At 39.1% G+C, this 41,582-nt stretch carries 41 protein-coding genes and 1 tRNA gene; 16 read left to right on the top strand and 26 right to left on the bottom strand.

Annotated elements, in window-relative coordinates:
* On the top strand, positions 1-626 hold a 626-nt coding region (locus DSZ37_RS18020; protein ID WP_242978632.1), incomplete at its 5' end, for a site-specific integrase.
* A 146-nt stretch (positions 627-772) separates the two neighbouring features.
* Positions 773-1,219, top strand: coding sequence for a DUF6076 domain-containing protein (locus DSZ37_RS17520; RefSeq protein ID WP_146198188.1), 447 nt, complete (start codon positions 773-775; stop codon positions 1,217-1,219).
* A 242-nt stretch (positions 1,220-1,461) separates the two neighbouring features.
* Here the strand turns inward: DSZ37_RS17520 and DSZ37_RS17785 are convergent, their stop codons facing one another.
* The 14 genes from DSZ37_RS17785 to DSZ37_RS13030 all read right to left on the bottom strand — a co-directional run bounded on the left by DSZ37_RS17785 (position 1,462) and on the right by DSZ37_RS13030 (position 13,130).
* Entirely contained in the window at positions 1,462-2,442 is a 981-nt protein-coding gene (locus tag DSZ37_RS17785; RefSeq protein WP_173328851.1) for a hypothetical protein, read from the bottom strand.
* Between the two features lie 19 nt (positions 2,443-2,461).
* Positions 2,462-2,989, bottom strand: a complete 528-nt coding sequence (locus DSZ37_RS12965) for a DnaA ATPase domain-containing protein (RefSeq protein ID WP_109727319.1) — start codon at positions 2,987-2,989, stop codon at positions 2,462-2,464.
* Between the two features lie 15 nt (positions 2,990-3,004).
* Positions 3,005-3,280 carry a hypothetical protein gene (locus DSZ37_RS12970; RefSeq protein ID WP_109727320.1) on the bottom strand — a complete coding sequence of 92 codons (276 nt, stop codon included), beginning with the start codon at positions 3,278-3,280 and terminating at the stop codon, positions 3,005-3,007.
* A gap of 70 nt (positions 3,281-3,350) precedes the next feature.
* Positions 3,351-3,932, bottom strand: a complete 582-nt coding sequence (locus DSZ37_RS12975) for a hypothetical protein (RefSeq protein ID WP_109727321.1) — start codon at positions 3,930-3,932, stop codon at positions 3,351-3,353.
* A gap of 161 nt (positions 3,933-4,093) precedes the next feature.
* Positions 4,094-4,513 (bottom strand): hypothetical protein, encoded by a 420-nt coding sequence (locus DSZ37_RS12980; protein WP_109727322.1) that lies wholly within the window; start codon positions 4,511-4,513, stop codon positions 4,094-4,096.
* A 47-nt stretch (positions 4,514-4,560) separates the two neighbouring features.
* A complete protein-coding gene (locus DSZ37_RS12985) occupies positions 4,561-4,773 on the bottom strand; it encodes a hypothetical protein (protein WP_109727323.1) in 213 nt (70 codons plus the stop codon).
* Positions 4,774-4,877: 104 nt separating this feature from the next.
* Complete coding sequence (locus DSZ37_RS12990) at positions 4,878-5,516, bottom strand: DarT1-associated NADAR antitoxin family protein (RefSeq protein WP_109727324.1); 639 nt, start codon at positions 5,514-5,516, stop codon at positions 4,878-4,880.
* A gap of 95 nt (positions 5,517-5,611) precedes the next feature.
* A complete protein-coding gene (locus DSZ37_RS12995) occupies positions 5,612-6,559 on the bottom strand; it encodes a hypothetical protein (RefSeq protein ID WP_109727325.1) in 948 nt (315 codons plus the stop codon).
* A 144-nt stretch (positions 6,560-6,703) separates the two neighbouring features.
* The gene (locus DSZ37_RS13000; protein ID WP_109727326.1) at positions 6,704-7,657 is read right to left on the bottom strand and encodes a hypothetical protein; all 954 of its coding nucleotides are present in this window, start codon (positions 7,655-7,657) and stop codon (positions 6,704-6,706) included.
* Positions 7,658-7,969: 312 nt separating this feature from the next.
* Positions 7,970-8,485 (bottom strand): hypothetical protein, encoded by a 516-nt coding sequence (locus DSZ37_RS13005; RefSeq protein ID WP_109727327.1) that lies wholly within the window; start codon positions 8,483-8,485, stop codon positions 7,970-7,972.
* A 69-nt stretch (positions 8,486-8,554) separates the two neighbouring features.
* Positions 8,555-9,493, bottom strand: coding sequence for a helix-turn-helix transcriptional regulator (locus tag DSZ37_RS13010; RefSeq protein WP_181380316.1), 939 nt, complete (start codon positions 9,491-9,493; stop codon positions 8,555-8,557).
* 532 nt (positions 9,494-10,025) lie between these two features.
* Complete coding sequence (locus DSZ37_RS13020) at positions 10,026-11,654, bottom strand: recombinase family protein (protein WP_181380317.1); 1,629 nt, start codon at positions 11,652-11,654, stop codon at positions 10,026-10,028.
* Positions 11,655-11,774: 120 nt separating this feature from the next.
* Entirely contained in the window at positions 11,775-11,999 is a 225-nt protein-coding gene (locus DSZ37_RS13025) for a hypothetical protein (protein WP_109727331.1), read from the bottom strand.
* A gap of 765 nt (positions 12,000-12,764) precedes the next feature.
* On the bottom strand, positions 12,765-13,130 hold the full coding sequence (locus DSZ37_RS13030) for a hypothetical protein (protein ID WP_109727332.1): 366 nt from the start codon (positions 13,128-13,130) through the stop codon (positions 12,765-12,767).
* A 261-nt stretch (positions 13,131-13,391) separates the two neighbouring features.
* Here DSZ37_RS13030 and DSZ37_RS13035 point away from each other — a divergent pair, with 261 nt between their 5' ends.
* The 3 genes from DSZ37_RS13035 (at position 13,392) to DSZ37_RS13045 (ending at position 17,062) form a co-directional block, all read left to right on the top strand.
* Positions 13,392-14,570 (top strand): DUF6076 domain-containing protein, encoded by a 1,179-nt coding sequence (locus tag DSZ37_RS13035; RefSeq protein ID WP_109727333.1) that lies wholly within the window; start codon positions 13,392-13,394, stop codon positions 14,568-14,570.
* A gap of 513 nt (positions 14,571-15,083) precedes the next feature.
* A complete protein-coding gene (locus DSZ37_RS13040) occupies positions 15,084-16,217 on the top strand; it encodes an XRE family transcriptional regulator (protein ID WP_181380318.1) in 1,134 nt (377 codons plus the stop codon).
* Positions 16,218-16,324: 107 nt separating this feature from the next.
* Positions 16,325-17,062: an ATP-grasp domain-containing protein gene (locus tag DSZ37_RS13045; RefSeq protein ID WP_181380319.1), complete on the top strand. Its 738-nt coding sequence runs from the start codon at positions 16,325-16,327 to the stop codon at positions 17,060-17,062.
* Positions 17,063-17,096: 34 nt separating this feature from the next.
* Here DSZ37_RS13045 and DSZ37_RS13050 read toward each other — a convergent pair whose 3' ends face one another.
* The 9 genes from DSZ37_RS13050 to DSZ37_RS13085 all read right to left on the bottom strand — a co-directional run bounded on the left by DSZ37_RS13050 (position 17,097) and on the right by DSZ37_RS13085 (position 21,784).
* Positions 17,097-17,798, bottom strand: coding sequence for an SDR family oxidoreductase (locus DSZ37_RS13050; protein ID WP_109727335.1), 702 nt, complete (start codon positions 17,796-17,798; stop codon positions 17,097-17,099).
* 16 nt (positions 17,799-17,814) lie between these two features.
* Positions 17,815-18,489, bottom strand: a complete 675-nt coding sequence (locus DSZ37_RS13055; protein ID WP_109727336.1) for a hypothetical protein — start codon at positions 18,487-18,489, stop codon at positions 17,815-17,817.
* Between the two features lie 62 nt (positions 18,490-18,551).
* Entirely contained in the window at positions 18,552-18,995 is a 444-nt protein-coding gene (locus tag DSZ37_RS13060; RefSeq protein ID WP_109727337.1) for a rhodanese-like domain-containing protein, read from the bottom strand.
* A complete protein-coding gene (locus DSZ37_RS18025) occupies positions 18,992-19,441 on the bottom strand; it encodes an alpha/beta hydrolase-fold protein (RefSeq protein ID WP_278298879.1) in 450 nt (149 codons plus the stop codon). The genes DSZ37_RS13060 and DSZ37_RS18025 overlap by 4 nt, the downstream gene beginning before the upstream one ends.
* A gap of 18 nt (positions 19,442-19,459) precedes the next feature.
* Entirely contained in the window at positions 19,460-19,654 is a 195-nt protein-coding gene (locus tag DSZ37_RS18030) for a hypothetical protein (RefSeq protein WP_242978634.1), read from the bottom strand.
* Complete coding sequence (locus DSZ37_RS13070) at positions 19,641-20,096, bottom strand: GNAT family N-acetyltransferase (RefSeq protein ID WP_109727338.1); 456 nt, start codon at positions 20,094-20,096, stop codon at positions 19,641-19,643. Before DSZ37_RS13070 ends, DSZ37_RS18030 begins: the two co-directional genes overlap by 14 nt.
* 12 nt (positions 20,097-20,108) lie before the next feature.
* Positions 20,109-20,798 (bottom strand): M24 family metallopeptidase, encoded by a 690-nt coding sequence (locus tag DSZ37_RS13075; protein WP_109727339.1) that lies wholly within the window; start codon positions 20,796-20,798, stop codon positions 20,109-20,111.
* Between the two features lie 15 nt (positions 20,799-20,813).
* The gene (locus tag DSZ37_RS13080) at positions 20,814-21,353 is read right to left on the bottom strand and encodes a flavodoxin family protein (RefSeq protein WP_109727340.1); all 540 of its coding nucleotides are present in this window, start codon (positions 21,351-21,353) and stop codon (positions 20,814-20,816) included.
* A gap of 185 nt (positions 21,354-21,538) precedes the next feature.
* Positions 21,539-21,784 (bottom strand): helix-turn-helix domain-containing protein, encoded by a 246-nt coding sequence (locus DSZ37_RS13085; protein WP_037297264.1) that lies wholly within the window; start codon positions 21,782-21,784, stop codon positions 21,539-21,541.
* Between the two features lie 123 nt (positions 21,785-21,907).
* Between DSZ37_RS13085 and DSZ37_RS13090 the strand changes: the two genes are divergently transcribed.
* The 11 genes from DSZ37_RS13090 to DSZ37_RS13140 all read left to right on the top strand — a co-directional run bounded on the left by DSZ37_RS13090 (position 21,908) and on the right by DSZ37_RS13140 (position 39,498).
* Entirely contained in the window at positions 21,908-22,366 is a 459-nt protein-coding gene (locus DSZ37_RS13090; RefSeq protein WP_109727341.1) for an SLOG family protein, read from the top strand.
* A gap of 130 nt (positions 22,367-22,496) precedes the next feature.
* Entirely contained in the window at positions 22,497-24,224 is a 1,728-nt protein-coding gene (gene dptF, locus DSZ37_RS13095) for a DNA phosphorothioation-dependent restriction protein DptF (RefSeq protein ID WP_181380320.1), read from the top strand.
* Positions 24,224-25,633 carry a DNA phosphorothioation-dependent restriction protein DptG gene (gene dptG / locus DSZ37_RS13100; protein ID WP_109727343.1) on the top strand — a complete coding sequence of 470 codons (1,410 nt, stop codon included), beginning with the start codon at positions 24,224-24,226 and terminating at the stop codon, positions 25,631-25,633. Before dptF ends, dptG begins: the two co-directional genes overlap by 1 nt.
* A complete protein-coding gene (locus tag DSZ37_RS18035) occupies positions 25,614-30,923 on the top strand; it encodes a helicase HerA domain-containing protein (RefSeq protein ID WP_181380321.1) in 5,310 nt (1,769 codons plus the stop codon). Before dptG ends, DSZ37_RS18035 begins: the two co-directional genes overlap by 20 nt.
* 57 nt (positions 30,924-30,980) lie before the next feature.
* Positions 30,981-31,316, top strand: coding sequence for a hypothetical protein (locus tag DSZ37_RS13110; protein ID WP_109727345.1), 336 nt, complete (start codon positions 30,981-30,983; stop codon positions 31,314-31,316).
* Between the two features lie 92 nt (positions 31,317-31,408).
* Positions 31,409-32,482: a DNA sulfur modification protein DndB gene (gene dndB / locus DSZ37_RS13115; RefSeq protein WP_109727346.1), complete on the top strand. Its 1,074-nt coding sequence runs from the start codon at positions 31,409-31,411 to the stop codon at positions 32,480-32,482.
* A 14-nt stretch (positions 32,483-32,496) separates the two neighbouring features.
* Positions 32,497-34,029, top strand: coding sequence for a DNA phosphorothioation system sulfurtransferase DndC (gene dndC / locus DSZ37_RS13120; RefSeq protein ID WP_109727347.1), 1,533 nt, complete (start codon positions 32,497-32,499; stop codon positions 34,027-34,029).
* Positions 34,026-35,981 (top strand): DNA sulfur modification protein DndD, encoded by a 1,956-nt coding sequence (gene dndD, locus DSZ37_RS13125; RefSeq protein ID WP_109727348.1) that lies wholly within the window; start codon positions 34,026-34,028, stop codon positions 35,979-35,981. The genes dndC and dndD overlap by 4 nt, the downstream gene beginning before the upstream one ends.
* On the top strand, positions 35,978-36,361 hold the full coding sequence (gene dndE / locus DSZ37_RS13130) for a DNA sulfur modification protein DndE (protein ID WP_109727349.1): 384 nt from the start codon (positions 35,978-35,980) through the stop codon (positions 36,359-36,361). Before dndD ends, dndE begins: the two co-directional genes overlap by 4 nt.
* Positions 36,362-36,363: 2 nt before the next feature.
* Complete coding sequence (locus tag DSZ37_RS13135) at positions 36,364-37,503, top strand: cysteine desulfurase family protein (RefSeq protein ID WP_109727350.1); 1,140 nt, start codon at positions 36,364-36,366, stop codon at positions 37,501-37,503.
* Positions 37,504-37,536: 33 nt separating this feature from the next.
* Positions 37,537-39,498: a hypothetical protein gene (locus tag DSZ37_RS13140; protein ID WP_109727351.1), complete on the top strand. Its 1,962-nt coding sequence runs from the start codon at positions 37,537-37,539 to the stop codon at positions 39,496-39,498.
* A gap of 274 nt (positions 39,499-39,772) precedes the next feature.
* On the opposite strand, the gene DSZ37_RS13150 is transcribed toward DSZ37_RS13140, so the two are convergent.
* The 3 genes from DSZ37_RS13150 to DSZ37_RS13160 form a co-directional block, all read right to left on the bottom strand.
* Positions 39,773-39,988: a hypothetical protein gene (locus DSZ37_RS13150; protein ID WP_109727352.1), complete on the bottom strand. Its 216-nt coding sequence runs from the start codon at positions 39,986-39,988 to the stop codon at positions 39,773-39,775.
* A 37-nt stretch (positions 39,989-40,025) separates the two neighbouring features.
* Positions 40,026-40,847: a toll/interleukin-1 receptor domain-containing protein gene (locus DSZ37_RS13155; protein WP_109727353.1), complete on the bottom strand. Its 822-nt coding sequence runs from the start codon at positions 40,845-40,847 to the stop codon at positions 40,026-40,028.
* A 308-nt stretch (positions 40,848-41,155) separates the two neighbouring features.
* A tRNA-Thr gene (locus DSZ37_RS13160) sits at positions 41,156-41,231 on the bottom strand.
* Between the last annotated feature and the right edge of the window lie 351 nt (positions 41,232-41,582).

Raw genomic sequence — 41,582 nt, forward strand, 5'->3', positions numbered from 1 at the left:
TGCTGCTTGCGATATACAGTGGTTACCGCCGCAGCGAAATGCTTGGCTTGGAATGGAAAGACATTGACTTTGAAAACAACATTATCCATGTCCGCCGAACATCACAGTATACTGCTGAGAAGGGCATTTATACCGACACTACGAAAACGAGAAAGTCGAAGCGAGTGTCCAAGATGCCTGTCTCTATAATGAACTTGCTCAGGCAGTTCAAGGCGGAACAGGACACGGAAGCCAAGCAGCTTGGCACCAAGTGGGAAGACCATGACAGACTGTTCACCAAATGGAACGGAGCACCGATGAATCCGCAGACACCGTTCGAGTGGCTGAAAGGCTACTGTGAGCGTATCGGAGTGCCCTTCAAGAATATCCATTCACTGCGACATCTCCATGCAAGCCTCCTGATATTTGAAGGCGTAGACGTAGTAGCGGTATCATCGGACATGGGACACAGCGTCGTAGGAACTACCTTGAACCTGTACTCCCATATGTTTCAGGAAGCCAAGGCTCGCAACTGCGATGCGATAAGCAACGCCCTGAGCTTCACAAACGATATAGGCACAGAGGAAGAAAGTCCTGCCGAGGACGATACCGAAGCCGAGACTGAACAGCAGGCACTGGCATTATGAGCAAAAAAGTACCGCAGAGCGAAAGCTCTGCGGATACCCAAATTAATAGTTAAAAGATAATAAGTGCCAAACAAGTGCCAAAGCCTGATTTTTAGAAAATAAAAAACCCACAAACGGCTATTTTAAGCCGTCTGTGGGATTGATGAATGGTGACCCGTACGGGAATTGAAACGAAAAAAGGTCCCATACTTTGTGAGACCTATCATTTCACATCGCTGGGAGCCTTTCTGTATTTTGAATTGTTCAAGTGTATCGAAGAAAAGTTTATGCCTGTCAAGTGCCGTAACTGCGGTCGGTGGTTTATCATGAAGCATACAACGTTTTCACACTACTGCAAGCGCCTGGTCAGCAGCAATCCTCCGAAGACTTGTCGTGACAATGCAATGAGCCATAACTTCAAGGAGAAGATAAAGAGTGATCCTGTGTGGGAAATATACAACCGCGCATACAAGCAGCACTACGCTCGCTATATGAAAAAGAAAATGAGCAAGTCCCAGTTCGCAGAGTGGGGCGACTACGCTATTGAGCTTCGTACAAAAGCTTCGGACGGCGAGCTGGAGATTGAGGAGTATCAGAAGCTGATTAGGATATAACGCTTATTAATTACTCACGTATTCCCCTTTTATGTCAGTGGAGGCATATCTGAGTTATAATCAACATCTGATCTTATACGAATTCTCAATTTGGAAAACAACGGCATAGTATCTCTTCTAAAGACAGCAATTGTTTTGTCATATGGCTTATCTTTTTTTGTAATCAGGATACTGAATCGATATTATAAACAGAGCATCGTTTGATCACAATGCTCTGTGTTATCCAGAATCGTAAATACTCGTTACGCCATATTTGTTATGATCAACGGAACAGCATCGATCATTTTTCTCTCGCTGTCCCATGAGAGCTTTCCGAAAAATGATAAGGATTTGAAATGTCCTCTTGAACCTAATCTATATCCGCTATTTTCGTCAGTTCTTCGGCGGTATAATGACAGTCTGTATTCAGAGTTATTGAAGTAATACTTGTTGAAATATATGTAAACGGGTATCTCCTCGCAGCCGTATCTGAAGCGTGTACCGACTCCGTCGGGATTCCATCCGAAGTACAGGTAGAAAAGCTTAGACGCCTTAAACGAAGCATAAACAGGTTGTTTGTTTTTCTTCAAGGCGTCTATTATTTCTTCGGATGTACAGTAAAGCTGATTTCTCTCTGAAAGTTGCTTCTTGATCTCGCTTTTGAAATCAACGACTGAATGACTGTTCTCAGGCTTATAATCAGCTATAAGCGTTTCGGAGAGATGTAATTGTGCTATGTGTTTTTTTACGACATCTGTATCGGCAGCAAAATAGAATTTGTTATCGAAGTAGCGCTTCTGCCTTTCTATGGCGTCGTACACCTTATGATACACTACCTGATTCGGATAGTATTTATAATCTGTAAAAATAGAAATGCCATTGTGATAGAAGTATTCTAAAATAGCCGCAGCACAGCCTGCACTTCTGCTCTGACCGTATTCGCACTGACAGATGATATTCTTGCCGTACGCGTGCGCTTTTACGATAAACATTGCCATATCGTCAGCTTCGGGAAAATAAATATCGTATGTATATCCCTTGCGCTTGAGAACTTCAAGATCGAGATCCTCAAGCTCACTGTAAAACACGTCCTTGCACACTCCGCTGTAATCAACATGAGTGTAGTCCTTGTCTATGCGCTTTATCGCGGGATCGTAAAAGCTGATAACTACCGTATTATCAGGGAATGAGCCTTCTGCTATGATTCGTTCGATTGCTTCTCTTGAATATACAGATACGGTCATAAGTACCTCCGCACATTAATCAATATTTAACCTGAACATATGAATTGGAGATTTCTGCATGATCTCCCCAGAAAGCACGACTTATCAAACGCTCTTTTAGTCCGTGATGCCCCTCTTTCAAAGAAGAAGTCATCATGATACGCTTGCCCGATTCGTAGAACGCATTGAAAAGAAGTATGAGCTCGTCCTGCGTTTTTTCTTTTCCGGCAAGTTCCTGTATATCGTCAACAAGAAGAACATCCGCCTGCATATACTGTTCACGGAACTTTTCAGCTGTATCGCCGTTGCTGATAATGTTTGTCAGAGAGGAAACCATATCCGTTGTTGTTGTAAGAATCACATGAAGCCCAGGCGAATTCTGCTCAATTGCATTTTTTACAGCATAGAGCAGATGTGTCTTTCCTGTTGCGGTTCCACCGAATATTGCAAGTGGTTTGGAATCTGCGTTCTCGGCAAAATGCTTCGCTTTCTCAAAGGCTTTACTATTCTCTTTGGTTACCTCAAAGCTGTCGAATGTAAATCTGCCGCCTTTCTTATTATACTGCATATTTCGCCCTCCTTTTCAGCGTTCTTTTATCGTGTAGATTGGATGACCAGTACCATAATCCCTATATATACGATTTCCTTTAATCGTGAAGAGAGGATGTCCTGTTCCATAACCATGATAGACCTGATTTCCTTTGATAGTATAAACCGGATGACCGGTGCCATAGCCCTGATACACCTGATTACCCTTGATAGTGTAGACAGGATGCCCGGTACCGTAGCCCTGATAGACTTGATTTCCCTTAATTGTATAGACGGGGTGACCTGTGCCATAACCACTATAAACTACCATAACAGACCTCCGTTCTGTGCAAAAGCACATTAGATTTATTATTTCCGAGCAACTGATACGGTTTTTATGCTTATTTTTCGATATTGTTTATGAACTTATCTACCCAGAAGCCCTCTTGCTTATCTGAGGCTGTCTGTAAATCCACGCCTATGGAGTGACAGAAAAGATTATATGCGTCTATGTATTCCCTGTAATCGTGATTATCGGAATAAGAATAATGCTCTTTTAAGTAGATCGCGTTAACACTGTCGTATATCGGGAACATATTAGGATTACAGTGATGACAGTATTTCGATGCAAAAGAAAGCAGAAAACGTCCTCTTGTTTTTGCAGCCTTAGCTAAATCCGTAACAAGGGCTGCAGCAACATCCTTGTCTGTTGTTGTTATTCTTGACTGAAAACTATCGCTGACAATAAAATCAGCAAGCTCGCCACCCTCGTCAGGAGCTGACGACTTTCCTAAAGAGAGATGAGTGGAATACTTTGAATTGATAGTTATTATCTGCTGCAACGCAGTCTCACGATCGACGTTAACCTTGAAACTGTCAAGGAACTCCTGCTCATAGTCAAACCAAGGAAAGTCTTCTCTGTTAGCTTTTAAATTCTTTCTGAACTGCTCGTAACCTTTGTTGTTAACTTCGTAATTTAACATAATCTATACCTCCTGAAAAGTAATAGAATTTGAATTAAACTATCTGCATATAAGACGCTAGCCTGAAACCGAACTTCCGCTGACAGATAAAGTTTTATTAAAGTTCTCACATCTGTCAGACATCTGATAATTCGGTATAATATCCACTGACTATCACGAAATCATTCTTCTTTTGAGTACACCTCATTCCAGATATGATTTGTGAATTGAGGAATAACGTTCTCAATAACTTCTGCCGCCGAATGTAAATCAAAATTAATTAAGTCTATATAATCACCATCAACTGCGAAAATAAGACAGCTTTCTCCTCTATGAGGTCCACCAAAATATATCGAATGTGCGTCCGGGATATTTCTATCAAAAGCGTTAGAATAAAAGTATATATCAACAGTGCCTTCTGTTGTAAGAATTCTGATATTCGGAACTATCGCTGACGGATCTTGACTCAGATTATCGTCTTTGCTGATCAAAGATGACAATATTTCCTTATATTTATCTAAGGGGCTATCAGCCCAATTAACAAAATTTGATATTATATCGTAAAGATAGTCATAAGAATTCTCACTATAACATTTTAACATATAACTCCTCCTTATCAATATCACATTTTTGAGTGTATTAAAGCAGATCACCTCAGTGCTCCCCATTTTATAAATGATGAGCATCCGCCGTTTGCCTGTTTTGTCTGTTTCCAGCATCCCGAATTTTGATTAAGGCATTTCCCCGTAGCCATAGGACTGCTTACCTCCTGTCTTGAGCCAAAATGATCGCAGATCTTCCGCTCACCTGACCAGCAGGAACAGGTGGCACAATACTTTGAATCGCAAGTGTACTGATACATATACTTACCTCCTGACTTTAACCAAATCAACGAATATGTTTTCCTTTTGTGATTTTATTATATCATACGACATAGATCAAAAACCGCCTATGTCATATCCGCCGTCAACACAGCACCATTTCGCTGTGAAAACGTATAAAATCGGAAACGTCAAAGGATGGTATCTCGTTATAAAGCTCAAGCATAAGACGGATAATTGCTACTGATTTCGCCTGAGTGTTAATACTTCTCTGAGGATTGAATTCGATATCCGTAAAATGAGTATATTCTGTAATACGTCTGATCTCTTCGGGGGAGAGTGTTTGTTTTACTGCGTTAATGTAAATATAGTCATAGAAAACTGTTTTGGGTTCCAGTGGAAAATCTATTCCGGCGTAATTGAACCCGATAAGCGCTCCTGAATTATGAAGTCTATCGTCTCTTTTTGCTTCTTTGGGACTAACTTCCAGTAAATCGCGATACGGACCGCCGTTTGAAAAAACTTTGGAACTCTGAAAAATATTCTCTAATGTGTATCCGTTAAGTTTGAGATTGAAAGCGCTTAGCTTAACGCCAAGTTCAACCGTTCCCTTTGTACTGATCTCCAGAGGAGCCGCTTCCTTGTTGACTGATTTTACCGAATTATGCAGTGCAGCGATAGATCTCTGCTTCTGAGCCACAGAAAAGCCTGCGAACCACTGAAACTCGTATTCTCTTTTGATGACCTTACCGTTTGATACTAAATAAACTGGTCTTATTGCCATAATTATATCTCCTGACTGAGATTGGATTGATGAATGTTTTCCTTTTGTATTTTTATTATATCACAGAGACATGAGGCGGAAACGCCTCGTGTCGATTATACGGATTCCCATGCGAGTTCCTGAATTCTCCATACAAGTTCTTCGCCGATTCTCTCGATTTCTCGACAGCGTTTAGGAAGTTCCATAGTAAATTGTTTTTCTGTTTCCATGCAGTCTACAATGATTTGCAAAGCATCTTCCTGAGGCTCGAATTTTAATCTGATCTGTCTGTTGTGAAGTACAAGAATTCGTTCTTTGATAACTACGCCGTTCAAACTGTGAAACCAGCCAAACGGAAAGCGCTCGATCAGCAGACCGTCATCTGTACGGCTGCTGACCAGATAATCTCTGATCAGCTCGTGCTCCCATTCGGAATCGGCAGTGCTGAACTCTAAGATCTCCGGTTCAGAAGCCATATCCTGAAGAAGTCTAATGATCTCTTTCGGCTCCTCTTCTTCCTGATGCACAACAGTCGAGCAGATTCTGCCGGTTTCGTAGCAGAAAAAAGCAGCGTGTATGTATCCGTTGACATCCCACATAGCATTGGGAGAAAAGTGAACTTTTAACTCTCTGCCATAAAGCATGATGATAAATTTTTCCTCGCCTGTTTCTTTCCAGTAATCCTCCTCCCAATAAGCGTCGTAACACAGACGGTATTTCTCTGTCAGTATCCTTCTGAGCTGCTGATACTCTTCTTCGGGATCTGCTGTTTTTATAACATAAGAATTTCTTTTCTCTGCCTCCCACGCAAGCCAGTACAGCATTCTTATTATTCCCTCTGTATTTTTTGCTAACTTGCCATAATAACCGTTCAGACTTCTGAGTACCTCCGGACAATACAGCTGTACCTTAACGAAGTAACCGCAGTCAATAAAAGCGATCTCGATGTTTCTGTAGTTGCACTCGTACCAATGTGATTCTGTACCGTCGATCAGATACTTGACATACGCATCAAAGAACATCTGACAAGTCTTTATCCACTGTGCCTTTTCGATATACTCCATATAATACCTCCTGAAAGCAAGTCAAGGTTTGGGTTCTCTTCATTATACTAATCAAAAACTTGAATTCCGAAGATTCAGTGGGCAGAACTTTAGCTGTAATTATAATATATCACAGGGACATGGGGCGTTTCCGCCCCGTGTCAATTATATGAATTCCCAAGCGAGTTCCTGAATTTTGTAAACCAGTTCCTCGTATACTTCTTCTAACTCGTTATAATCACTATCCTTAGGAAGCTCTAATGAGCAAGTTTTGCCGGTTGTAAGACAACTGACAATAATATTGATGTATTTTTCCTTCTGATCGAATTGTATTCTGATAATCCTTTTATGGAGAGTGATGTATCTATCTGGTATTATTTTACTTTCCATAATTGACGAAGGACTAAAAAAAGGCCATCTGAATATATATCGCCTATGTTTTGTCTCCAAGCCTATTAAGGCTTCTCTTATAAGCTCATGTTCTCTTGTGGAATCTGAGATACAGAACTCTGCAATCTCTGGTTCTAAAGACATATCCTGAATTAGACTAACAAGGTCATCAAGATAATCTTCTGTTTGAGAAATGAACATTGAACAAGATAAATTTGTATCGAAACAGTAAATATCGACAACTACAGAGCTGTAGGTATCCCACAAAGCGTCTGGATAAATATATATATGAAAACGACGATTATGAAGATTTAGAATAAAGCTTACTTCGCCGATACCTTTCCAGTATTCCGCACATTCGTTCTCGTAGCAAAGACCAACCTTTTGTACAAGCAACTCTCTCAACTTTTTATGCTCTTCTTCCAAATCGAATGTATTTATTTCGTAAACCTCCAAATCCTCGACATTTAGTGTGAGCCAAAGAATCATCCTTATAATTTCTTTTGTATTTTTAGCTGAACCGTCATAGCACCCAAGCATTGCCTTAAAAGTGCTGGGGCAATATAGCTCGACGGAAGTATAACTAACATGATCAAAAAAATAGATTTCTATTTTCCTGCCGTTATGTTCTATTAAATGTTCTGATGTCCCATCAAGTCGGAAATTGACATATGCATCGAAGAATTCTCCACATACCTTTACCCAAGCTTCGCCTGAAAAATACTCCATACACTACCTCCTGAAAGAAAGTCAAGGTTTATATTTTCTTCATTATACTACTCAAAAACTTGAATTCCGAAGATTCAGACGGTCAAACAGAAAAATCTCTCTTTTACACAAATTGACAGTGCTCAAAATATGCAGTATGTATAAGTGCTTGGTGAAGTGAACGTTGCTTCTGCTGTAGTCATATTATAACACAGGGGCATGAGTACAAAAGCGCGTATGTCTGTATGGTATAATAATAGTTTTCGCACTTTAATTCTTTCCTATATTATAACAAAAGACATAGGGCGTTACCGCCCTATGTCCTAATTATAGTTATTCTGCTTTTTTATTCTTTTCTTCATCCATCTTATAACAGATGAACTCCTCATAGCCTTTCATCTGATAGAACAGTTTATCCATTTCTTCTCTTATCTTTTCTTCGTTTGTGCTGTCATTGATTTTGTATTCATAGAGGCATAATCTCCTAAATTGAGTAGGAGGCGTGACATCATCATGTGGCATCATCTTATATTTTTCTAATAATTCTTCGCATTTTTTCCTAGTCTCATCAGATATATTCTGATAGTTGATCGCCAACCGTAGCTTTAATTTAGTCACGAGACATTCAATCTCATATGCATAGTGATCTGGGCGCGTGTTATCGTCAAAACCACTATTTTTTCCATCAGAATTATTGGGAATTAACAATGTCATGTTAGACGTTTTATAACGAACAACCGCATCTTTACAAAATGTCTTGTCAAACTCAATTTCTCCTTCTTTAGCTTTTTCTTCAGCCCATTCAATAATAATATCTGTTATCTTTTTTATTCTTTCGTCGGTACTCATAAATTTTCCTCCTTAATGATTATAGAATATCCTTTATTATAATATCACGTAGTATGCGACATTATTGTCTTACTCGTTTTCGTATTTACTGAGAGCGCTCCTCAGTGTTTCTGCTATCTGTTTGCGCAGGCTTTTAGGTGAAAGCACCTCTACCTCATCTGCGAACTGTATCACCCAATGCAGCATTGAGGCTTCGCTTGCTTCAATGTGAACTCTTATCATATCGTCAGACATCGTTTCAATTCTGTTATTCGTACCAAAACTGTCCGCGATATCGTTCATCATATAACGTTTGCACTGGAATGAGATATGTTCCGGAGTACCGCTCCAAAGATTCGGATGTGTTTTTATGTAATCTGAAAGCCTGATACCGGTTGAAAAGCCTTTGAGTGTACGAAGCTGAGTTGCAGGTTCATCGTTCTTTACGCAGCCTTTGATTCGGTCAATGCGGAAATGTGTCAGGTCATCGTGTTCCGGAAGATTACATATCAGATACGAGTGACCGTTACGTGAGACTATCTGATATGGATTGACTGTATACAGCTTCTTTTTTCCATTGGAATCAAGTTTTTCTTTCAGCTTACCGTCTATACCGCAGTCACAGTAGTGGAATGACACCTGCCTTCCATCAGCGATAGCACTACCGATATTTTCAAGTGTGATATAGATCTCTCTGTTAATGATCTTATCAAATACCTCCATATCGGTATTCTTAATTGTCGAGAGAAAAAACTTGCTTGTTAAGCCTTCAAGACGTCCTATAAGGCTAAGGCGTTCTTTCTTTGAAAGGCCGTCAGAAGCGAGGACATTATCAATTAGCAGACGCAGCTCTCCGTCCATAAACTCATGAACATAATACCAGTCTGTCAATATTACTTCATCTTTTCCATTCTTACCTTTACGGATAATAGCATCATTTTCATGTTCGCTGCCGCGATATCTCACCGGGAAGCCGAATTCTATCAGCTTGGACAGATTACGTTTGACGGTCTTTAGCGCAACCTCCATTCCATATTCCGATTTTATCAGGTTTTGTATCTGTTGCTGAGAAAGTCTGTGATCAACATCAGAGTGTTTCTGTAAAATATGAAGAATATCAAGTATTATAACTTTTTTAGGCTGATCATTTGGCATAGTTTGCACCTCACCTTTTAAGCGTTATGTTAATTATATATCATTTATTTACACAAGTCAAGCGAATATTGTGAAGATATTATAAATGTTGGCATGGCTTATCGACAGCGAAAATGCCGAGAGCAAAAAAATCCTCACAGCCGAAACTGTGAGGACTCATTGTTTTCATTCAGATAAACACATTGACTTGAATACTGTGCCGATTCCTGATTTTTGCACTTTTTATCTTATAAAGCTTTTCGTCAAACATCGCTTTATATACAGCCCAAGGCCCAAAAAACGCCAAAAAGCAAAAGCCGCTTAGAAGGCTATTCTAAGCGGTTTGTCATTGGAGCTTGTGACGGGACTCGAACCTGCGACTACAGGTTGTCACATAGAGGAAACAGTCGTTTCCTCTATGCTTATTTTACGCTGCTTTCCTAGTAGTCTGATTCAGATTTCCCACAAATTTATAATATATCTCGACCTGCTGAAAGGTCTTTCCGTCAATGTCTTCTTTATGATGGACAAATATCTTATCAATGAACTCATTTATGATAATATCATCAAGCTCTTTGATGTCAGTGTACTTATCAATGACACTCGTAAACTTTTCTGTCTCGTCAGTTGTAAGCTTGTATTTTGCAAGCTCTGATGACATCTCATTTACCGACTCCTTCAGTTTGGACTGTTCATCTTCAAATCTATTTGACATCTGAACATAACGGTTATCAGGAATCTTGCCAAGAGCGTTATCCTCATAAAGCTTATTCAGAAGATGGTCAAGCTCGGCTACTCTTCCCTGTGCCTCATTGAGCTCATGTTTCAGCATTACTATTCTTTTACTGCTGATACCGCTGCATCTGTTTTCAAGGAAGGCTCTGAAACCGTCTTTGTTTTTACGGTAAGATTTCAGCAGCCGCCTTATGTCCTTAAGCACAAGGTCATAGATAACATCGTAGTTGATGTAATGCGATGCACAGTATTCCTTGCCATGAGTTTTGTACAGCCAACATGAATATGCTCCGTGGTATGTACCGTCGCGGCGTTTCTTTTGCGAGTAGGTAAGAGCGTGACCGCAGTCTGCGCAGTACAAGTGTCCCGCAAATATTTGGAACTCTCCTGTCTTGGTAGCACGACGCTTAACACTCATCATTCTGTGTGCGCTGTCCCATAGCTCCTGAGAGATTATAGGCTCATGACAGTTCTCAACTATTATCCATTCCTCACGCGGGCACTTGACCTTCTTCTTACTTTTCATCGACCTGGTCTTCTGTTTTCCATATACGAGCTTACCAAGATAGACCTCGTTTTCAAGTATCACTCGGATAGAAGTAACGTGCCAGTCGAATTCCCGTCTCCAATAATCCGATTTGAAGTAGTCGGGATTATGAAGATTAAAGTAAGCTATCGGCGTAAGAGTTTTTTCCTCGCGGAAGATTTTGGCGGTTTTATTGTAACCAATCCCCTGCGCCGCCATTCGGAATATCCTTCGTACTGTCTCAGCGGCAGGCTCGTCAATCACAAGGTGATGCCTGTCATTGGGATCGAGCTTGTAACCGAACGGTGGCTTTGAACCGATGAACTGACCGGCCTTTGCTTTAGCTTTCTTGGCTGTTTTGGTTTTAATAGATGCCTCCCTCGCGTAGTAATCATTCAGCACGTTTCGCATAGGGAACATCATATCGTTTTCATTCTTCACCGAGTCATAGTTATCGCTGACTGCAATGAAGCGTACTCCAAGCTCATTAAACTTTTCGACGTACATTCCAACTTCAATATACGATCTTCCGAATCGTGACTGGTCCTTGACCAGCACCATATTAATCAAGCCCTTTTTGATGTCCTCATACATTCTCAGGAACCCAGGGCGATTGAAGTTAGTGCCGCTGTATCCGTCATCATCGTACACTTCGTAATTATCTATTGCATGATCCTTGCAGTACTGCTCCAGTAATAATTTTTGCGAGCCAATGCTTACGCTTTCGCCCATTCGCCCGTCATCGACCGAGAGTCTGCAATACAGCGCTGCTTTTTGGGGCTGTTTGTTTTTCATTATTACTCCTTTCTCAGCCGTGCAGCAGCTCCTTACACGGACAGTATACCACATATCCGATTCGGAATCCAGTGCATTCGGCTGATTTCGTAGGACTGAACAAAAAACGTTTTCCGGTTTTTATACCGGCTTTCTCTCGGTCTGCTTTGCATCAACGGCAGGAGTTTCATACCCCCTCTCGAGCTGTCGGAGCATGAGAGCTCCGAGTGAATCTTCAGCTTTTTTCCTGCCGAGGAAAGCAGACCAAACACGATAGGTGACACCGTCAACAGTGCAGTCGTGATGCGTTACGGACTGCACCTCGGGATCTTCACTGCAATGAGTTTTTTCAAGGTTTCCACTCATAACATCTGCCTCCCTCCAAATATTCAATTAAAATCGACAAGTACGAAATCAAATCGTACTGCATTTGCTGGGCTCGCGTGTTTCAAACCCAGACTTTTTTGAGCTCCCTTTCGGGTCGGCTCAGTGTATCTATATCACTCCTCTCACAGCGGCGTTTTTGCTGCTCAGACGCCTCCCATATCTCCCTAAACATAGCCTTTATCGGGCGATTCTCTCAAAAAAGACGCCTGATTTTTCGGAGAACTCAGGAAAAGACGCCTCCATTCGCATCTCAACAAACGCCGAAGAATCGGCGGGCTTTGCCCGTCCGATGTGGAACGGCGGGCTCAAATGACGCCAGCCTTTAACCTGCAAACTGGAAAGGGGCACGGGTTCTCCCGTTTTCAGCGGCAGGCGGAATGCCAGCAGCTATGCTTGCCAGTCTTGCGGACCGACCTCCGTGACTCCAACTTTTCGTTTCTTTCGATATCTGTATAATCCCCACACTCGCTCCACGTTGCGCGACGATCGCGTTCAACGCAAGCGGTGGGGTAACTATACTATTTCCCTTTTGAGGACGGCAAACTCGGGGCTTTCTGCGCGTGTTTCAGTTCTTATCAACTGAACATCATTGTCATAGATATTATAGCTGAAGAAAAAAGGCGCTTACTTGATTTTTAATTATCATGTAATATATATCTTCCTTCTTCGTATTAGTATTATTATATATTATCTTGTATACTTAATATATAAGCCTATGACATCATGACACAGCCCCTATGACAATTAACTTTTAAACAGCAACGCCAACTCTGCGTCACGGAGTTTGTTTTCGTCCATGTCATAATTCAGGAATGCGACCTCGTAAGAGTTCTCGACCTGCCGACCGTTGTCGGCGTAGTTATTGTGAATACGAATGATATCCTTCTGTGCAAGTGTTTTCAGCGCACGCTCAACGTTGCTCACCGACATCGCAGTGTCTCTTGCGATACCTGTGCGGCTTATGGTCGAACTTTTCTTTTCCGCGTCATAGTGACAGAGTAATTCCATCACCACCTTGAACTCGGCAGGCGTAGTGATGTTGAGATACTCGAGCGGAGAGTTGACGCCGTTAGAGTAGCTTGTGCAGTTAGTCACGTTCATGTTTTTCATCTACATCTTCCTTTCGCGTTTCGAGTTTATTCTTGTGATGTCAAGAACTGTCCGGACGTCTTAACTGCATTCAGTATACACCAGTCCTTGACAGAAGTCAATAGATGTTGTATAATAACTCTATCACCGTCAATCTATAATCTATTTTTATGAACAAATTGTAAACTTTTGATTTTCTGCCATTTAATTAGCAATTTTGAAACTAAAGCACGGCAATTAGCACTCCGAGCAAATAGAACACTATTTCTGAAAGGAGACATTATGTTTGAGATAGAAGCACACTACCATGACAGAAAGATCTATCTTTCTGACGGAAGAACATATCCGCTTGGTGAAATACTTCTGCGCTATTTTTCGATGAATTCGACTGCTCTTGAAGAACTGTACGACATATGTGAGCGCGCAAAGACAGACTTGAACATCAGTTCCTTGTTCTGCCCCGCTGACATCGGAAAGCGCGCACGCGATATCGAATTCACATACGACAGCATCATGGACATTGCAGAAGCACTTCCGCCCTATGACAAGAAACATTTCAGACGCGGTCTCCTGAGAAATCTGTTTGCGTACTATCACGACATTTTTGACGAACCATTTTACGAAGACTCTGAATTTGATTCCGACGATTACAACGAACACTTTGTCAACGCAGAGAGCACTCCTGTGTCTTATGAGGAAATGTATATCACAGAAGATTTGAATGAGCTGCGAGCACTTGACGATTATGATTTCGACAGCAAGAAGGTTTTCAGCAACTATGAGAATAGAAAAGACGCCGCCGACTTCACAACCTGTATCGAACAGATAACGAACGAGTTTGCGGAATTTGTTTCCGACCTTATGCGCGTTAAGAATGTTTTTATGCCATTTGCAGACAAACTTTGTGACCACAATAACTATCCGTCCAATCAAAAGGTAATTGAAGTGTTTCAGCAGTTCACTGAGAAGTGTTATTCAGAATCGCATTTCAATCTTGTATCAAGTGGCAGTATGTGCATGGGACATACGATTCTCGCTACGAAAAAAGGTCCCATACTCTGTGAGACCTATCGTTTCACATCGCTGGGAGCCTTTCTGTATTTTGAGTTGTTCAAGTGTATCGAAGAAAAATTTATGCCTGTCAAATGCCGCAACTGCGGACGCTGGTTTATCATGAAGCACACCACTTTCTCGCACTACTGCAAGCGCCTGATAAGCAGTAACCCTCCGAAGTCCTGCCGCGACAATGCTATGCGTCACAACTTCAAGGAGAAAATAAAGAACGATCCCGTATGGGAGATATACAACCGCGCCTACAAGCAACACTACGCTCGTTTTATGAAAAAGAAAATGAGCAAGTCTGAGTTCGCCGAATGGGGAGAGTATGCTATTCAGCTGCGGCAGAGGGCTGCTGACGGTGAGTTGGAAATCGAGGAGTATCAGGAACTTATTAGGATATAATCAATCCTACTATCTCCTGATAATTAAACGACCCGACATGGTACGCATAGCTTAGAGGCGTGTCGGGTTCTGTTAAATGTATTATACCCTATCTATGCGAAAAAGTCAATAAGAACCGATTTCCGATTTTATAAGCTATAACTGATAAAAATCTAAAAAATCTATTGATTATCAGTTATAACTGTGATTAGTGTTACGAAAAAGATGCTCGATAACTTTTCTAAGTATTTTGTTTCTACGTATGAAATTGATTTCAGCAGAAACGGGATAAAACATGTGAACATAAGGGTCTTTCTTTTGAATGGCGTTTGACAATTTGCGATTTCGTGGTAAAACCGCTTAAAACAATTTGCGAAAATGGCTGCTGACAAAATCCAATTATGGATTTGTTGAAAACCGCAGCGAGATATCCGAAACTGTTTAAAATATAGCATAAAATTGATTTAACAAAGCTCTTGATTAAATCGCCCTGTTGTGGTATAATAACTACACTAAATGAAAGGAGGCAGAGCCATGACTTACGAACTTAGACACTTTGATACTCCGCTGATGCGCTTCACAGCAACAGAAGATACAAGCTCACCCGAGATAGATATTCTCTGGGTAAATGAAGAAAAAAAGGCGTTGCTGCCTCTTGATATGACTATTGACGGAGACAGCGTTTCAAGTTGGCTGAGACACAGGACTATACCGAAGAATCGTGCATACGTCCACAGCTTTCTAAGTAAATGTGGACTAAATCTCAATCGCCCTATGAGCATACTCAACGTATCAAAAGGTTTGTCGCTGAACGACTGCTACTGGGTTGTTGAGGAAGGCTTTGAGGGCAGCTTCTCGCAGTATAATCTGTATGAGAACAGGTTCAGCCGAGTGCTGGGACTTATCGCATTCACTGGCTATGGCAGCTCTGTGAGAACATCTCTTGCATCATGCCCAGAGTTCACAACTAATGGTATGCTGCCTAAGTGTTGGCGCAGAGAAAATGGTATTATACGACTTTACAAGGGTGGAACGAGCGGAGCTTCCAACACGGGGAACGAGCCATATTCAGAGTTCTATGCCGCTCAGATAGCAGATGCTCTTGGTATCAACGCTATCTCCTACGGACTGTCAAAATGGCAGGGAGAGCTGTGCTCCACCTGCGAACTGTTCACAAGCAAGGATTATTCATTTATGCCTATCGGCAGACTGGTCACAAAAGGCGGTATGAAAGCTGTCCGCGATTATTACAAGTCACTGGGCGATGAATTTATTGCCGCCCTTGACGATATGCTGATACTTGATGCGATAATATGCAACGTGGACAGACATTTCGGCAACTTCGGATTTCTGGTGGATAACCACACAAACAAAATAGCTGCTCCTGCGCCGCTGTTCGACCACGGCAACTCACTGTTCAATCTTGCTGGCAGGGACGATCTTGTCTCTGATAAGGCACTCAACGATTATGCGGATACGCTCGTACCGTGCGTGTATGACGACTTCATCGGCACTGCTAAACATGTGCTCAGCAGCAGGCACAGAGAAGGGCTTCGCCGCTTGCTCGACTTCCGCTTTAAGCGCCATTCAAGATATAATCTCGACAGCAAGCGTCTGAAACTAATCGAGGAGCAGATTCACAAACGTGCAATGGAATTGCTGAAATAATCGTTTAATAAGTATAATAGCCGCAGGGAAAACTGCGGTTTGCTTTTTCATATTGCAAAATCTGCTTTCGTGTGCTATAATGAGAAAAAACGTCAGGAAGTGATAATGTGAAAGTATATATTCAATCCTATGAAAACGGTATTCCGCATAATTATAATTTTATGAATGCCTATCAGGGGTTTTATGAAATGGGATTTGAAGTAGTACCGTTTCATGATAATGACAAATTTCAAGAAAGCAATAAAGAAGATGTCGTGGTCGGATATGTTGGAACGGTAAGAGCACGGCTTGCGGATTTTGGAATTATCACTCCTGAAATGGACTATCCCGACGAACTGCAAAAATATCTTGGACGTAAGATATGGCAGACAAAAATGAACGAAGTAAACAATAATCCGGATTGTTGGCCTGTATTCGTTAAACCTCTTGAAGATAAACAGTTCACGGGTGTTGTTGTGCGTTCTCCGAAAGACCTTATCGGCTGTGGAATCCAAGGCGTTAATCAAGATGTTTACTGCTCCGAAATCGTAAAATTTGAAGCAGAATGGCGATGTTTTGTGAGATATGGCCATATCCTCAGTGTAAGACCTTACAAGGGTGACTGGCGCAAGCATTATGATTACAGAGTAATTGAAAATGCTGTAAAGGAATTCACATCAGCTCCCGCAGGCTATGCCATTGATTTTGGACTAACCGATGACGGAAGAACATTACTTATCGAGGTTAATGACGGTTACGCACTCGGGTGCTACGGATTGTTTTACATTGACTACGCTAAGCTGTTATCCGCCCGCTGGGCTGAACTGACTGGAACAGAGGACGAATGTGCTTTTGATATAAGATAAAGAAAAGACCGCAGAATTAACTGCGGTCTTTTTATCATTTCAGCTCCCAGCCGTTATCGCCGTGATATATCATCAGCTTGGTCATACCGCCGTCGATACAGATATTCTCGCCTGTGATGAAGCCTGCCTTGTCGGAACAGAGGAACATCACCATATTGGCAATATCAAGCGGATTCCCCACGCGTCCGCAGGGTTGCTGATAAGCGTCGGGACCTTCGTAGACCTTGTAGGACGTATCTATCCAGCCCGGGGAAATGGAGTTCACGCGCACCTTTCCTGCAAGGCTAACCGAAAGAGCATGAGTGAGCGCAGCTATACCGCCTTTCGCGGCAGTGTAGCTTTCGGTCTGAGGCTGGCTCATACGGTCACGTGAGGACGAAATATTGATGATACTGCCGCCCTTGTTGAAGTGAGGAGCGAACAGCTTAGACAGGTAAAACGGCGCGGTCACGCCCACCGCCAGCGCGTACTGGAACTCCTCATAGCTGCACTCGTCAATGCCTTTCATCAGCGGCAGAGCGTTGTTCACGAGGAAGTCGATGTGTCCGTGCTCGGCTATGACCTGCTGTGCGAATTTTTCAAGCACATTCTTGTCGGAAATATCGCCCACAAAATGGTCGCCCTCAGCCTTGTCTATCACGCACACAGCCGCTCCGTTTTTGTAAAATTCCTCGGCTATACACTTGCCGATACCATTTGCGCCGCCTGTTACTACGGCTACTTTGTTTTTTAACATATTTTACTCCTTTATTTCACCAGTCAATTAATATTTCGTCCAACAGAATACAATCTGGCGGAATTTCATCGCTGACTTCAATAATATCTCCTATCCATGCCCCAGCTTCTCCGTATTTTCCATAACGAAAAAGGACGGGCAAAGGATCAATTTTATCAATTATATTATTTCTACTGTCGAGAACTCTTGTATGTCCGAGGGAATAATACACTTTCTTCGTGTCGTTTACTGTGTATCTAAAAGTCTTTCCCTCTCTGAGAAAAAGTCCCTCATATGGATTTTTAATGTCTATCCCATATTCATTTGGCGGAATATATCCATCACTTTTAAGGCAATCAAGATAGTAGCCTATTTCGTTGCGGACTTCTTTTTCAGTAACTTTGAACAGCCCCGAAACATTCTTATAGGTTTCATATACGGTATCAAAAAGATAACCTGAGCAGTTACTTTCTTTGCTGTGTCTTATTATAGTTTCAATAACATTGTTTTTGTTATTATCAGGAGCATTACATTCATCTCCAAGGAATACAATGCGACACCCCTTCCAATCTGTTGCAAGAAGATTATGTAAAGCTCTAAGAAAAATATTATCCTCAAATGTTGATTCCCGGCTTTTTTGTCCTAAATCGAAATCACCAGGCTGAATATATTCTTTTTTATCCACATTCACCCAACTAAAATATTCACCCATATCGCTTCCTCCTGTATGTCCATAACACACCTTTATATCAACGATTGCATTGATAATCTTTTTCATTGATTTGCGACTATTTCTCCCGTCCAGTCAATTATTCCGCCGAATTCATAGATATGTGTATAGCCCATATCAGCCAGCTTTTGCGAAACCTCCTTGCTTCGGCGACCGCTTCGGCAGTATATGAGAATAACCTGGTCGAGGTAGGGCAATTCCTTCGGCTGCTCTGTGCCAATGGACTCGTTTGGAATAAGTATCGCACCGGGGATATGACCACTGTCGTATTCGTCCTGCCGCCGAACATCGACAATAATATGACCGTCCTCAGCCTGCATCATTTTCTTAGCCTTTTCCTGTGTTATTTGCTGATAGGTTGCATTTTCAGAAGCAGTAGTTATCTGGACTTCCGACTGAGCACCTTCCGACGAACTTGTCCCATTGCCGCAGGCTGACAGTAACAAGCACACTGAAGCAGCAACTGTCAGTACTATTATTCTCCTCATTTCACACACCACCTTATTCCTTTAGCTATACGCTTCTCAGGCTCATTGAAGTGTCCGCCTTCATTCCATTCAAGGATATGACGGGAAACGTTTTTATCGCCGCACACAAGCTCATACTGCCTGCGAGTGCAATCACCGACAGTCGCCATAATACGGTCACGAGCCTTTTCCTCACGGTCGCCGAGGCTGAGATATACGGAGCTGTTCTGCGGAGCGGTATGGCTCTCGGCGTAGCTTATCCAGTCCCCGAACCACAGCGAGCCCGAACAGCTTATAACTCCGCTGAACACCTGACTTTCATAGAACGCCCACAGGCTGAAAAGACCGGCGAGCGAGTAGCCGCATAGGATACGCATTCCTGTCAGACCGTACTCCTTCTCGCAGCAGGGAACACAGTCATTCATGAGCCAATCCAGCGTTTTGCGTCCACCGCCTGAGAAAGACATCTTCTTATTGAGCGTAAACTACCACGGCGAGAATTCAGCGTTCCAGTCTTCGACCTCATAAATGATATAGTTGCACTTCACGTCCTCGCATAACGCAAGGACTTTTTCAATCGTCTCGGAGCTGTTCTTCATCTCGCCCCAGTATATCGTAGGAAGATCAGCACCGTTTATTATAATATGGCTGGTTCTGCCGTTGATCTCAATTGTTTTCATATTTCTCCATATACACAAATTCCAGTTCGTCGTTTACAGCTTTCCGAGCGAATATCGTGTAACCCAGCTTCTGATACAAACGGATATTATCAAGACTTCTCGTACTTGTGAAAAGCTCATATCGCTTATGAGGAAAGCATTTCTCTATCTCGGACAGAAGCATTGTACCATAGCCCTTATGTTGGTGGTCAGGGTGTACCATGAGCTTGCCAATGTATGCCGTTCCATCACGTTCTATTGCGCGAACTGAGCCGATAATAGTATTCGTATCATCAGTCATTTTCAGTATCACTCCACTGTTCCACTCTTCGATGACCTCATCGAGAGTCTGTTTCAGCGGAGAAATGTCCCTGCTGCCGAACAGATTAGCCTCACTCTGATAGGCAAGATATTGAAGCTGTAATATTTCTTGCAGGTCTTCACGTTCAGCTTTAAGTATCATACCGGTTTTCTCCTATAATTCTATCAGCCTGTTCGACTCAAAATAGTAAATATTCTCTTTCTTATATCCATATTTCGAGTTCGGGACACTTATATGCGGTTCAAATGTAAAATAATCCACTGACGAGAGCAGTGCGTTGTTACCTTTTTCGGTATAGATACGTTCGTTTTTGTCCTTCACGATAGAGTGACCGAGATTGCCGAGAAAATCAAGGTTGATAAATCCACGGTCGGTTATTAGCTGATTGATATGGAAATACAGCTCCTCAAATGTGGTCTGCGGAGTCGCAAAGCTAAGCAGCTCTGCGTGAAGTTCCTCCTCCATAAGCAGACCGCTTCGCCACTCATCGTTGCGAATATTGCTTATATCATCAACTACTTTACCGTCCTCGAGAATTATCGTTCTTGCATAGTCGCCCCATATATTATCATTCTGCGGACTGAGGTCGATCGTTATGATGTCGTCCGCAGCGATAAGTCTGTCTGAGGTCACATACTCTCTGCCGGAGACTGAAACTGTGGTCTCGTCACCTAAAAATACAAATGCACCAATGTCCCAGTACCAGAACGAATCTGCTCCCAGCGTGAGCATTTTATCCTCGCAGAGGCGACGCACCTCGGTCAGCTTCATACCTGTATGTATCTCATTTTTTATGTATTCTATCGTGTCTTTCGCTATTTTCTGCACTTCGGAGTATTTCATACGATTGCCTTCTTTCTATACTAATGAATTTCCCAACTCATACGCCTCTTCCAGTGCAGAGATATTTTCGATGTCACCTATGTCCTTTACTCCGCGAACCAGTACAGTGCCGATACTTTCAAGCTTGAAGAAGTCCAGTACCATTTGGTACTGCATCAGTATCGGATCAAACAGATTCGGAAGCTGAGCTGCTCCTATAAGAAGAAGTCCGAGCTTTTTAATGTGAAAGGTATTCCGCATGGGAGTATGAAGCCTGTCCACGATAGCTTTCAGCTGTGCGCTGATACCATAGAAATAGACAGGTGAGGCGACTACAACAATATCCGCATTCCGCAATTTTTCATATATCTGTACCATGTCATCATCCTGAAAGCATTTATTGCCTTCGCGCGAGAAACAGCTGTTGCAGCCTATGCAGGGATTCACCTTACAATCGGCAACAGAAACTATCTCTACATTATTATTCAGGGCAGCTCCTTCCGCAAAGCTCTGCGCCAGCCGTGCTGTATTGCCGTTTTTTCTCATGCTGCCGACAAGTATTACTATGTTGCTCATTGCAGTTCCAACTTTCATTGTTTTTACATTATGTTTGATTCTATAGCATTATTTTTTTCAATTATATTCTACCATTTTATCTTCAATAAAGCAATGGTCAGGTGCAGAAATAATTGCTAATCCGGTGTTATAAATGAAGAATCCCTGTAATCAGACATAAAATCGTTCTGATCACAGGGATATTGTTATTTTATTTCCTGTTCAAGGTCATCAAACTCGGGCGAACTGAAAAACTCGCCTAAAGTCATATCTAATCCGTCACATAGAATTTTTATCGTAGTTATAGAAGCATTTTTACGTTCAGGATTAAGGAGACTGTAAACCGTTGACGGTGTCACACCTGAGAGATTTGCCAGTTCATTTGCAGCTATCCCTCTGTCTTTACATATGCTCTTTAGTCTCTGAACAACAGCTTCCTTTACAACTGACACATTTCTCACCACCAACTATTATTTCTTATATTATACAAATTATTACGCTTCTGCGTGTACGCACTTGCGTATATTGTAAAATAATGATTTAATAGGAGAAATAAAACAGGAAGGTGAGTTAAATTGACGTGTACAATAATATCAACAGGCGAGGAACTGAGCCTCGTCTGCAAAAATGAAAATGAACCTCCATATCCCGAGATAAAAGCAAAGCTCCGCGAGAAGATATGGGAGCTTTACTGCAAGGGATATGACAGGTTCCGGATAAACAGCGAGTATGGAGTGCCGCTGTGGTGCGGAGAGATAATAACAGCGTTGGCTATGTACAACGACATTGAGCTGAACATCGCTATGCCCTATGAGGAGCAGTCCACAAACTGGGTCGAGGAGCATCGTGACCGCTTCTTCAATGTTCACGCTGAATCGGATAATGTTGAGATAATTTCACTCCAATACACCGATGACTGCTATGAACTTGCAGACGAACATAGTGAGTATATAGCTATCTTAGTTAGCCATTATGGTCAACTCTTAGTCTGGGATCAAAGTTGGCTTTATTATTTGCATTTACATAGAGATTGACTTTTGAGCTTAAATCTGATATAATTATATGGAATATATTGTGCATTTGCAACAAAATCAGGTTGCTGATGCATACGGTGAAATTATATTTACTGTGATAATATTATTGACGATAAGGAGAGTGTATCAAATGAACAGATGCAAATTTATCGAAAAGTTCAACAAGCTTAGAAAATCTTCGAGTAATTCGATCGATAATATTCAGATCTTTGATGGTTTTAGGAAATATATGCACGTTATAAGAGCTACAGAAATGGATTTAAAGAAAATCCTTTCGGCTGTTAATTTGTCTGGCAAGAAGACACTTGTGTTGCTATGTGGAAGTGCAGGCGATGGCAAATCTCACTTGTTGTCGTATTTGAAAAATTCAGATACCGATCATTTACTTGATGGCTATAGTGTTTTTAATGACGCTACAGAAAGCAATGCCCCTGACAAAACAGCTGTTGAAACACTATGTAAACGTCTTGAGGACTTTAATGATGATAACATTGGCAAGCCCGGCTCAAATGCTATTATAGCAATTAATCTTGGAGTTTTGAGCAATTTTATTGAATCTGAATGGGCGTTAAATTTTAGCTTCCTTAGGAAATATGTAAAGAGTTCTAACATAATGACATCCGAGGTTACTAATACCACTTATGTTGATAATAGCAATTTCCAACATATAAGTTTTTCTGACTATCATATGTTCTCCATGGATAAAGGTAAAATCACTCCGGATTACATAGAAGCATTATTTGAAAAAATTGCTTCTAATGATGAAAAGAATGAATTTTATGCTGCCTATACCGATGATTGCAGTGTCTGCCCTTTAGGCTCACAATGTCCGATTCGCATGAATTACAAATTTCTGACAGATGCCAAAGTGCGCCATTATATAGCCCTCATGCTAGTTAAAGTAATTCTTAAAGATAAAGAAATACTTACTACCAGAGAACTTTTAAATTATATATACGACATAGTTGTTGCACCTGGTTTTGATTATGCGAAATTCTATAAATCATCGGCAACTCCTTCTCTATTCTTAAAAGAGTTTCTGAATTGTATCATGCCTTCACTGTTATTTGATAACGTTGACATATCTGCGATTATGAATAAAACACGTAAGTATGATCCTCTTTTAAACAGGAATGAGGCAGAGGATGATATTGCCATTGAATACTATGTGTCCGATGATGTTACCAAAACAGTAAAATCGATTGTTGATGAATCAGCATACTCCTCTATACTGTGTGATCCATCTTATGCTGACATTATCAACGAAGATAAAACTGTTAAGAGCAAGTTGTTCAATGTGCTTATTAGAATAAGAGACTTAATGAATGATAACGGTTATGAAGAGATGTTCCTGAAATATATTTCAGATCTCTATAACTACAATATTGGAAAAACGCCTAAACTTGCAAGTCTTTATTCTGATATCGAGGATGCCGTAATGCGTTGGTGTGGTAATGAGGACGACGATAATATATGTATCGATGATAGCCATAAAAACTTTGCTATTTATGAAGATATTAAGTTTGATCCATTTTTAGACAACATCCCTTCACCATCTTCAAGTGAAAAAATAGAGAAGTTTTTGCCTTATGTCGTTGCTGAGTTTAAAAACGGCAATGATGCACCTATTCATATAGACATTGACTATTCACTTTATGAACTAATAGAAAAATTAAAAGCCGGATATGTTCAAACTGCTGAAGATAGAAATAACCACGCTGACTTTATCAGCTTTATTTCAAAAATACTCAAAACGGGTTCTTCAAATGAATCTATCACTATATTGTCTGAGACAGGACAAAAAGCTAAGCTTGAAAAGACTAAATTCGGTACATATAAATTTGAGGTGGTGAAGTAATGACTGATTATTCTTTCAATGAAGCGTTATTTAAGAAGAGCTTTAGCGTAAAAGAGGATAAGCCTGATAATACTTATCGATTAAACCATACTACAGATAAGTGCTTTAAGCTATTTCCGTATAAAGCTACACCTAAAGCTTCATCACCCATTGTTTATGATATGGGAGATTGCATAAGTGAGTTTTTCAGAAATGCACTTGAAATAACAACCGAACCAGTAGATTACGATCAGCTTTGTGAGAAGCTAAAAGAAAACATTGATATTGAAGACGATGATATCGATATGTTCAATGACATTATCAGCTCATTGTTTTTTAAGAATGGGGATTTCTACGCATACAATATCGGATTATATCCATACCAGACAATAGTTGATAATAAGAGTTCCGAAAGAATCGCAGAATTCCTTTATTGCGTGCTTGGTTTGGACAGCACTGATAAGGAGAATATAATATCTGCAGGAGATAAATATTCTTTCAATGTTTTAGAGAGAATGATAGTAGATTCAATTGATACGCAAAGCAATGAACCTAAATTAAAAACCGAGAAATATTATCAGGTCATCACTAGCATTCAGAAACAATTCAAAGCTGACTTTGCTTTCATGCTTTCTTCTGGTATGACTTCCGTAGAAGATCTTACAAACCTTTTATCTTTCTACTATTTTTATTATGTTTCACAAACTTGTCTTACTCTTGATCAATTCGGAAATGGAGAGCGTGAACAAGTTAAGCAGTTGTACTTCGCTCTTGATTGGGAAAAAGTAAGTAAAAACAGAAAATGTTGCGAAGAAGGCTGGTCTAAGCTGCAAAACAACATTTCGCAGATGTTTAGTCACGCTATTACACTGGAAATAATCAATCAAAACGATAATAACGAGATGCTGGATTATATAGATTTCAAATCCGCAGCTGATACAAGTGACGAAAACGACATTAAAATCTCCGATGAGATTAATAAAGCTGAACGTATATATGTATCCTGTATAGGAGATTGTCCTAAAATTAAAGATATCCCTGCTGAAACAGGTGCGAATCGCACAGATGCTGCTATCAGGCATTTGTTTAAGTGTATAAGCACTCAATTTGCAGAAACTGAAAGAAAACGTGCAAGCCAGTTTTATTCAGAAAAATTCTCTGAATTCTGTAAAGCAAGATTTGTAAAGAACAGAAAAAAATCAGGTTTAACACTTAACTTAACAGAAAGAGACATTATCTTCCTTACAAAACTTGCAATACAACATGATGAAAAGATACGATTGAACGACTTGTATAAGGAATATGAAAACAGAGGTATATACTTAGATTCAACATCTAAAGGCCTGCTGCAAGAATTCTTTACAAAGTTGAACCTCATAGACAAGAAAAGCGATAGTGGAGATGCTCAGTATGTTAAACGAATTTTATGATTTCATAGCAAAGAAAATCGATACATATTTTCAGACCACCTATGCCGAGGGGAAATTGCTTACAGGCGAGACATTTTGCTTAAAGCTTGACACAGATGAAATGGTTAGTGAAGTATCTGATGCTTTACATAACATAGCTGAGGCTAAAGGTATATGTGGAGAATTTAAGCTGTCATGCGAAAGTGGAGAAACTTATAGTACTTACACATTAAACTTAGGTGGCACAGAGGTCATCATCGCACCGCAGATCAATGGCATGACAAGCGATTTTCTGTGTGCGACTTTAAGAAACGAAGCAAATAGCGCTCAGATGCCTATTCTTATGATATCCGCCAATCCTATAGATAGTGCTATAAGCGGTTCTAAAAATATGGCCGCAAACGGTATGCCTTTTTATGGCGAAGAATTGATGAAAGAAATTCGTGAAATGGTTAGCGATAGTACTCAATTAACAACCGTTGAAAAGCAAATATTAGAATTTGAGCTCAAAAGAAGAGACACTGATGTTTTTAGTGATAAGGCTTCATTATACGAATACAGCGACCTCCTTGCAATTATGTCTTCCGGTAGAATACAAAGAGAAAGCTTTAATGGTTTCAGGTTATTCTATATAGATGGTAAAAAGGAATACATCAATGAAGGTTCTGCTGCTGTTGATAAAGAAATAAAAGAAAACCACAAGCTGTTTGATAAGATCGATGTTTGGTTCAGATTTGGTAATGCGTCTTCTGAATTAACTAAGTTATTTGATGACGCCTTTGCGTCTAAATTAGAAGCTGAACAGAGACAGGATCCTGAAAACTGGAGCAACAAATTTTCATATTCAGAGATATCTTCACAAATACAAAAACATCAGGCTAAAATTGACAATCCTCTTAAAATAGAAGCAGAAGATATTTCTGTTTATGGCTCGCTTCCAATTGATTCTCTTGCTTATGGTACTGAGTGGTTATTACGCAACGAAGGCTCTCAAACAGGAAAAAAGAGACAAAAGAACATTATCATTTTCAATAAAAACAAACTCAATGAACTTCACATAAGGTTTAATTGTAATGCCCGTGTTTTACAAAATGATGTTCAACATGATAACCTTCACTATGAAAAAGAGGGCAAGGATTTCATTTTTACGATTCCTGCCGCTGGAATTTGTTTTCATAAAATTGAATTACATGATTCTGCTAATGATATAAGATACGTTTTCAAGATGTGTATGATAGATCTTGCATCAGATTATATGCTATCTGTGATTAAGCATTGCTACACTGTTGATTATAAGAAGAAAAAAGATCTCCGAATTCGTCTTGCAGGTATTGGCAATGATTTGATATTCAATGAAAATGCAAGCACAGTTAAGGCAGAAAAACTTGATGATAGCAACTCATACTACTGTGCGTTTGATCAACGTCTGCATCTTTATGCTACCGAGGAAGAATTATCAAATTATTCTTCAGGACTTCATATAGATATAGACTTTGCTGGTGTAACTGTACCTTTCCTTATGGTTCCTGATGAAGCAAAGAGCAAGGAAATCACAGGAAAAGGTGTTTTGAAAGAAAAATATACCATAAAGCAGAGTCTGGAGTTTAAATCAGATAGAATTTACTCTGATACTCAGGAATATTTTGCGAAAAAGGAATTATTAAGAGAGCTTCATGCAGAAGAAAAGATAATCAACAATTGTATTTTAGTTGGTAAATGTAAAAAAGATTATCTCACAGAGCAAATAACAATCACCTCGGATGAATTAAAGCAAAATGATCTGTTAAAACAATCCTACTTAGACTTAGTAGAGAAAATGAAATCGTTACGAACGCTCCCAACCTTAGCTTACTACAAAAATGAACTTAAAGAAGCGGCACAAAAATATGTTGATTCATTTATGGATCTCTACGTAGATTTATCTGAAGGCTCTACACTAAACGAAGAACAAGAAAATGCTTTGTCTATTGGTACGATAGCTGTTGGAAATAATGACGAGATTATACTTACACCTCTCCACCCTATCAATGTAGCTTATCAGCTTGCTTTGTGTTCAGAAAAAGGAATTGAAGACGCAACTGACGTGATAATTGAACGTTTAAACTCATTAAATTTACTTCCGTACATCAAAAAGAAAAAAGCTATATTTAAAGTATCTGATCAACAGAATTCTCTGGAGTGGAAATACTATGCTTCTGTGGGAAATAAGAAGTATCGTGGTAACTGGCGCTTTGTTCCGAGGCTGATTGAAGAAAAAGTTACCGAGTTTATATCTCATTTCAGATATATCTTTAATGATATCAACAACAGAACAATAAAAATCAATCTTATCAATATGGGCGATTGCAGTGAGGTCTTTATTGGTATAGCACAGTATTTCATTCATGCTATCAATCGTAATCCTAATGTCGAAGAACTCACTAGATTTGAATTGCACATTTATTCAGATAACCGCTTAGACAATGCGTTTTCAAATATAAGAGAATACAATACACTCAAGCAGTATCTGTCAAACTATAAGCTTGAGATCGCATCCGGAGTATCTATGAACACTCTGGAGGGCATTTTCTCAAAGAATGTTGAATGTTATTTCCATCTTGATAAGGGAAAAGCCTATAACTATGCACACATATCATTTTATGAGATGGAATCTGAAATCACCTCAGAGCAGGCGTTCATGTCCGATATCGAAACAGGTATTTCATTGAACGGTATACTGTCCGGAATTCCTTCAAGTAAATACTCAAATAAGTACAGAACAGGATATGGCTCAAAATACGCTCCTAACGATGTGCTTATCAAACTTTCCAATCTGTACAATTCACTTATTCAGGTAGAAACTACGGGCAATCCATATTACAAGGGGCTTAGTATCTCTACTCAGATCGATGAAAAAGCTGAAAATAAAATGGACGAGATCTATTCTGCATCAAATTGGGTAGTCTTTGTTGAGCCCAAAGTTGATCTTGATTTCTTCTGTGAAAAAGAAGCTAACAGCGACCTGCTTATCATTCACTACAGTGACCAGTATACTACCAGCAGTGGATACGATGCCATTACTGTAACACGTAAATCGAAGCAGTATGAAGCTGTTATACACGATTATTTAAAAAGCCGTGGCGTAGATACATCATCTGAGGATATTCACAAGATCATCAACCTTTTTAATGCAGTAAACGGAGATTGGCTTTTAAGGTTGGTTTCATCAAAGAAAGCAACTAAAGACAGCACATTTAGCCGAGAAAAGATAAGTATTGTGGCAGCTATCAAATTATTGTTAGCTATACTGCGTCACAAGGATATGATCTGGATCCCAATTTCGCTTGAAGAGATGCTGAGAGTTTCCAGAGGTGCAGGTTTATCTCAGGATGAATCAATTCTTTCTGCTAAAAATCTCGGCTTTGAAAAAGGACCGACCAGCGATGATATATTGTTTGTCGGTGTGGATAAGTCTGGTCAGAAGCCCAAAATTTATCTTTATCCAACAGAGGTCAAAACAGGAATCAATCCTAATGATGTAATCAATAAGGCATTTAAGCAGGCTTCGGCAACGGCAAAAGGTCTGCAGAACGCCTTTGGTGAAGGCGATATTGAAAAAATCGTTCCAAAGGTCAATCGTAATTTCTTGATGCAACTTATAATAACAAGCTGCAAAAAGATGAAAGCATATCATGTTGATGATTCACAGAATTGGGACATTGTGCTTGATACATTCAGAGAAGCTCTTCTGAATGAAAACTACGAACTCTCATGCAACATTCGTGAGATCTTAGGTAACGGTGCTGTACTTTCATTCAGGACAAGCGTATTAGGTCGAAAGACTTCATTTATGAATGATTATATAAACTTCATAGAGGTTCCAGAAACTGACGAATATGGTCTCATTCTAAAATCTGTAGCCGAAATCGCACAGGAAATACGTTCAGAAAAAGACAGTGAGCTACTGACAATTGATGATGTTTCTCTTGAAAATCTTAACGGAGATACATCTAAACTTGTTGCGTCTGATTTATCGGATGAGGGCGCAGAAGAACTGCCCGATAAGGACAATGAACTTAATGAGCCAACTGAAACAATCATAAATAACGAAGATCAAGACGGCAATGACGATGAACCTGAGCATATTACTCTTGTAACAACCGAACCTGGTATGAAAATTCTGTTTGGTACCAACGAGCAAAATGGTGAAGAAGTTATATGGAAGCCAAACGATACGACTCAGTTGTTCCACACGAATACTGGCATTATAGGAACTATGGGAACGGGTAAAACTCAGTTTACTAAATCCCTGATAACACAACTCTATCAAAATCAAGCTGATAATGTTGACTCTAGAGAACTTGGAATCCTTATCTTTGATTATAAGGGAGATTATAACGAGAGCAAAGCTGACTTTGTTGATGCAACAAGGGCTAAAATATACAAACCTTATCATCTGCCATTCAACCCATTTGCACTTACAAAATCGACAGTATTTAAACCATTGTTACCCACACATACAGCTAATGCCTTTAAAGACACACTATCTAAAGTATACAACCTCGGTCCCAAGCAGCAGGCAACGCTGCTTCAATGCATAATGGATACGTACTCAGCAGCTGGGATTAGTCCGGGCAATCCCTCAACATGGGATAATGAAGCTCCAACGTTTTATCAAGTATACCAAAGATACATAAGTGACGATGATATCAAAAAAGGAGATTCATTATCTGCTGCCTTAGACAAACTGAGTATGTTTGAAATATTTGAAGCTAAACCAAGCGAAACAAAGTCTTTATTTGAACTTTTGCAAGGCGTTGTTGTAATTGATATGTCTGGTTATGATCCCGACATTCAAAGCTTAATTGTTGCTATAACACTTGACTTGTTCTACTCTCAGATGCAGGCTGCCGGCTCCAGCAAAATGGATGGACAATACAGGCAGCTTACGAAAATGATCCTTGTAGATGAAGCCGATAACTTCATGAGTGAGGGATTCCCTTCACTTAAGAAAATCCTCAAAGAAGGACGTGAATTTGGTGTCGGCACCATTCTGTCTACGCAGTTCTTGAAGCACTTTGGAAGCGGAGATGATGATTACTCCAAATATATCCTTACATGGATCGTACATAATGTCTCTGATCTTAAAAACAGTGATGTTGACTTTGTATTCCATACTGAACCGAAGAGCAGCGAAAGCAATATGCTCTTTAACCGTATCAAGGGATTAGAGAAGCATCATAGCTTAGTTGCAATTGGTACAGGAACTCCGATATATCTGCATGATAAAGCCTTCTGGCAACTATATAGTGAACTCAAAGACAAATCGTAACAGAAAAGTCAATTGTTCTATTATAGTTCAAATTAACAGTACAGGTGGTATAATGAAATGATAAAAGTTGAATGGTCGATTGAAGAAATGGTCGCAATTGTAGCCATTTATTTCAAAAGCAAACTATCAGACAGTTATGAACTTAAAGAAGAGTTGCTTGATCTTTCCAAGAGGTTAAATAAGCGTGCCGATATCCTTGGTATAGAACACGACGAAAAATACCGTAACTATAACGGAATGAAGAAGATGTTTGAAAACATTCGCTATATTGACTCAAATGGCGAAAAAGGATTATCAGGTGCAAGTTTACTAATGAAAGAAGTAGTTGGCTTATATCATAGTAACAACTATGTTTTTGAGCAGATAGCCAAGGACTTCAATGAAAAATATTAAATATATCCCAAGACTATTATTGACATTTTTCTCGCAGTATGATATACTTAAGTATATACTTAAGTATATCATACTTTTTTTGAGGTGTCAAGATGAATTTTGCATATCGTTTCCCGGCTGTGCGAGGAATACAGTCCCATAGAGAATATTATATATCTATGGTCCCCATGAAATTGCTGGTTAAGTTATTCCCAGAAGAGGAAGAATCGCTTCTTCCCGAGTACAGGGCACAGCGAAAAATCAATGAGTCGAGAATCCCAGAAATACGAGATTATATTGTAAACAATCGTGATTCCTATGTTTTTTCAGCACTTTCAGCGTCAATAGACGGAGAGTTTGAATTTAAGTCTTCTGATATTAATAATGATGTTGGAATACTTGAAGTCAACATGGAGGCCACGTTCCTGATAAATGACGGTCAGCACAGAAAAGCTGCCATACAAGAAGCTATAAAAGAAGATCCTTCAATAGGAGATGAAACGATATCTATTGTATTCTTCAAAGATGAGGGATTGTTGAAAAGCCAGCAGATGTTCACCGATCTGAACAAGCACGCTGTTAAAACCTCTAATTCTCTTTCAACATTATACGATTCAAGAGATACTATTGCTGTAGCTACTAAAAAGGTAATAGAAAGTGTTCCATTCTTAAAGAAATACACTGACAAGGAGAAAGACAATCTTGGCAAAAACTCTTTGAATCTATTTACACTTACGTGCATTTATAAAGCTAACACTAAGATCCTGCATAATGATTGTAGTGATGAAGATACACAATTCCTTATATCGTTCTGGAATGGTGTCGCTGATAATATTCCTGAATGGACAGAGCTTCAAAAGAAGCAGCTTACAAAAAAGGATCTCAGAGAACACTATATCACTACACTGGCGATAACAATGTATGCCTTTGGAAGACTTGGCAGATATTTCTATGATAATCGTTCTGTTGAAATGAACGATTATCTCTGCAAGCTTCAAGACATCGACTGGCTTCGCTCTAATCAAGAAAACTGGCTTGGCAGAGCTATAAAAAGCGATGGTAGGATCAACAATAATGAAGAGGCTGCCATCCTCACTTGTGCAAAAATCAAACAGCTGATAGGAATTCCATTGTCTAAAGAAGAGAAGACAAAGGAACAACAGCTAACAGAAATGAATCATAAATAATAGGAGCATAGATCATGGAAGATAATACAACCTGTAAGAGTTGTAACTCGGAAACCACTATAACAAAGGAAAGAATAATTCAGCTGCAACAAACAATTCGTGATTTGTATCTTGCTGATGATATACCTTGGGTTATAGGTTATTCCGGCGGTAAGGATAGTACAGCTACACTTCAATTAGTATGGCTGGCATTAAAGGAACTGCCTAAAGAACAATTAAGCAAAACTGTACACATCATTAATACTGATACTTTGGTAGAATCACCTGTTGTAGCAAAGTGGGCTCAGAATTCTCTGAAACAGATGGATCAGGCGGCAGAAGAACAGGGATTACCTTTTATTACTCATAGATTAACTCCACAGACGGATAATACGTTTTGGGTAAATCTGATTGGAAGGGGCTATCCTTTCCCGAGAAAGCGTTTCCGTTGGTGTACCGACAGATTGAAGATAAGACCTGTAAATGACTTTATAAAGAATTGCATCGCTGAACATGGTGAGATTATTCTGGTTTTGGGAACACGAAAAGCGGAAAGTGCCAACAGAGCTAAGACCATGGCTCACTACGAAAAACTCAGAGTACGTGAGTTATTAAGCCCTAATCCTACATTGGCAAATGAACTTGTTTTTTCTCCTCTTGAGGATTGGAATAATAACGATGTATGGCTGTTTTTAATGCAGTACAAAAATCCCTGGGGTTATAATAACAATGATCTTCTGACTATGTATCGTGGTGCAACCGCAGACGGTGAATGCCCGATGATGGTAGAAGCTGGACTTCCAAGTTGTGGAAAGAGCAGATTTGGATGCTGGGTCTGCACTATGGTTGAGCAGGACAAATCAATGGAAGCTATGATAGCCAACGATTCTGAGAAGGAATGGATGACACCACTTCTTGAATTCAGAAATGAGATAGGTAATGAAAGTCTTGATAGATCACGACGTGATTTCAGAAGAAGAGGAGGTTATTTACAAGGCTTCAATGGCCGCTTAAATCATGGTCCGTATACAAAAGAGACCCGTGAGATGTGGCTTGAAAAACTTCTGCGTATGCAAATTGAAATTAACGAAAACGGTCCCGAAGATTTTGATGAATTAGAACTTATTACTATACCTGAGCTTATCGAGATAAGAAAAATATGGGTAATAGAGAATCATGAATTTGATGACTCGCTGCCTAAGATCTATGAAAGAGTTATGGGTAAACCGTTCCCTGATAATTCAATTTATACATCAAACTCCTACAAGGAAAGAGAATGGGATATTCTTAAAGATATATGCAATCCTGAGAACAATAATGATGAAACCATGTTGTTTGAATTAATGTATACCCTTATAGATATAGAAAGCAAATCAAATATGATGAACAACCGCAAAGGTATTCTTAATCAAATAGAACAGACTATAAAGAAGAATTTCTATAAAGATGCTGATGATGCAGCAGAATACTATTTTGACAGGGTAAAGCGTAAGAAGGAACATGGTGCAAAATACGATGATAACATACTACAAGAAACTGAAGATGAATTCGAGGGTGATGAAGCATGATAATCAATAAATTACAATTACATAATTTCGGCGTATATGCTTCAGATAACACCTTTGTATTCAATAGTGAGAAGCCGGTTGTTCTTATAGGTGGTATGAACGGCCGAGGGAAAACCACATTTCTTGAAGCTATTCTTCTGGCACTTTACGGAAAGAATTCTTTTGCCGTACAAGAGAGCATTCATGGTGCCTACGGAAAATACTTAAAAGCACATACCAATATTGCTGACGGTACAAATGAAAGCTTCGTCGAGCTTGAATTTTCAATTGAAGAAGATGGAAAAAACAATATATATACCGTCAATAGAAGTTGGAACACAAACGTAAAGAATATTAAAGACAAGGTCACAGTAAAGAAAAACGGCAACGATGATTCTTTCCTTGCCCAAAACTGGACCATGTTTGTAGAGAGCATATTACCGAGTGCTTTGGCTAATTTCTATTTTTTTGATGGAGAAAAAATCGCTGAACTTGCAGAAAGCGATACTAGTATTCAAATGAAGAGTTCTATTAAGGCTCTTCTTGGAATCAATGTTATTGACCTTCTTGAAAACGATATTACCCGTATTATCAAAAAAATGGATACCGAACAGACCGACAGTTATAACGGTTCATATATAGAGGAATTACGCCGTATAAAAGATGAAAAAGCGGATATTCTCAAACAGATAGATGATGATATCGTTGAATTAGAAAAAAAGCTTAGTCGTACTAACAAGAAAATCGACAAGAAAACAGAGGAATTTAATGCCAAAGGCGGACAGATAGCAAGTCAGTCTCAGGAGTTATTTTCGGAAAGGATCAAGCTGAATTCTGAAATCAATAAGATACAAGAAACATATCTTGAATTGGCTGCAGGAGAGCTTCCTCTTTTAATGGTAGAAGATTTACTGTCGTCTATAAAAGACAAGTCAGAAACCGAGCGTGAAAACAAATCAATGTCGGTTGCCGTTAGAAAAATAAATCAGATGTTTAAGGAGTATTCTTATAAAACACAGCAATCATCTGATGAAATATCGCAGTTTATAAAGTATTTGAAGAAGCAGGCAAAAAAGAAACAGACCAAAAGTGTATTTGATCTGTCAGAAAACGGTTATATTCAGCTTTCTGTGCTTCTTTCCAATCAATTGGAGAATACACAGAATAGTTATAATTCCTCAAAAGTCAATGAGCAAAAAATCATGAAAAGGATCAATGAAATCGATAATTATCTTTCTGTTGACATTGATGAAAAGGCAATCGCTCGTCTTTATAAGAGAATAGGTGAGTTGCAGAATGAACGTATGGATATTGAGATCCAGATAGAAGCAAAGAAAAAACAGCGTATTACAGCAAACGGTGAATGTCAAAAAGCAACTACAGAATTTAATCGTTGCGTAGATAAAGCTATCGCTTCCATGGAGCGTGGCGATGATGTTCAGCGTATCCACAGATATGCTTTGAAAGCACAGCAACTGGCAGCAAGATATAAAATCGAGCTTCAGAGATCAAAGATTTCAAATTTAGCTGATACTATGACAAAATGCTATAAAAAGATACTTGGCAAGAAGAATCTTATTGACAGGATAGAAATGGATGCAGAAACACTGGACTATCATTATATTGATGTCAACGGAAATGAAGTCATGAAAAGTGGCCTTTCTGCCGGTGAAAAGCAGCTTATGGTAATTGCAATGTTGTGGGCGTTGGCGGAGTGTTCAAATAAAATGCTTCCTGTAATCATAGATACACCGCTTGCAAGACTGGATTCGCTTCATAGAAAAGCACTGATTGAACGTTATTTTCCTAATGCAAGTTCTCAAACAGTAATATTGTCTACAGATTCAGAAATAGATTCTAATTACTACAATATAATTAAGCCTTTTGTCAGCAATGAGTTTACTCTTGTGTATGACGAGAACGAAAAGCGTTCCTATGTCAGAACAGGTTATTTTGAGGAGGAACAGGCATGATCGTAAAGCAAATAAAACTTTCTAATGCCGCAAAAGATAAGCTGGCTAGACTTAAGGGAAAGACAGGGATTCAGAATTGGAATGTATTGTGCAGATGGGCTCTTTGCTATTCTCTCAAAGAAGGTACGATCCCAACTGATATAGAAATAGCATCTGATAGTAATGTTGAAATGTCATGGCTTACTTTTGCAGGAGAATATCATGAAATATATGAAGCTCTTATAAAAGAATGGTGCATTGTTAATAAGCTGGGTACAGATAATGATACTTTAGCAAAATATCTGAAACTACATCTTGAAAGAGGAATCGGATATTTAAGCGGTACCAATTTTGTTAAAGACCTTAAGGGGTTACTTGATAAATCAATAAGTGAGGAATAATTATGGGCATTTATCTTGATTATAACGCATCGACTCCACTTGATCAGAGAGTACTCGATGTAATGATCGACGTTTATCAGAATAAATATGGTAACGCAGACAGCAGAACACATGATTATGGCGAGACAGCACGTTCTGCTGTTGAAAACGCTCGCAAACAGGTGGCTGACTTATTGGCTATCAAGAAGGACGAAGTGTTCTTTACAAGTGGCGCTACAGAAAGTGATAATATCTCTATATTGGGTTTACAGGAATACGCTGAAAAAAATTCAAAGAAGCATATTATTACAACAGCTATAGAGCATAAAGCTGTTCTGGAACCGTTGCACCATCTTGAAAAGCAGGGATTTGAAGTAACATATATCTCACCGGATTCAAGTGGACGAATAAATGCCGATGAGTTGCTTAGTAAGGTTAGAGATGATACTTTACTTGTCTCTGTTATGCACGCTAATAATGAGACGGGTATCATTCAACCTATTGAAACAATTGGAGAAGAGCTCTCCAAAACAGATACCTTCTTTCATGTGGACGCTGCCCAGAGTTTTGGAAAGCTCGTTGATGAGTTGCGAAATGTTAAATATAACTTTTTGTCTGCAAGTGCCCATAAAATGTATGGACCGCAGGGAGTTGGTGTTTTAGTCTTAAAAAAGAAACGTTATAAGATGCCACCAGTGAATTCGATTATGTTCGGAGGAAGTCAGGAAAGAGGAATACGCCCCGGTACTGTTCCGACCGCATTAATTGCAGGACTTGGAAAGGCCTGCGAAATAGCCGCTGAGGAACACGCTTCTAATTACATTAAGTATCAGGAGAACAAAGTGTCCATTCTAAATGCGTTGAAATCTTCCTGTATTGATTATAGTGTAAACGGGGATTTAGAATATGCTATGCCAAACACTCTGAACGTTTCCCTTAATGGCGTAAACTCTGAAGCACTGATGCTTGTTACCCGACAGTACTGTGCTGTATCAAATGGTTCAGCTTGTAATTCCAGCAGCTATAAACCAAGCTATGTGTTATCTGCTATGGGATTATCCTTGAATAGGATTGAGAGTGCGATACGTATTAGTTGGGGATCTGATATTATAAATCAGGATTTTTTGAATCTACTTCTGGAATCTATTAAAAGAATATACTAATCAATGGATGCCAATGTAGAATGGAGGGAACAGATGATGACAAGACAAGAAAAAACAAAAAAATTGAACACTTTACCATGGCAAGCTTTAATTGAATTAGCTAAAGAAAATAAGATACCCGAAGAAGAGATAAAAGGCTTAGGAAAAGATAATCTAATTCAACAAATTATATCTTGTGTGGACTTGGAAGATGAAAGAATAGAATCACTTGTTAACGACTATATCTATGGTGATAGGGTAACATTTACATTATGGTCTTTTGAAAATAGTCTTTCAGATAAAGATTATAGTAAAATACTAGCTCTAGAAGGCAATACTGAAGAATACTTGGATACTAAAGATTTTAGAAATCTAAAAATACTATCTGTAAAGCAATATAATGATAGATTCGAGCTTCTTTACACATATAGTAAGATATACTCATTTACAAACGAAGAAGGTAAAAATGATTCTGTGTGGGAACTTCATAGAGGATGTGTCTGGATTGGGATTGAAAAATCATATATCGCCTCTATTAGTAAACATGATAAAATGACGAATTGTTTATTACGTTATCTATATCAAAATTTGAGGAATAACATCAGTCCTATAAAACCTCCTAAAACTGCAATAGAAAGATGCATACAGATTATGTACATGAGCAGAATAACGCTTCAAAGAGTGGATGGTGCAAAAACAACTATATCAAAATCAGATGGCTTTACTATGGATCAAGAGGAGGAAATAGCAAGAATTAAAGAAGGACGTTTTGATACTTCAGGAAGTTATAGAGCAGAGATTAAAGATAAAACAACTGCAACAATAAAATACAACATAAAAAAGGGAAGTATCGGGATATATAGACATTTGTCTGCAAATGATTTATTCTATTGGACTAATAATACAATTAATATCATTCTTGACGAAATAGAACATCTAAAAAGTAAATCAGCTGAGATCATATATTCAGAGCTTGGCTTGCCATTAAAATGGAATATTCTTCATAATGGAAGCGATAGTTGTTTGAACTGGTTCTTATCTCAAGTTATCTCAGCACAAAACAATGATGTTCAAATTGTAATCCCCAATAGTATAATAGGTATTCTTAGCGATACTAGATTGTTTATAAAAATTCCTAGAATCTACTGTGAAGAATGCGAATCATACGATATTCCAATTTGTGCTGAGTGCGGAGAACCATTATTATGTGAAAACGGTTCATTCACTTGCAGTTGTGGAGCTCCCTTACATATTATGTGTGGGGAAGGTCATAAAAAATGCAAACAAATTAATTGGTATATTCCAACAGGACGTTTTATATCAGAGATTCAACGGAATTACAAATTGGCTTTTCAAGGGCAGCAAGCAAGTATAAATATGTGTATAATGGAAGATACACTATTATTGCAGTGTAAAAAGATTGAAGTTGATACAGAAATCGAAGTTGATTTTGACAGTATTAAAGAGTTTCAATATCCACAAAGCAAAGACTTAATGAAATGTCAATCATTTGCTGTTAGATTAAACGAAAAATGTTCAAAGAGCTGTACAAATAAAGAGATAAATAATTGTATTCAGAATAACAATCAAGTATGTTTACCTAAACTATTCTGGGGATTAATATCAGGGTATCGCCCTCAACCTCATAGTGGTTATGAGTATGGCGATGTATCCGGGCAACTTCAAGTTGGAAACACCTACTTGGAATTCAAAGGAATAATAAAGAAAAATTCGCTACACAAGAAAAACAGCAACAAAACTACTGAAGAATTAATATCACAGCATCTATTATCTACCTCTCGTGAAGGAGAGGAAATGATAAGACAATTTGTTGAACAAGGTTTATCAGATTGCCGTTGCCAAGTTATAGCAGTAATTGTTCCACAATACTTTGATTTGGGATTTAAGGGTACTCTGCGATTTTTAGCTCGGTTAGGAAGTAAAAAAGTTCTATTTATAGGATTGGATGAAATATCAAAGATGATATCCATGAATGATAACATAGCTCTATCATAGTGGATAACTTATTAATAAAAAAACCTCACAGTGCAAATTTGCGAGGGCTCAGTGTTTTTGTTATAAGCAAAGCATCATATAAGACGGTATGCAAACAATGTCCTCCTTGAAGCTGAAAGTACGTGGGTGTATCACATAGCACTCGCCTATCCGAACCTTAAACTTCTCATTGTAGCGTTTGAGCGCCCCTGCCGAATATTTCTTGCCTGACTTGACCTCTATCGGGAACATCTTGTATTTAAGCTTGCTGTTGTTGGGAATCAGGAAGTCTATCTCAATAAGAAGTTCCGTGTGCGTCAATTCCAATGAAGGCTTGTATTTTACTGCTTTTATCGCGGAACTCCTTTATAGAATCTTTTAGTCTAAGAACGCCACTATTTTTCGCAAAAGCTGATACAATAACAAAAGCTTTGTATTTATCTTCAGAAAGCTTATCTATAAGAATGTTTCCTAATTGACCGTCAAACGGTTGATTGATTAATTGTAACATATATATCGCCTCCTAATCATTGCAACTGCTTATCAAATTAACTCTGTTTATTTATTGCTAGTTTATCAATTTTATTAATGAATGCATCCCTTGCGATCTCCCAAGTGTTCTGTTTTAATGGTTGCAAGTTAAACATCTGCTCAATCTGAGATTTAAATGTATTAAGTCGAAATTTGTCGTTAGCTTTGAAATCTATTTTTTCTTTAGGAAGTAATCCGCCTATTTTATTCCTATCAAATCCAGGCATCAATATTTCCTGATAAGTCTTTTTCATTGCCCATACAGCACCCATTTCATTTAAACAAGCCTGACTTTCAAAATAGTTATCAGTATACCATAAAATGAAAAATACGTTTTGTTTGCTATGGAATTGCTTCAAAATCTCATCGTCAATCATTCTGCCGTTTTCAATATACGCATCTGGATGTGAAGAACAAAAAATACAACCGTCTTCTCCTTGACTTGGACGTGGTATACCTATGGCATATAATAATTCCATTAGGGCAGCGATTTGATCTTTATCTTTTTCTCTATGACTTATAAATATTTTTTCAAACAAACCTGGAAATAGCAATTCTTTTAAACATATTACTGCTTTTAGAATTATATTTGCTTCTAATATATTTACAGTGTATGTTCTACCTTCCCAGTGATAATCGTTAATGGTCTTTAGTACAGAAGCCATTTGATTTGAGGTAGTGTGACTCAAATTGTACTTTTTGTAAAATTCTTTTACAAGCAACTTATATCTTTCATATAATTCATCGCCAGTTTGAGCTTCGCCATATAAACGTATTTTTTGAACCAAGTTTTCGCACACTTCTATTATTTCGTTTAACTCGATAATTTTTATATCCATAATATTTCTCCAATCCGGCATAATAAATAGTGATGAACGACATATGTAACCTTCTACAAATTCATAAAATGCTTTTCTTGAAACCTTTTTATTCCGTCACAAAGGTCACATATTATATCTACTGAATATTAGTTTTATAGTAGCTCTGTTTTTATAACAATTATACCATATTTCGCACAATTAATCAATAGATGACGCTGAATATATGTGAATTATTATCAACGGTCGTTTTATAAGCAATCCAAGGTCAAAATGAAAGGGAGGCAAAGCAAAAACCGCTTAGAAGGCTATTCTAAGCGGTTTATAATTGGAGCTAGTGACCCGACTCGAACGGGCGACCTGCTCATTACGAATGAGCTGCACTACCAACTGTGCTACACTAGCATTATTAAATTTTTGAATTTGTAAGGTGCTGCACGGTTGTCGCTTTATAATCAGTCCGAGACCTGCGCATTACGAATGCGCTGCACTACCAACTGTGCTACACAAGCATTATTAAATTTTTGAATTTTGTAAGGAGCTGCACGGTTGTCGCTTTATTTTCAGTCCGAGACCTGCTCATTGTCGGTCAGAAATAAGTCGTACTGCTTCGCTTACGCTCCCATTGCTCCATATTTCTTTCCTTCGCAGGCTCCCTTCCTCTGCCACTGGCAGCGGTCGTCTGCTCAGCAAATTCGCTGCACGGGGAGCTGTGCTACACAAGCATTTTTAAATTTTTGAATTTGTAAGGGTGCT

Source organism: Ruminococcus flavefaciens, from assembly GCF_900116855.1.
Classification (GTDB): Bacteria; Bacillota; Clostridia; order Oscillospirales; family Ruminococcaceae; genus Ruminococcus; species Ruminococcus flavefaciens_R.

Bases quoted from the DNA above. Each gene is read 5' to 3' on its own strand.
- DSZ37_RS12975 (WP_109727321.1), bottom strand. From the start codon at position 3,932: ATGTTAAATTACGAAGTTAACAACAAAGGTTACGAGCAGTTCAGAAAG.
- DSZ37_RS13025 (WP_109727331.1), bottom strand. From the start codon at position 11,999: ATGAGTGGAAACCTTGAAAAAACTCATTGCAGTGAAGATCCCGAGGTG.
- DSZ37_RS13135 (WP_109727350.1), top strand. From the start codon at position 36,364: ATGGGCATTTATCTTGATTATAACGCATCGACTCCACTTGATCAGAGA.
- DSZ37_RS13050 (WP_109727335.1), bottom strand. From the start codon at position 17,798: ATGTTAAAAAACAAAGTAGCCGTAGTAACAGGCGGCGCAAATGGTATC.
- DSZ37_RS13040 (WP_181380318.1), top strand. From the start codon at position 15,084: ATGACTTACGAACTTAGACACTTTGATACTCCGCTGATGCGCTTCACA.
- DSZ37_RS12980 (WP_109727322.1), bottom strand. From the start codon at position 4,513: ATGTTAAAATGTTATAGTGAGAATTCTTATGACTATCTTTACGATATA.
- dptG (WP_109727343.1), top strand. From the start codon at position 24,224: ATGACTGATTATTCTTTCAATGAAGCGTTATTTAAGAAGAGCTTTAGC.
- DSZ37_RS13035 (WP_109727333.1), top strand. From the start codon at position 13,392: ATGTTTGAGATAGAAGCACACTACCATGACAGAAAGATCTATCTTTCT.
- DSZ37_RS13155 (WP_109727353.1), bottom strand. From the start codon at position 40,847: ATGGATATAAAAATTATCGAGTTAAACGAAATAATAGAAGTGTGCGAA.
- DSZ37_RS13055 (WP_109727336.1), bottom strand. From the start codon at position 18,489: ATGGGTGAATATTTTAGTTGGGTGAATGTGGATAAAAAAGAATATATT.
- DSZ37_RS12985 (WP_109727323.1), bottom strand. From the start codon at position 4,773: ATGTATCAGTACACTTGCGATTCAAAGTATTGTGCCACCTGTTCCTGC.
- dndB (WP_109727346.1), top strand. From the start codon at position 31,409: ATGAATTTTGCATATCGTTTCCCGGCTGTGCGAGGAATACAGTCCCAT.
- DSZ37_RS12970 (WP_109727320.1), bottom strand. From the start codon at position 3,280: ATGGTAGTTTATAGTGGTTATGGCACAGGTCACCCCGTCTATACAATT.
- DSZ37_RS13110 (WP_109727345.1), top strand. From the start codon at position 30,981: ATGATAAAAGTTGAATGGTCGATTGAAGAAATGGTCGCAATTGTAGCC.
- dndE (WP_109727349.1), top strand. From the start codon at position 35,978: ATGATCGTAAAGCAAATAAAACTTTCTAATGCCGCAAAAGATAAGCTG.
- dptF (WP_181380320.1), top strand. From the start codon at position 22,497: ATGAACAGATGCAAATTTATCGAAAAGTTCAACAAGCTTAGAAAATCT.
- DSZ37_RS13005 (WP_109727327.1), bottom strand. From the start codon at position 8,485: ATGAGTACCGACGAAAGAATAAAAAAGATAACAGATATTATTATTGAA.
- DSZ37_RS13140 (WP_109727351.1), top strand. From the start codon at position 37,537: ATGATGACAAGACAAGAAAAAACAAAAAAATTGAACACTTTACCATGG.
- DSZ37_RS13000 (WP_109727326.1), bottom strand. From the start codon at position 7,657: ATGGAGTATTTTTCAGGCGAAGCTTGGGTAAAGGTATGTGGAGAATTC.
- dndD (WP_109727348.1), top strand. From the start codon at position 34,026: ATGATAATCAATAAATTACAATTACATAATTTCGGCGTATATGCTTCA.
- DSZ37_RS13020 (WP_181380317.1), bottom strand. From the start codon at position 11,654: ATGAAAAACAAACAGCCCCAAAAAGCAGCGCTGTATTGCAGACTCTCG.
- DSZ37_RS13010 (WP_181380316.1), bottom strand. From the start codon at position 9,493: ATGGAGGTTGCGCTAAAGACCGTCAAACGTAATCTGTCCAAGCTGATA.
- DSZ37_RS18030 (WP_242978634.1), bottom strand. From the start codon at position 19,654: ATGAAAACAATTGAGATCAACGGCAGAACCAGCCATATTATAATAAAC.
- DSZ37_RS12995 (WP_109727325.1), bottom strand. From the start codon at position 6,559: ATGGAGTATATCGAAAAGGCACAGTGGATAAAGACTTGTCAGATGTTC.
- DSZ37_RS18025 (WP_278298879.1), bottom strand. From the start codon at position 19,441: ATGTCTTTCTCAGGCGGTGGACGCAAAACGCTGGATTGGCTCATGAAT.
- DSZ37_RS13070 (WP_109727338.1), bottom strand. From the start codon at position 20,096: ATGATACTTAAAGCTGAACGTGAAGACCTGCAAGAAATATTACAGCTT.
- DSZ37_RS18035 (WP_181380321.1), top strand. From the start codon at position 25,614: ATGTTAAACGAATTTTATGATTTCATAGCAAAGAAAATCGATACATAT.
- DSZ37_RS13030 (WP_109727332.1), bottom strand. From the start codon at position 13,130: ATGAAAAACATGAACGTGACTAACTGCACAAGCTACTCTAACGGCGTC.
- DSZ37_RS12990 (WP_109727324.1), bottom strand. From the start codon at position 5,516: ATGGCAATAAGACCAGTTTATTTAGTATCAAACGGTAAGGTCATCAAA.
- dndC (WP_109727347.1), top strand. From the start codon at position 32,497: ATGGAAGATAATACAACCTGTAAGAGTTGTAACTCGGAAACCACTATA.
- DSZ37_RS13075 (WP_109727339.1), bottom strand. From the start codon at position 20,798: ATGAAATACTCCGAAGTGCAGAAAATAGCGAAAGACACGATAGAATAC.
- DSZ37_RS12965 (WP_109727319.1), bottom strand. From the start codon at position 2,989: ATGCAGTATAATAAGAAAGGCGGCAGATTTACATTCGACAGCTTTGAG.
- DSZ37_RS13080 (WP_109727340.1), bottom strand. From the start codon at position 21,353: ATGAGCAACATAGTAATACTTGTCGGCAGCATGAGAAAAAACGGCAAT.
- DSZ37_RS13060 (WP_109727337.1), bottom strand. From the start codon at position 18,995: ATGAGGAGAATAATAGTACTGACAGTTGCTGCTTCAGTGTGCTTGTTA.
- DSZ37_RS13150 (WP_109727352.1), bottom strand. From the start codon at position 39,988: ATGTTACAATTAATCAATCAACCGTTTGACGGTCAATTAGGAAACATT.
- DSZ37_RS17520 (WP_146198188.1), top strand. From the start codon at position 773: ATGGTGACCCGTACGGGAATTGAAACGAAAAAAGGTCCCATACTTTGT.
- DSZ37_RS17785 (WP_173328851.1), bottom strand. From the start codon at position 2,442: ATGACCGTATCTGTATATTCAAGAGAAGCAATCGAACGAATCATAGCA.